The 56,042-nt window shown below is 74.4% G+C and carries 53 protein-coding genes and 1 pseudogene (2 of these 54 cut by a window edge); 33 read left to right on the plus strand and 21 right to left on the minus strand.

What is annotated here, in order from left to right:
- Both AC0GKK_RS21875 and AC0GKK_RS21880 read left to right on the plus strand, forming a co-directional pair.
- Window positions 1–933 carry the 3' portion of a glycosyltransferase family protein gene (locus tag AC0GKK_RS21875; RefSeq protein ID WP_489882421.1) on the plus strand. It extends 111 nt beyond the left edge of the window, so only the last 933 of its 1,044 coding nucleotides appear in the window; its start codon lies off the left edge, out of view; the stop codon is at window positions 931–933.
- Between the two features lie 32 nt (window positions 934–965).
- The gene (locus AC0GKK_RS21880; RefSeq protein ID WP_489882422.1) at window positions 966–1,418 is read left to right on the plus strand and encodes an acyltransferase; all 453 of its coding nucleotides are present in this window, start codon (window positions 966–968) and stop codon (window positions 1,416–1,418) included.
- 6 nt (window positions 1,419–1,424) lie between these two features.
- Here the strand turns inward: AC0GKK_RS21880 and AC0GKK_RS21885 are convergent, their stop codons facing one another.
- The gene (locus tag AC0GKK_RS21885; protein WP_489882423.1) at window positions 1,425–2,201 is read right to left on the minus strand and encodes a PIG-L family deacetylase; all 777 of its coding nucleotides are present in this window, start codon (window positions 2,199–2,201) and stop codon (window positions 1,425–1,427) included.
- 50 nt (window positions 2,202–2,251) lie between these two features.
- Window positions 2,252–3,082 (minus strand): glycoside hydrolase family 16 protein, encoded by an 831-nt coding sequence (locus tag AC0GKK_RS21890; RefSeq protein WP_489882424.1) that lies wholly within the window; start codon window positions 3,080–3,082, stop codon window positions 2,252–2,254.
- A 317-nt stretch (window positions 3,083–3,399) separates the two neighbouring features.
- Here AC0GKK_RS21890 and AC0GKK_RS21895 point away from each other — a divergent pair, with 317 nt between their 5' ends.
- From AC0GKK_RS21895 to AC0GKK_RS21905, 3 genes are all read left to right on the plus strand, one after another.
- Window positions 3,400–3,972, plus strand: coding sequence for an arsenate reductase/protein-tyrosine-phosphatase family protein (locus tag AC0GKK_RS21895; protein WP_489884049.1), 573 nt, complete (start codon window positions 3,400–3,402; stop codon window positions 3,970–3,972).
- A 240-nt stretch (window positions 3,973–4,212) separates the two neighbouring features.
- Window positions 4,213–4,776, plus strand: a complete 564-nt coding sequence (rfbC, locus tag AC0GKK_RS21900; protein WP_489882425.1) for a dTDP-4-dehydrorhamnose 3,5-epimerase — start codon at window positions 4,213–4,215, stop codon at window positions 4,774–4,776.
- Window positions 4,776–6,059 carry an NAD(P)H-dependent oxidoreductase gene (locus tag AC0GKK_RS21905; protein WP_489882426.1) on the plus strand — a complete coding sequence of 428 codons (1,284 nt, stop codon included), beginning with the start codon at window positions 4,776–4,778 and terminating at the stop codon, window positions 6,057–6,059. The genes rfbC and AC0GKK_RS21905 overlap by 1 nt, the downstream gene beginning before the upstream one ends.
- Window positions 6,060–6,084: 25 nt before the next feature.
- Here AC0GKK_RS21905 and AC0GKK_RS21910 read toward each other — a convergent pair whose 3' ends face one another.
- A complete protein-coding gene (locus AC0GKK_RS21910; RefSeq protein WP_489882427.1) occupies window positions 6,085–7,584 on the minus strand; it encodes a sugar transferase in 1,500 nt (499 codons plus the stop codon).
- A 292-nt stretch (window positions 7,585–7,876) separates the two neighbouring features.
- On the opposite strand from AC0GKK_RS21910, the gene AC0GKK_RS21915 reads away from it, so the two are divergent.
- Together AC0GKK_RS21915 and AC0GKK_RS21920 are read left to right on the plus strand one after the other, a co-directional pair.
- Window positions 7,877–8,356, plus strand: a complete 480-nt coding sequence (locus AC0GKK_RS21915; RefSeq protein WP_489884081.1) for a hypothetical protein — start codon at window positions 7,877–7,879, stop codon at window positions 8,354–8,356.
- Between the two features lie 64 nt (window positions 8,357–8,420).
- Window positions 8,421–8,540: pseudogene (locus AC0GKK_RS21920) on the plus strand (glycoside hydrolase family 6 protein); the annotation flags it as partial.
- Between the two features lie 18 nt (window positions 8,541–8,558).
- Here AC0GKK_RS21920 and AC0GKK_RS21925 read toward each other — a convergent pair.
- The 3 genes from AC0GKK_RS21925 to rfbD form a co-directional block, all read right to left on the minus strand.
- Window positions 8,559–9,911: an exopolysaccharide biosynthesis polyprenyl glycosylphosphotransferase gene (locus AC0GKK_RS21925; RefSeq protein WP_482638136.1), complete on the minus strand. Its 1,353-nt coding sequence runs from the start codon at window positions 9,909–9,911 to the stop codon at window positions 8,559–8,561.
- 583 nt (window positions 9,912–10,494) lie between these two features.
- Window positions 10,495–11,382 carry a glucose-1-phosphate thymidylyltransferase RfbA gene (gene rfbA / locus AC0GKK_RS21930; RefSeq protein ID WP_208819772.1) on the minus strand — a complete coding sequence of 296 codons (888 nt, stop codon included), beginning with the start codon at window positions 11,380–11,382 and terminating at the stop codon, window positions 10,495–10,497.
- Window positions 11,379–12,221, minus strand: coding sequence for a dTDP-4-dehydrorhamnose reductase (gene rfbD, locus AC0GKK_RS21935; protein WP_357440814.1), 843 nt, complete (start codon window positions 12,219–12,221; stop codon window positions 11,379–11,381). Before rfbD ends, rfbA begins: the two co-directional genes overlap by 4 nt.
- Before the next feature lie 71 nt (window positions 12,222–12,292).
- Between rfbD and rfbB the strand changes: the two genes are divergently transcribed.
- Both rfbB and AC0GKK_RS21945 read left to right on the plus strand, forming a co-directional pair.
- Window positions 12,293–13,255, plus strand: coding sequence for a dTDP-glucose 4,6-dehydratase (rfbB, locus tag AC0GKK_RS21940; RefSeq protein WP_489882428.1), 963 nt, complete (start codon window positions 12,293–12,295; stop codon window positions 13,253–13,255).
- Window positions 13,252–13,851 (plus strand): dTDP-4-dehydrorhamnose 3,5-epimerase family protein, encoded by a 600-nt coding sequence (locus AC0GKK_RS21945; RefSeq protein WP_489882429.1) that lies wholly within the window; start codon window positions 13,252–13,254, stop codon window positions 13,849–13,851. Before rfbB ends, AC0GKK_RS21945 begins: the two co-directional genes overlap by 4 nt.
- A gap of 4 nt (window positions 13,852–13,855) precedes the next feature.
- On the opposite strand, the gene AC0GKK_RS21950 is transcribed toward AC0GKK_RS21945, so the two are convergent.
- Entirely contained in the window at window positions 13,856–14,524 is a 669-nt protein-coding gene (locus AC0GKK_RS21950; RefSeq protein ID WP_489882430.1) for a GPP34 family phosphoprotein, read from the minus strand.
- Window positions 14,525–14,625: 101 nt separating this feature from the next.
- Between AC0GKK_RS21950 and AC0GKK_RS21955 the strand changes: the two genes are divergently transcribed.
- From AC0GKK_RS21955 to AC0GKK_RS21985, 7 genes are all read left to right on the plus strand, one after another.
- On the plus strand, window positions 14,626–15,975 hold the full coding sequence (locus AC0GKK_RS21955; RefSeq protein WP_208622966.1) for a UDP-glucose dehydrogenase family protein: 1,350 nt from the start codon (window positions 14,626–14,628) through the stop codon (window positions 15,973–15,975).
- Between the two features lie 51 nt (window positions 15,976–16,026).
- Window positions 16,027–17,457 (plus strand): DUF2252 domain-containing protein, encoded by a 1,431-nt coding sequence (locus AC0GKK_RS21960; protein ID WP_251783882.1) that lies wholly within the window; start codon window positions 16,027–16,029, stop codon window positions 17,455–17,457.
- An 11-nt stretch (window positions 17,458–17,468) separates the two neighbouring features.
- Window positions 17,469–17,723 (plus strand): aa3-type cytochrome oxidase subunit CtaJ, encoded by a 255-nt coding sequence (gene ctaJ / locus AC0GKK_RS21965; RefSeq protein WP_062397046.1) that lies wholly within the window; start codon window positions 17,469–17,471, stop codon window positions 17,721–17,723.
- Window positions 17,710–18,189 (plus strand): DUF5130 family protein, encoded by a 480-nt coding sequence (locus tag AC0GKK_RS21970; RefSeq protein WP_208819790.1) that lies wholly within the window; start codon window positions 17,710–17,712, stop codon window positions 18,187–18,189. Before ctaJ ends, AC0GKK_RS21970 begins: the two co-directional genes overlap by 14 nt.
- A gap of 153 nt (window positions 18,190–18,342) precedes the next feature.
- Entirely contained in the window at window positions 18,343–19,014 is a 672-nt protein-coding gene (locus AC0GKK_RS21975; protein ID WP_405415678.1) for a response regulator transcription factor, read from the plus strand.
- 99 nt (window positions 19,015–19,113) lie between these two features.
- Window positions 19,114–20,670, plus strand: a complete 1,557-nt coding sequence (locus AC0GKK_RS21980) for a sensor histidine kinase (RefSeq protein WP_489882431.1) — start codon at window positions 19,114–19,116, stop codon at window positions 20,668–20,670.
- Between the two features lie 118 nt (window positions 20,671–20,788).
- Window positions 20,789–21,163, plus strand: a complete 375-nt coding sequence (locus AC0GKK_RS21985) for a hypothetical protein (RefSeq protein WP_489882432.1) — start codon at window positions 20,789–20,791, stop codon at window positions 21,161–21,163.
- A gap of 64 nt (window positions 21,164–21,227) precedes the next feature.
- Here AC0GKK_RS21985 and pepN read toward each other — a convergent pair whose 3' ends face one another.
- Window positions 21,228–23,834, minus strand: a complete 2,607-nt coding sequence (pepN, locus tag AC0GKK_RS21990; RefSeq protein WP_357440794.1) for an aminopeptidase N — start codon at window positions 23,832–23,834, stop codon at window positions 21,228–21,230.
- 104 nt (window positions 23,835–23,938) lie between these two features.
- Between pepN and AC0GKK_RS21995 the strand changes: the two genes are divergently transcribed.
- From AC0GKK_RS21995 to AC0GKK_RS22005, 3 genes are all read left to right on the plus strand, one after another.
- The gene (locus AC0GKK_RS21995) at window positions 23,939–24,565 is read left to right on the plus strand and encodes a mycothiol-dependent nitroreductase Rv2466c family protein (RefSeq protein ID WP_073575559.1); all 627 of its coding nucleotides are present in this window, start codon (window positions 23,939–23,941) and stop codon (window positions 24,563–24,565) included.
- A 157-nt stretch (window positions 24,566–24,722) separates the two neighbouring features.
- Window positions 24,723–26,159, plus strand: a complete 1,437-nt coding sequence (locus AC0GKK_RS22000; protein ID WP_489882433.1) for a transglycosylase family protein — start codon at window positions 24,723–24,725, stop codon at window positions 26,157–26,159.
- A 139-nt stretch (window positions 26,160–26,298) separates the two neighbouring features.
- Window positions 26,299–27,855, plus strand: coding sequence for a serine/threonine-protein kinase (locus AC0GKK_RS22005; RefSeq protein WP_346107967.1), 1,557 nt, complete (start codon window positions 26,299–26,301; stop codon window positions 27,853–27,855).
- Between the two features lie 13 nt (window positions 27,856–27,868).
- Here AC0GKK_RS22005 and AC0GKK_RS22010 read toward each other — a convergent pair whose 3' ends face one another.
- Together AC0GKK_RS22010 and AC0GKK_RS22015 are read right to left on the minus strand one after the other, a co-directional pair.
- Window positions 27,869–28,798, minus strand: coding sequence for an alpha/beta hydrolase (locus tag AC0GKK_RS22010; RefSeq protein WP_357440552.1), 930 nt, complete (start codon window positions 28,796–28,798; stop codon window positions 27,869–27,871).
- Window positions 28,791–30,650 (minus strand): S9 family peptidase, encoded by a 1,860-nt coding sequence (locus tag AC0GKK_RS22015; RefSeq protein ID WP_489882434.1) that lies wholly within the window; start codon window positions 30,648–30,650, stop codon window positions 28,791–28,793. Before AC0GKK_RS22015 ends, AC0GKK_RS22010 begins: the two co-directional genes overlap by 8 nt.
- Before the next feature lie 258 nt (window positions 30,651–30,908).
- Here AC0GKK_RS22015 and xylA point away from each other — a divergent pair, with 258 nt between their 5' ends.
- Both xylA and AC0GKK_RS22025 read left to right on the plus strand, forming a co-directional pair.
- Window positions 30,909–32,078, plus strand: coding sequence for a xylose isomerase (gene xylA, locus AC0GKK_RS22020; RefSeq protein ID WP_476652306.1), 1,170 nt, complete (start codon window positions 30,909–30,911; stop codon window positions 32,076–32,078).
- 4 nt (window positions 32,079–32,082) lie between these two features.
- Window positions 32,083–33,252: an ROK family protein gene (locus tag AC0GKK_RS22025; protein WP_357440559.1), complete on the plus strand. Its 1,170-nt coding sequence runs from the start codon at window positions 32,083–32,085 to the stop codon at window positions 33,250–33,252.
- Window positions 33,253–33,259: 7 nt separating this feature from the next.
- On the opposite strand, the gene AC0GKK_RS22030 is transcribed toward AC0GKK_RS22025, so the two are convergent.
- The gene (locus tag AC0GKK_RS22030) at window positions 33,260–35,845 is read right to left on the minus strand and encodes a glutamate--cysteine ligase (protein ID WP_489882435.1); all 2,586 of its coding nucleotides are present in this window, start codon (window positions 35,843–35,845) and stop codon (window positions 33,260–33,262) included.
- A 170-nt stretch (window positions 35,846–36,015) separates the two neighbouring features.
- Here AC0GKK_RS22030 and AC0GKK_RS22035 point away from each other — a divergent pair, with 170 nt between their 5' ends.
- Entirely contained in the window at window positions 36,016–37,563 is a 1,548-nt protein-coding gene (locus AC0GKK_RS22035) for an MFS transporter (protein WP_489882436.1), read from the plus strand.
- Window positions 37,564–37,966: 403 nt separating this feature from the next.
- Here AC0GKK_RS22035 and AC0GKK_RS22040 read toward each other — a convergent pair whose 3' ends face one another.
- Both AC0GKK_RS22040 and AC0GKK_RS22045 read right to left on the minus strand, forming a co-directional pair.
- Window positions 37,967–38,842 (minus strand): MBL fold metallo-hydrolase, encoded by an 876-nt coding sequence (locus tag AC0GKK_RS22040; protein ID WP_476652300.1) that lies wholly within the window; start codon window positions 38,840–38,842, stop codon window positions 37,967–37,969.
- 16 nt (window positions 38,843–38,858) lie between these two features.
- Window positions 38,859–39,533 (minus strand): DUF429 domain-containing protein, encoded by a 675-nt coding sequence (locus AC0GKK_RS22045; RefSeq protein WP_357440569.1) that lies wholly within the window; start codon window positions 39,531–39,533, stop codon window positions 38,859–38,861.
- Between the two features lie 18 nt (window positions 39,534–39,551).
- On the opposite strand from AC0GKK_RS22045, the gene AC0GKK_RS22050 reads away from it, so the two are divergent.
- The 4 genes from AC0GKK_RS22050 to AC0GKK_RS22065 are packed head-to-tail and all read left to right on the plus strand — an operon-like array spanning window position 39,552 to window position 41,846.
- Complete coding sequence (locus AC0GKK_RS22050) at window positions 39,552–40,022, plus strand: ribose-5-phosphate isomerase (protein WP_251783846.1); 471 nt, start codon at window positions 39,552–39,554, stop codon at window positions 40,020–40,022.
- 12 nt (window positions 40,023–40,034) lie between these two features.
- Window positions 40,035–40,850, plus strand: a complete 816-nt coding sequence (locus tag AC0GKK_RS22055; RefSeq protein ID WP_489882437.1) for an Fpg/Nei family DNA glycosylase — start codon at window positions 40,035–40,037, stop codon at window positions 40,848–40,850.
- A gap of 46 nt (window positions 40,851–40,896) precedes the next feature.
- Window positions 40,897–41,637: an HAD-IIA family hydrolase gene (locus AC0GKK_RS22060; RefSeq protein WP_208826864.1), complete on the plus strand. Its 741-nt coding sequence runs from the start codon at window positions 40,897–40,899 to the stop codon at window positions 41,635–41,637.
- A gap of 56 nt (window positions 41,638–41,693) precedes the next feature.
- Complete coding sequence (locus tag AC0GKK_RS22065; RefSeq protein ID WP_168172127.1) at window positions 41,694–41,846, plus strand: hypothetical protein; 153 nt, start codon at window positions 41,694–41,696, stop codon at window positions 41,844–41,846.
- Window positions 41,847–41,855: 9 nt separating this feature from the next.
- On the opposite strand, the gene AC0GKK_RS22070 is transcribed toward AC0GKK_RS22065, so the two are convergent.
- From AC0GKK_RS22070 to AC0GKK_RS22080, 3 genes are read right to left on the minus strand one after another with little or no spacing between them, the layout of a single operon-like run.
- Window positions 41,856–42,509 (minus strand): RraA family protein, encoded by a 654-nt coding sequence (locus AC0GKK_RS22070; RefSeq protein WP_489882438.1) that lies wholly within the window; start codon window positions 42,507–42,509, stop codon window positions 41,856–41,858.
- A gap of 5 nt (window positions 42,510–42,514) precedes the next feature.
- Window positions 42,515–44,014, minus strand: coding sequence for an AMP-binding protein (locus AC0GKK_RS22075; RefSeq protein ID WP_489882439.1), 1,500 nt, complete (start codon window positions 44,012–44,014; stop codon window positions 42,515–42,517).
- On the minus strand, window positions 44,011–45,333 hold the full coding sequence (locus tag AC0GKK_RS22080; protein WP_489882440.1) for an MFS transporter: 1,323 nt from the start codon (window positions 45,331–45,333) through the stop codon (window positions 44,011–44,013). The genes AC0GKK_RS22075 and AC0GKK_RS22080 overlap by 4 nt, the downstream gene beginning before the upstream one ends.
- Before the next feature lie 143 nt (window positions 45,334–45,476).
- Here AC0GKK_RS22080 and AC0GKK_RS22085 point away from each other — a divergent pair, with 143 nt between their 5' ends.
- Both AC0GKK_RS22085 and AC0GKK_RS22090 read left to right on the plus strand, forming a co-directional pair.
- Entirely contained in the window at window positions 45,477–46,382 is a 906-nt protein-coding gene (locus tag AC0GKK_RS22085) for a LysR family transcriptional regulator (RefSeq protein WP_179762044.1), read from the plus strand.
- A gap of 532 nt (window positions 46,383–46,914) precedes the next feature.
- A complete protein-coding gene (locus AC0GKK_RS22090; protein ID WP_073575578.1) occupies window positions 46,915–47,202 on the plus strand; it encodes a hypothetical protein in 288 nt (95 codons plus the stop codon).
- A gap of 83 nt (window positions 47,203–47,285) precedes the next feature.
- On the opposite strand, the gene AC0GKK_RS22095 is transcribed toward AC0GKK_RS22090, so the two are convergent.
- Complete coding sequence (locus tag AC0GKK_RS22095) at window positions 47,286–48,734, minus strand: flavin-containing monooxygenase (RefSeq protein ID WP_208824938.1); 1,449 nt, start codon at window positions 48,732–48,734, stop codon at window positions 47,286–47,288.
- A gap of 188 nt (window positions 48,735–48,922) precedes the next feature.
- On the opposite strand from AC0GKK_RS22095, the gene AC0GKK_RS22100 reads away from it, so the two are divergent.
- Complete coding sequence (locus AC0GKK_RS22100; protein ID WP_208824940.1) at window positions 48,923–49,780, plus strand: universal stress protein; 858 nt, start codon at window positions 48,923–48,925, stop codon at window positions 49,778–49,780.
- Between the two features lie 4 nt (window positions 49,781–49,784).
- On the opposite strand, the gene AC0GKK_RS22105 is transcribed toward AC0GKK_RS22100, so the two are convergent.
- A complete protein-coding gene (locus AC0GKK_RS22105; protein WP_489882441.1) occupies window positions 49,785–50,240 on the minus strand; it encodes a DsbA family protein in 456 nt (151 codons plus the stop codon).
- A gap of 116 nt (window positions 50,241–50,356) precedes the next feature.
- Here AC0GKK_RS22105 and nhaA point away from each other — a divergent pair, with 116 nt between their 5' ends.
- Complete coding sequence (gene nhaA / locus AC0GKK_RS22110) at window positions 50,357–51,697, plus strand: Na+/H+ antiporter NhaA (protein WP_357440595.1); 1,341 nt, start codon at window positions 50,357–50,359, stop codon at window positions 51,695–51,697.
- A gap of 74 nt (window positions 51,698–51,771) precedes the next feature.
- Window positions 51,772–52,221: a hypothetical protein gene (locus tag AC0GKK_RS22115; RefSeq protein WP_489882442.1), complete on the plus strand. Its 450-nt coding sequence runs from the start codon at window positions 51,772–51,774 to the stop codon at window positions 52,219–52,221.
- On the opposite strand, the gene AC0GKK_RS22120 is transcribed toward AC0GKK_RS22115, so the two are convergent.
- On the minus strand, window positions 52,170–53,234 hold the full coding sequence (locus tag AC0GKK_RS22120; protein WP_251783809.1) for a substrate-binding domain-containing protein: 1,065 nt from the start codon (window positions 53,232–53,234) through the stop codon (window positions 52,170–52,172). The genes AC0GKK_RS22115 and AC0GKK_RS22120 overlap by 52 nt on opposite strands.
- Window positions 53,235–53,382: 148 nt before the next feature.
- On the opposite strand from AC0GKK_RS22120, the gene AC0GKK_RS22125 reads away from it, so the two are divergent.
- Both AC0GKK_RS22125 and AC0GKK_RS22130 read left to right on the plus strand, forming a co-directional pair.
- Window positions 53,383–53,841, plus strand: coding sequence for a hypothetical protein (locus AC0GKK_RS22125; RefSeq protein ID WP_357440603.1), 459 nt, complete (start codon window positions 53,383–53,385; stop codon window positions 53,839–53,841).
- 26 nt (window positions 53,842–53,867) lie between these two features.
- A complete protein-coding gene (locus tag AC0GKK_RS22130; RefSeq protein WP_346107929.1) occupies window positions 53,868–54,236 on the plus strand; it encodes a DUF4870 domain-containing protein in 369 nt (122 codons plus the stop codon).
- Window positions 54,237–54,248: 12 nt separating this feature from the next.
- Here AC0GKK_RS22130 and AC0GKK_RS22135 read toward each other — a convergent pair whose 3' ends face one another.
- Both AC0GKK_RS22135 and AC0GKK_RS22140 read right to left on the minus strand, forming a co-directional pair.
- On the minus strand, window positions 54,249–55,277 hold the full coding sequence (locus AC0GKK_RS22135) for a 2Fe-2S iron-sulfur cluster-binding protein (RefSeq protein ID WP_489882443.1): 1,029 nt from the start codon (window positions 55,275–55,277) through the stop codon (window positions 54,249–54,251).
- 4 nt (window positions 55,278–55,281) lie between these two features.
- A protein-coding gene (locus AC0GKK_RS22140) for a cytochrome P450 (protein ID WP_224401671.1) crosses the window boundary here: on the minus strand, window positions 55,282–56,042 show its 3' portion. Its footprint extends 472 nt past the window's final position; 761 of the gene's 1,233 nt are visible here — the last part of the coding sequence; its start codon lies beyond the right edge, outside the window — the gene reads right to left on this strand; it ends in the stop codon at window positions 55,282–55,284.

The following is a 56,042-nucleotide window of genomic DNA, read 5'->3' on the forward strand; positions in this document are numbered from 1 at the left end:
CGCCAGGTGGCGGTCGGCCTGCGACGGGCGCTGTCCGGTCGCGGCCCGGACACCGTCGGCCGGGCCCCGGAGGTCGACGGTGTCCGGGTCATGGCGTGGCACCGGCTGCTGCGGTTGCGACCCGGTTACGACGGTGTGCTGGTCTACCTGCCCGGCCGTGTCACCGAACGGCTCCTGCGTCGCGCCGCTCCGCGCTGGATCGTCTACGACGCGGTCCTGGACTGGTCGTCGGTCCCCGCGCGCTTCCATCCGCCGCGGGACTGGCGTGGTTCGGAAGGCCGGATCTGCGCCGACCCACGGACCGGCGTCACCGTGGACAGCCCGGGAATGGCCGAGCGGCTACGGTCGCGGGGGATCGAGTCGACGGTCGTCGAGCCGGCGGTGGACGACGAGTTCACCGCCGTCGGCCGTGCGTTCTCCGAACGGTCGGACCGGGCCGTCTATTTCGGGACGGTCGGACCCGCTACGGACGCCGGGGTGCTCGTCGCGCTGGGACGAGCCGGGGTCGGGGTCGACGTCATCGGGCATGTTCCGGACGAGAAGGTCGCCCATGCGCTGCGCGCGGCCGGCTGCACCCTGCACGCCCCCGTACCGATCGCCGAGCTGGCCGGCCTCGTCAGCACGTACAAGGTCGCGCTGCTGCCGTACACCGGTGGGCGGGTCGACCACCTCGTCCCGGCGAAGCTGTGGAACTGTCTGGCTGGCGGTGGCTGGGTCGTCAGTTCGGGACTGCGGCTCGACCACGTCTCGGCTCCGAACCTGCGCGCATCCGACGGCGACGAAGACGTCACGGTCGAACTGGTGCGGGAGCTCATGGCGGGACCGGCACCGCGGCCAGGACGTGTTCCGACGTGGTCGGACCGGTGGGAGGAGATCCTCGGTTCGGTTCCCGCCCACGCCGGCGGGCCGGCTCCGCGACGGGACGCTCCGTGACCTGCCGGCGACGGCAGGATCTGCTCAGCGCGGTGGCCGGTCCCCTCCCGTCCGGGCTGCGCAGGCTCCTGCTCCGGCGGGCCGGGCTGTGGTACGACCCGTCCTGCGTCGTGTTCCCGGGTCTACGGATCGCCGGCGATGCGGGGGTCCGTCTCGGGCCGCGTGTGTTCATCAGCTACGACGCCTATCTGGACTGTGCGGCCGGCATCGAGATCCGGGCCGACGCCGAGATCGGGGACCACGTACGGATCATCACCTCCCAGCACGAGATCGGGCCCCGCGACCGGCGCTCGGGGCGGCCGGTGCCGCGCGCGGTCGTGGTGGGCGCCGGTACATGGATCGGCTCGGGGGTGACGATCCTCCCGGGGGTGACGGTCGGCGACGGCTGCGTGATCGCGGCGGGCTCGGTCGTGACTCGTGACTGCGAGCTGGACAGGCTCTACGCCGGGGTCCCGGCGCGTGCCGTGCGCCGGCTCGGGGCATGACCGGAGTCATCGACCGGTTGCTGCCACGCGCTCGCCGCGGGCGGCCAACTCGCCGACCGCCATGAGTGGCCGCAGTCCCCGGCCGATCTGCCGCAGCTGCGACCCGTAGAACCCGATCACCCGGTACTTCCGGTACCAGTCAATCGGGCCGCTGCGTGTCCGCTCCCAGACGACGTCGTGGGGGATGTCCGGATCGTCCTTGAAGGTGTCCATCAACCGCTCGGCCGAGGCCCGACGGAACACTGCGGCCACCGCCCGGACCAGTCGTGCCGCGGTGCCCGAGCGACCCCCGGGCGCCGCTGCGCGGGTGAAGGCGCGTGCGGAGTAGGGCTGCTCGACGTAGGAGACGACCAGCGGTGGCGTCGGCAGCCCCGCGACGGCCTCCAGCGTCAGCCGCCGCGCCAGGCGGTGGTCGGGATGGTCCAGCGGGAACCCCGGGACGAGCACGGTGGCGGCCTGGGCGAACGCGGCCGTCAACGCCGCGACCACGGCGGCGTCGCCGGCTCCGTCGGGACGACCGCGGTGCTCGTGGTCGGGGAAGGCCAGCCACCGGGGTATGACGCCGAGTGCACCGCAGGCGCGCGCGTCCTCGGCGCGTCGCCCACGGGCGGCGGCGCCCGCACTCGCGAAGCCGCAGCGGGCGTCGAACGGTCGGCTCGGCGACCCGTCGGCGGGATCGTTCGCGAACACGGTGAGGACGGTGACGTCCGTCCCGTCACGCGCCGCCCGGGACAGGGTCGCCCCGAGGGAGAGGACCGCGTCGTCCAGGTGCGGAGACACCACGACCACAGGTGACCGGAGTGTGGCGTCGTGCCGGTCGCGTGAGTCCATCGTCATCTTCCTGACCCGCCCGGTCCGGCGTCGTCCGCAACGCCGTCCGGGGCGTACACCCGCAGCCAGGCCATCTGCATCCGCGTCCGTTCCGGGGTCGTCCGGTCCGGTGCCGGCAGGAAGTCACGCAGCGGACCGATGTCCTGCTGGACCGCCAGGTTCATCGGCCCGGGCGGGAAGGTGGTGGTGTCGGACGTGTGGAACACCGTCCGCCCGTCCACCGAGACCGCGATCCGAGTGGGCGTCCAGTCGACGGTGAATCGGGTCCATCGTGTCAGGTCCGCCGTGACGCCCACCCCGGCCTGCGCGTTCCTGTCCCCGTGATGGAGGGTGACGTTCGTCGAGTGACGCGTCTCGTCGACCACCTCCATCACGTTCAGCTCGCCCCCGGCCGGCCAGTCCTCGGCGGTCGGCCAGAGCAGCACCCCCGGGAGCACCCCGCGTCCCGGATCGGCCCGGGCGCAGAACTCCCAGCGTCCGTACCGCTGGGACAGTGCCGACGAGGCCCCGCCCGAGGTACCCGCCGTCGTGGCGATCGTCAGGACGCCGTCCGCCACGGTCAGGTTCTCGGGCCGGTGCGTCCCGACCCCCTCCGACGTCGGTCCCGAGTAGGGGAACCAGCGGGTCGGATCGAGCGTGTCGCCGTCGAACTCGTCAGACCAGCTCGGGGCCACCGGCCCGACGGGTTCCGACACGCACGGCACCGCGCCGGGGGCGGACTGGAAGTCCGCGTCCGGCTCACCCGGGCCGGTGCAGGCGGCCAGCGCGGCGACCACGAGAACGCCGACGAGCCCGGGCCGGGCGCGGCGGGAAGGGCCGGGCGGTTGCATCATGGTCCCGTCATCGTGCACGGCCCCCGCACGGCCCCGGGCACGGGCCCCAGTTCGTCCGAATGGGGTCGGAACCGGAGCCTGTCGTCATCAAACTTGATGATCTCGGGCTGTGAGCCCGTTCAGTGGAAATGCGCGCGGCCGTCCGCGCGACTGAACGGTCGAGGAACGACCCGGAGGGCAGCATGACGTCACTGATGGAGCGGGGCGGTGGATCCGACCTGCCGCCGACACCGCGGCGCTCGCCCCACGCCGGTGCGGTGGCGCGTCCGCCACACCGGCCGCAGCGGCCGGGAGCGGAGGACCGCTTCCGCGTGCTCATGGTCTGCACGGGCAACATCTGCCGCTCGCCCGCTGCGGAGCTCCTCATGCGGAACATGCTCGTCGGGCGGCTCGGCGGCCGGGAGGCCGGCCGGATCCAGGTGTCCAGCGCCGGCGTCGCCGCCGCCGTCGGCCGGCCGATGCATCCGTTGTCCCGGGCGCAACTCGCCCCCTGGGGCCTGGACTCCCGCGCCGCGGGCTTCCGTGCACGTCAGCTCGGCGTCGACCTCGCCACCGGTGTGGACCTCGTGCTGGGTGCCGGCGTACGCCACCGCTCGACGGTGCTGGAGCGCCACCCGCACCTGCTGGACCGGACGTTCACGATGCGCGAGTTCGCCAGGCTGATCGCCGTCGCCGAGACCGCGGCGCTGCCGCCGGACACGGTCGCGCGTGGCCGCGGGCTTGTCGCCGCCGCCCGGGCAGCCCGCGGGACGGTCCCACCGGCCGACGACACCGTTCCGGACCCGATGGGGGGTAGGGCGCAGGCCCACCACGACGCCGTGCGGCTCATCCTCGACGCGGTGCACGAGATCGTCGAGGCGCTGGCGCCGCGGACGGCCTCCCGGCGGTAGCGAACACCACACGTCGTGTTCGACACCACCTCCGGTACGCCTGAGGGTGTACTCGTCGGGAGTGTCCATGTCGGCTGAGGGCGATCATCGGATGGAAAGGACGTCGGTGGCGGTGATCACCCCCGAACATCGTGGCCTGATCGCGACGACGTCACGACGGAGCGTGACTACGACGTCGCGGTGCCACGGTCGTGGGGGTGGCCGATAACGGTGGATCACCGCTGACCGACGATGGGGGATGTGGAGATTCATCAGACCCCGCTCCCCGGATCGGCTCTCATCGACCTGAAGCGACTCTCCGACGACCGCGGGTTCTTCGCCCGCGCGTTCTGCGAGCAGGAGTTCCGCGACGCCGGGCTGGACCCGACGATCACCCAGTGCAACCTCTCGTACAACCACGAGGCGGGCACCCTGCGCGGCTTCCACTACCAGCTGGAGCCCAACGCCGAGGTCAAGGTCATCCGCTGCGTCCGCGGCGCGATCTTCGACGTGATCGTCGACCTGCGCCCGGACTCCGACACCTACCTGCAGTGGTTCGGTGCCGAGCTGTCCCAGGACAACTACCGGGCGATGTACGTGCCGCGGAACTTCGCGCACGCCTACCTCACCCTCACCCCCGACGCGACGACGATCTACCAGGTCTCGACGCCCTACACCCCGGGCGCCGAGCGCGGCCTGCGCTGGAACGACCCGGCCCTGGACGTCGAGTGGCCGCACGCGGTCGACCACGTCTCGGACAAGGACGCGAACTGGCCGCTGCTGGCCGACAACGCCGACTTCCCGTCGGTCACCGGAGCCCGCTGATGCTGATCCTCGACACCGCCCTCGCGAAGCGCGCCGCCGAGAACCGCCCGATCCGGGTCGGCCTGGTCGGCGCCGGGTTCATGGGCCGCGGCCTGGTGAACCAGATCGTGAACTCCACCCCTGGGATGGACGTCGTCGCGATCGCCAACCGCACCGTCGCCACCGCCGTGCGCGCCTACACCGAGGCCGGGCTCGAGCCGGTCGAGGTGTCGACGACCGCGCAGGTCGAGGCGATGGTCGCGAAGGGCGTCCCGGCCGTGCTCGGCGACGCGTTCGCGCTGCTCGCCGCGGAGAACGTCGACGTGCTCGTCGACGTCACCGGCGCCGTCGAGTTCGGCGCCCGGGTCACCGTCGCCGCGATCGAGCGCGGGCTGCCCGTCGTCACGATGAACGCCGAGCTCGACGGCACCGTCGGCCCGCTGCTCGCGCACCGGGCCCGCGCCGCCGGGGTCGTCCTGACCGGTGCCGACGGCGACCAGCCCGGCGTCCAGGCCAACCTGCTGCGCTTCGTGCGCGGCATCGGGGTCACCCCGCTCGTCGCCGGCAACATCAAGGGCCTGCAGGACGAGTACCGCACCCCCACCACGCAGCGGGCGTTCGCCGAGAAGTGGGGGCAGGACCCCTACATGGTCACCAGCTTCGCCGACGGCACCAAGGTGTCGTTCGAGCAGGCGATCGTGGCCAACGCGTTCGGCTTCACCGTCGGGAAGCGCGGCATGTACGGGCGTGACCACGCCGGTCACGTCGACGAGCTGACCGCGGCCTACGACGTCGACGAGCTGCGCGAGCTGGGCGGGGTCGTCGACTACGTGGTCGGCGCCAAGCCGGGCCCGGGCATCTACGTGCTCGGCACCCACGACGACCCGAAGCAGCGCCACTACCTGAACCTGTACAAGCTCGGCGAGGGCCCGCTGTACAGCTTCTACACCCCGTACCACCTGTGCCACTTCGAGGTCCCGAACACCATCGTGCGGGCCGTCGACTTCGCCGACGCCGCGCTGAGCCCGCCCGCCGGGCAGCGGGTCGACGTCGTCGCCACCGCCAAGCAGGACCTGAAGGCAGGACACACGGTCGACGGGCTGGGCGGCTACGACACCTACGGCGTCGCGGAGTCCTCGCCGGTCACGCGCGCGGAGCGGCTGCTGCCGATGGGCGTGGCCGAGGGGTGCACGCTGGTGCGCGACGTCGCGAAGGACGCCGTGCTCACCTACGACGACGTCACCCTGCCCCCGGGCCGGCTCGTCGACGCGCTCCGCGAGGAGCAGGAGAAGCTGTTCGCCTGAGCGGCCCGCAGGCCGCGGCGCCGGGTCAGTAGGCGCCGCGGCTGCGGAGCACCGCGCCGACGGTCTTCCACAGGATCAGCAGGTCCAGTGCGGGGGTCCAGTTCTCGACGTAGCGCAGGTCGAGACGGACCGACTCCTCCCACGTCAGCGAGCTGCGTCCGCTGACCTGCCACAGGCCGGTCATGCCGGGCTTGACGAGCAGGCGGCGGCGCGCGTCGTCGGCGTAGGTGGCGACCTCACGGGGCAGCGGCGGGCGCGGCCCGACCAGGCTCATCGATCCGCCGAGCACGTTGAGGAGCTGCGGCAGCTCGTCGAGCGAGTACTTCCGCAGAAACGCCCCGACCCGGGTGACGCGCGGGTCGCGACGCATCTTGAACAGCGGGCCGTCGCCGTGGTCGTTGGCCAGCGACGCCAGCCGCGCCTCGGCATCGACGCACATCGACCGGAACTTCAGCATCCCGAAGGTGCGCCCGTGCGTGCCGACGCGCTCCTGGCGGAAGAACACCGGGCCGCCGTCGCCGAGCTTCACCGCGGCCGCCAGGACCAGGAACAACGGCCCCACCAGAAGCATCAGCAGCGCGGCGACCGCGCGGTCCGCGACGTACTTCACGATCTTCGACGCGCCGGAGAACCGCGGCTCGGACAGCCGCAGCAGCGGCATCCCGTCGACCGGCGTGATGTGCATGCGCGGCCCGGCGATCTCCATCAGGCCCGGGTCGACGGCGAGCTCGGTCTCGGAGCCCTCGAGGTCCCAGGCGAGGCGGTGCAGCCGCGTCGGGCCCCAGCCGGGCGAGCGGCAGATCGCGACGACCCGGTGCCCGCCGTCGCGGGCCAGACCGGTCACCGCGTCGAGGTCGCCCAGCACGGGGACGCCGTCGACGACGTGGCCGCCGCCGGTGCCGGTGCCGGTCGGGGTGCACACCCCGGTGACCCGCCAGCCGAAGTACGGGTCGCGACGGGTGCGGCGGATCAGGTCCGCCACGCACGCCTCCTCGCCGACCGCCAGCACCGGGGCCAGACCCCGGCCCCGGCCGCGCTGCACGTGCAGCATCTTGCGCAGCGCGAACCGCACGCCCAGCAGCGCCACGCCGGTGCCCGGGACGAGCAGGAACACCCACTCCCGCGACGAGTCGACCATCAGCGCCAGGCCGCCCAGGGCCAGGGCGACGTCGGCGAGGACCACGGCCCGCCCGAGACGGACGAACTCCGTGGACCCGGTCCCCAGCACCCGGCCGTCCCAGGCTCGGGAGACCGGCAGGGCCACGGCCAGCAGGCCGGCGGTGATCAGACCCGAGCCGATGCGCGCCCGGTCGGCCGCCTCGAGGCCGGTCAGCCCGACCAGCACCGCGACCGCGGTCAGGAGCGCCACCGTCGCGAGGTCACCGAGGACCACGAGGGCGGTGAACCGGCGCTGCCACCGTGGGGTGCCGGGCAGCGGATCGCGCCTGCCCCCGGCCGGTGTGGCGACCCGCGGACTCGGGACGGTCCGCTCGGACAGGCGGGAGACGTCGTGGTGGGTGCTCACAGGACTACGTGCTCCTCGGGGCGGGAAGAAAAGGGCCACGGACCGCTGGGGTCGGCGTCGTCGCCCGCTCGGTGCCCGGAGTGCACCGTTCGCTGCTCCTGCTTTCGACAGGCGGACGCCTACCGTTAGCGACCGCTCCCTCACCCGCGCGCAAGTTGCGCCGTTCGCCGTAATCCATGCGAGGGGTTGTCATCAGGAGTGACGATCGCGGCGTCTCATCAGAATTGAGTAACGCCGACGCCGCCGGATGCGACAGGTGATCGAACGATCATCCTGCGTGAGGAGGCAACGGGTGCCGTTGCGCCGCTTCGACCGGACGTCCTGGCCCGAGCACGGCCCGCACCGCGACCTGCTCGACCTGCTCGACGACGTCCACGTGCACCACGGCTGCCCGTCGGAGCGTGTGCTCGCGCGCCGGCTGCGGACCTCGACCGCGCGGGTCCGCGACGTCGTCCGCGGCCGTGCCCTGCCCGGCGACGCCGTCGGGGTCCGGGACCTGGTCGCCGCACTCACCGCGCCGGGCCGGGTCAATCCGGCGACGGCGGACCGGGCCGAGGCCCTCACGGTCGCGGCCCGCCGCGAGCGCGACGGCGCCGGACCCTGGCCCGCCGGGCGCCGGACGGGCCGACCGCTCTGGTCGCCTCCGGGCGTCGCTCCGGCGGCGGGTCCCGCGACGACGGGCACCCGCCGGACCGCGGTCGCCGCGCTCCTGCTCGTGCTCACCGCGGCGGTCGCGACGGCCGTCGTGCTGTCGGGGCACCTGCCCTTCTGACCCCCCGCCCGGTCGCGGGCTCGGGGCGGACCCGACCACCGAGACCGGCGACGACCGCGTCGATGCACTGCTGTGGGTCAAGCGCCCCGGCGAGTCCGACGGGGCCTGCCGTCCGGGGGAGCCCGCCGCCGGGCAGTGGTACCCCGAGTACGCCCTCGGGCTCGCGCAGCGCCAGGCCGGCTGACCCGCCCGGCGCGGCCGCTCAGTGCCGGCCGCGCCGGACCAGCTCCCGCGCCGTGCGCACGACGATCTGCGCGTCGAGCCAGAGCGACCAGTTCGCGATGTAGTAGTTGTCGTGCCGGACCCGGTCGGCGATCGAGGTGTCGCCGCGCAGCCCGGAGATCTGGGCGAGCCCGGTGAGCCCGACCGGGACGCGGTGGCGGGCGGTGTAGCGCTCGTGCTCGGCGGAGAAGCGTTCGACGAACGACGGCCGCTCCGGGCGCGGCCCGACCAGGCTCATGTCCCCGCGCAGGATGTTCCAGAGCTGGGGCAGCTCGTCGAGCGAGGTGCGGCGGATGAGCCTGCCGACCGGGCCGACCCGGGAGTCGCCCGCGATGGACCACCGGGTCTGCTGCTCGCGCTCGTCGGCCGGGCGCATGCTGCGGAACTTCAGGACGGTGAAGGGCCGGTTGTCCAGGCCGATGCGTTCCTGACGGAAGATGACCGGCCGCCCGCTCTCGACGAGTACGGCGAGGGCGACCGCGACCAGCAGCGGTGAGGCCAGCGCCAGGGCCAGCGCGGACACCACGACGTCGCCCAGGCGCTTGAGCCGCCAGGACAGCCGGTTCCTCGGGTCCGCGGGCAGTCGCAGCAGCGGGATGCTGCGCAGCCGTTCGACGCCGGAGTGGTCGTGCACCAGCTCCGAGAGCCACGGCAGCAGCAGGACGCCGAGCCCGTCGCGGCGGGCCTCGATCGCAGCGTCGAGGACGGCGGCGTCGTCGACGCCGTGGCAGGCGAACACGACGACGCGCACCCGGTGCCGGGCGGCGGCGTCCCGGATCCGCGCGGACAGCGCCGCCCGCTCGCGCGCCACCAGGAGGTCGAGGTCCTCGGAGAGGACGTGGCCGAGTGGGCGCAGGCCGTACTCGGGGTGGGCGCGCATGGTCTCGTCGAGCTCCACCGCCCGCGATCCGGTGCCGACGATCAGCGTGGGCTCGCCGACGGCCCACCGGACCCGCAGCAGCCGGGCGGCGAACAGCACCGCGGCGCGCAGGGTCAGGGCGACGAGGGTGGCCAGCAACACGACCTCGACCGGCCCGGCGACGTCGATGCGGGTGTCCAGGTTCTGCTGCAGGGCCATCGCCCCGGCCAGCACGAGCCCCATCGTCACGACGAGGGCGGCCAGCTCGCGGGGCAGGTCGTCGAACCAGGACAGACGCAGCCGGGAGCGGTGCAGACGCGCCGCCGAGCGCACCGCGAGCAGCAGCGCGGAGGCGGCGACGACGCCGTCGTGCCCGGTCGGCGCGACCACGACCGCGGCGGTCCCGACGGCGACGACGTCGGTCAGCACCAGCACCGTCCGGACGAGGCTGACCCGGGCGGCCAGCCTGCGCACCGGCGCGGGGGCGGAGGAGGTGTCGGCCCGGGCGGGTGGTCCGACCGGGCCGGGGCCCCGGGGCGTGACCGGCCGCCGGAGCAGGGGCCGGTGATGGGTACGGGGTGTGGCGCGTGCGGGGCGACGGGCCTGCGTCGGTCCGGCGCTCACGGTCGGCCGGCCGCGCGGAAGGTGTACTGCGACAAGAAGATCCACATGATGCGCCGCCCGTTCGTGCGACGGAGCGTTGCGGTGGATGGTGCGAGCGATGTCACGATGAGTAACCACCAATCGCGAGGCGCGGGCCGGAGCGGCGCACGGCGTTAACCCATTCAGAGGTATTGCCTGAGAACTGGCCGCACACGTGGCGAGGTCGTCGTGCACGCTACGTGCGTTACAGCAGCGAACGTGGGATTCGCATCACTCGTTTGCCCTGGTTGTCTTCTCAAGAAGACGAGCGCTGCGTGACGACAAGTGCCACAACGGAACCCGGGTCGATGCCGTCGATCGACCACGGAGAGTCAGGACCCGGACACGCCGTCGGTGGTGACCACGAGGCCCGCCGTCGCTGTCACCGCGGCGAGGACGGCGGCGCCGTACCGGGCTACGACCTGAACTGATCCGCGACGGCCATGACGTACTCGCCGTAGCCCGAGCCCGCCTGCTGCGCCCCGAGGGCGTGGCAGGCGGCGGCGTCGATGAAGCCCATCCGCAGGGCGACCTCCTCGACGCAGGCGATACGGATGCCCTGGCGGTTCTCCAGGACGCGGACGTACTGGCCGGCCTCCATCAGGGACTCGTGGGTGCCGGTGTCGAGCCAGGCGAAGCCGCGTCCGAGGTCCTGCAGGCGGGCGCGGCCCTGTTCGAGGTAGGCGCGGTTGACGTCGGTGATCTCGAGCTCGCCGCGGGCCGAGGGGGTGATGCGCGCGGCGATGTCGACGACGCGGTCGTCGTAGAAGTAGAGACCGGTGATGGCGCGGTCCGAGCGGGGGTGCTCGGGCTTCTCCTCGATCGAGAGCAGGGTGCCGTCGGGGGCGGCCTCGCCCACGCCGTAGCGCCGCGGGTCGCGCACCGGGTAGCCGAACAGCACGCAGCCCGCGTCGCCGGAGGCGACCTCGGCGGCGCGGCGGCGCAGCAGGTCGCCGAACCCGGCGCCGTGGAAGATGTTGTCGCCCAGCACGAGCGCCGACGGCCCGCCGCGGACGTGGTCGGCGCCGATGACGAACGCCTCGGCCAGGCCGTTGGGGTGCTCCTGGGCGGCGTAGGTGATCTGCAGGCCGAGCCGGCCGCCGTCGCCGAGCAGGCGCTGGAACCCGGGCAGGTCGTGCGGGGTGGAGATGAGCAGGATCTCCCGGATCCCGGCCAGCATCAGCGTGGTCAGCGGGTGGTAGATCATCGGCTTGTCGTAGACCGGCAGCAGCTGCTTGGACACCGCCGCGGTCAGCGGGAACAGCCGGCTGCCGGTGCCACCGGCCAGGATGACGCCCTTCACCGGACGGTCCCGAGGTGGGCGCCGAGCCCGTCGCGCCACGGCGGCATCGTCACCCCGGCGCGGGTCGCGCGGGACAGGTCGAGCACCGAGTTCGCCGGCCGGCGTGCCAGGTGCGGCCTGTCCGCGCCGTACTCGGCGGTCGACACCGGGCGGACGTCGCCGGGGTCGCGGCCGCAGCGGGCGAACACCTCCCGGGCCAGTCCGTGCCAGCTGACCGGCTCGCCGTCGCCGGTCACGTGGAACGTGCCGTGCCGCCCGGACCCGGCCAGCACGAGCAGCGCCGCGGCCAGGTCGGGGGCGAACGTCGGCCGCCCCACCTGGTCGTCGACGACGGCGGGACAGACCCCGTCGCGGGCCAGCCGCACCATGGTGGCGACGAAGTTGCCGCCGTCGCCGACGACCCAGCTGGTCCGCACGATCACGTGCCGCTCCGGCAGCGCCGCCCGCACCGCCAGCTCCCCGGCCGCCTTCGACGCGCCGTACACCCCGAGCGGGGACGGCGGGGCGTCCTCGGGCACCGGGCCGGGCGCGGTGCCGTCGAAGACGTACTCGGTGGAGACGTGGACCAGCAGGCAACCGTGCTCGCGGGCCGCCGCGGCCAGGTGCGCGGGGCCCGCCGCGTTCGCCCGCCACGCCGCGCCCGGTTCGGTCTCCGCACGGTCGACGGCGGTGTAGGCGGCCGCGTTGACCAGCACGTCGACGCCGGTGAAGTCGTACGCGGCGACGGCGTCGGCGTCGCCGATGTCCAGCGCCGCACGGTCGAGTGCCACCGCGCCGGGCAGTGCGGCGACCAGCGCCCGCCCGAGCTGCCCGTTCGCCCCCAGCACGCACGCGCGCACGCGCCCACCTCCCGATCGTCGGGGCCGACTCTGACACGCTGGCGGGGCCGGACAGTGAGCGGGGAGGGCACGTGCGCATCGTGGTGACCGGCGGGGCCGGGTTCATCGGGTCCTGTTTCGTCCGGGAGGTGCTGGGCGGGGAGCACCCCGAGCTGGCCGGGGCCGGGGTGACCGTGCTCGACGCGTTCACCTACGCCGGCCGGACCGAGAACCTCGCGCCCGTCGCCGACGACCCGCGGCTGACGGTCGAGCGCGGCGACATCCGTGACCCCGGGCGCGTCGCCGAGGTGCTCGACGGCGGTGCCGACCTGCTCGTGCACTTCGCCGCCGAGACCCACGTGGACCGCTCCATCGCCGGCGCCGCGGACTTCGTGACGACCAACGTCGTCGGCACCCAGGTCCTGCTGCAGGCCGCGCTGGACGCGGGCGTCGGCCGGTTCGTGCACGTCTCCACCGACGAGGTGTACGGCTCGATCGCGTTGGGCTCGTGGCCCGAGACCCACCCGCTGGAGCCGAACTCGCCCTACAGCGCGGCGAAGGCGGGCAGCGACCTGCTGGCGCGCAGCTACCACCGCACCCACGACCTCGACGTGGTGGTCACGCGCTGCTCGAACAACTACGGGCCGTACCAGTTCCCGGAGAAGGTGGTCCCGCTGTTCACCACCCGGCTGCTCGACGGCGGCACCGTCCCGCTCTACGGCGACGGTCTCAACGTCCGTGACTGGCTGCACGTCTCCGACCACTGCCGCGGGATCGTCCTGGCCGCCACGGCGGGCCGGGCCGGGGAGGTCTACAACATCGGCGGCGGCACCGAGCTGACCAACCTGGACCTGACCCGCGCGCTGCTCGCCGCCGTCGGCGTGGGGGAGGACCGCATCGAGCGGGTCGCCGACCGCAAGGGGCACGACCGCCGTTACTCCGTGGACTGGTCGAAGATCCGCGACGAGCTCGGCTACGCCCCCCGGGTGCCCTTCGACGAGGGCCTGGCCGCCACCGTGGCCTGGTACCGCGACCACCGGAGCTGGTGGGCGTGAAGGCGACCCCGCTGTCGATCGAGGGCGCCTGGCTGTTCGAGCCGACCACCTTCGCCGACCACCGCGGCTCGTTCACCGCGCCCTTCCAGGGGCCGGGGTTCCGCGACGCGCTCGGGTTCGACCTGACCGTCGCCCAGACCAACCAGTCGGTGTCGGCGCGCGGGGTCGTGCGCGGCGTGCACTACGCCGACGTGCCGCCCGGGCAGGCCAAGTACCTGTACGTGGCCGCCGGCGCCGTCCGCGACGTCGTGGTGGACCTGCGGGTCGGGTCGCCGACGTTCGGGCGGGCCGAGGCCGTCGACCTCGACGCCGCCTCGATGCGGGCGGTCTACCTGTCCGAGGGGCTCGGGCACGCCTTCCAGGCGCTCGCCGACACCACCGTCGTCGGGTACCTGTGCTCGACGTCGTACACCCCGGCGGCCGAGCACGGGATCAGCCCGCTGGACCCGGCGCTCGCGCTGCCCTGGGCCGAGGGGGTCGAGCCGGTGCTGTCCGACAAGGACCGTGCCGCGCCCACCCTGGACGAGGCCCTCGCTGCGGGGGCCCTGCCCACCTGGGACGCCTGCCGGGCCCGCTACGCCGCGCTGCGCGGGTAGCCGCTCAGTTCCCCGCCCAGCCCGAGCGCACCGCGAAGTAGGCCCGCACGAACGGGTCCCGGGCCGCTCCCTCGGCGAGGAGGGCCGCGCGGTGCTGCGCGATCCCGCGCGTCTCCGCGTCGATCTCCGGCGGCAGCACGTCACCGGCGAGGTCGGTGAGCCCCAGCAGCGCGAGCAGCAGGCCGTCGTGCCCGCCCGGCGCCGTCTCGGTGACCAGCAGCGACGCCAGCCGGGTGCGCAGCGCCCGGGCCGGCTCCGGGTCCTGCTCGGTGAGCAGCACCCGGCGGAACAGCCCGAACCGGCGGTACTCCTGCGCGGCGAGGACCCCGTCGGCGACCAGCTGCCCCACGGCGCCGCCCGCCGAGCCCGCGGGGGTCCGCGCGAGGTGTGCCGCGGTGGCGGCGACGGCGTGCGAGCCGGTGTCGGTCCCGTCCCGGGTCACGGCGGCCAGCGCCGCGGCCAGCGCGGGGTGGTCGGGCTCCCGGCCCGACGGCGTCACGGTGTCGCCGCCGTCGGGGCCGTCCCCGCCGTCGAGGTGCAGTGCACCGGCGTCGACCAGGTCGCGCACCAGCGCGACGGGCAGGACCCGCCCGTCGAACCGGTCACCGATCCGGCCGGTCGAGCGGTCGAGCCCCAGCAGGAGCAGTTCCTCGGCCAGCAGCAGGGTCCGCACGGCCGAGGACGTTAGTGCCGGCGCGACACCTCGGCGTCACCGGGACGCACACTGCCCGACGTCTGCGACGGCCCGTCCGGGGCGGCAGCTAACCTCCGGCCATGTCGGAGAACACCACCCCGCTGAAGCTGTCGGTCATCGGGTGCGGCTACCTCGGAGCCGTGCACGCGGCCTCGATGGCGGAGCTGGGCCACGAGGTCGTCGGTATCGAGGTCGACGTCGCGAAGGCGGAGTCGCTGGCCGCGGGCCGGGTCCCGTTCTTCGAGCCGGGCTTCGAGGAGCTGCTGCGCCGGTCGCTGGACTCGGGGCGGCTGTCGTTCTCCTCGGACATGGCCGACGCCCGGGGCGCCGCGGTGCACTTCGTGTGCGTCGGCACCCCGCAGCGGCGCGGCGAGTACGCCGCGGACCTGACCTACGTCGAGGCGGCGACGGCGTCGCTGATCGAGGTGCTGGGGCCCGGCGAGCTGGTCGTCGGCAAGTCCACGGTGCCGGTGGGCACGGCCGCCCGGCTGGCCGAGCAGGTCGCCGCCCGCGTGCCGGGTGCCGCGCTGGCGTGGAACCCCGAGTTCCTGCGCGAGGGCTACGCGGTGCAGGACACCCTGCACCCGGACCGGCTCGTCTACGGCGTCCCGTCGCTGTCCGGCGCGGACACCGCGGTGGACGCGGAGAAGGTCCTGGACACCGTCTACGCGCGGATCGTCGCCGACGGCACGCCGAAGGTCGTCACCGACTACGCCACCGCGGAGATGGTCAAGACCGCCGCGAACTCCTTCCTCGCCACCAAGATCTCCTTCATCAACGCGATGGCCGAGCTGTGCGAGGCCACCGGCGCCGACGTGAAGCAGCTCGCCGACGCGATCGGCCACGACGACCGGATCGGCCGCAAGTTCCTCAACGCCGGGCTCGGCTTCGGCGGCGGCTGCCTGCCCAAGGACATCCGGGCGTTCATGGCTCGCGCCGGCGAGCTGGGCGCCGATCAGGCGCTGACCTTCCTGCGCGAGGTCGACAACATCAACATGCGGCGCCGGATCCGGATGGTGGAGCTCGCCCGCCAGGTGTGCGACGACTCCCTGCTCGGCAAGCGGATCGCGGTGCTGGGCGCGGCGTTCAAGCCCGACTCCGACGACATCCGCGACTCCCCGGCGCTGAACGTGGCCGCGCAGCTGCAGCTGCAGGGCGCGAACGTCCGGGTGACCGACCCGCAGGCGCTGCCCAACGTGCGGCGGCACTGGTCGCAGCTGGACTGCGTCGACACCCCGGAGGAGGCCGCCGAGGGCGCCGACGCCGTCCTGCTGCTGACCGAGTGGAAGCAGTACCGCGAGCTCGACCCGGGCTCGTTCGGGAAGGTCGTGAAGACCCGCCGGGTGCTCGACGGCCGCAACGCCCTGGACCGCGAGGCGTGGGAGTCCGCGGGCTGGACCTACCGCGCGCTGGGCAGGCGCAACGTCTGAGGCCGGCCCGCCGCGCGGGCTCCGGGGCCCGCTGTGCGGTAGAACGCAGGCGTGACCTCGCACCCCGTCCTCGCCGGATCGGACCGCGCGGCGTTCGGCTCGCTGCAGCGCGCCTCCACGCCCCGCGCCGAGCGCTACCGCATCGGCAAGGGGCTGCGGAAGGTCGCGCCCCGGTCCGGGCTCGCCGAGTGGTCCGCGCAGCTGCGCCGGGCCGACCCGGTCGACGTCGTCGAGGCACAGAACGCCGGGCGTGTGCACGAGCTCGTCCCGCTGCGGATCCAGCGGATGACCGCATCCCCGCACGCGTTCCTGCGCGGCGCCGCCGCCCTGCACGCCGCGGACTTCGCGGTGCTGCCCGAGACCGGCGTGCACCCCGTCATCTGCGGCGACGCCCACTTGGGCAACTTCGGCTTCTACGCCTCGCCCGAGCGTGACCTGGTCTTCGACCTCAACGACTTCGACGAGGCCCACCCCGGCGCCTGGGAGTGGGACCTGCGACGCCTGGTGTCCTCCACCTGGGTGGCCGGCCGGGACTCCGGCGCGACCGAGGAGCAGTGCGGCGAGGCCGTAGCCCGCTGTGTGACCTCCTACGCCGAGCACCTGCGCCACCTCGCCGACGAGCCGCTGCTCGCCCGCTCGTTCGACATCATGGACATCGACACCCTGCGCTCGGACGCCGACCACAAGACCTCGCGCCGGGTCATCGACAAGGCCGCCGAACGGGCGCGCCGGCGCACCAGCGACCGCGCGCTGCCCCGGTTCGTGACCGAGGAGGGCGGGGCGCGGCGGATCGTCACCGAGCCGCCGCTGATCACCCACCCCGACGACGAGCACACCGCGCGCATCCTGGCCGCCCTCGACGAGTACCTCGCGACGCTGCCGCCGCACTGGAGCCGGATCCTCGGCGGGTACCACGCCGTCGACGTCGCCCACAAGGTCGTCGGGGTCGGCTCGGTCGGGCTGCGCGCCTACCTCGTGCTCTGCGAGGGCTCCAGCCCCGACGACGTGCTGTTCCTGCAGCTCAAGCAGGCGCGCCGGTCGGTCGTCGCGCCGTTCGTGCACGGCGGCGAGGCCTGGCACGCCCACCAGGGCCAGCGGGTCGTGGAGTACCAGCAGGCCCTGCAGACCGTCTCCGACCCGCTCCTGGGCTGGACGACGATCAACGGCCGCCAGTACTACGTCCGCCAGTTCCGTGACATGAAGGGCGCGATCGTCCCGGACACCCTCGACGCCCCCGCGCTGGCCGACTACGCCGACGTCTGCGGCAGACTGCTCGCCAAGGGGCACGCCCGCACCTCGGGGGCGTCGATGATCGCCGGCTACCTGGGGAAGGGCGGGAAGGTTGCCGCGGCGCTCGCGACGTTCGCCAGGGCCTACGCCGACCAGACCGAAGCCGATCATGACGCGCTGGTCCGCGCGGTGCGGTCCGGGCGGCTGTCGGATCGGACACCTGAGCAGGTGCCGGGCACGGCGATCGGCTAGGTTCTGGCCCCGTGACCGTCGTCGAAACCCTGCTGGTCTTCGTGGTCGCGCCGGCTGTCCTGTACTTCGCGATCTGGGGCTGGATCGCGGTGCGGAACCGGAGCAACCGCCCCCGCTACAACGCGGGTGACCCCTGGCCGTACGAGCCGCTGTTCTGGATCGCCGAGCCGTCCGCCGCGGGGCACCACGCCGCGCACGCCGGACACGGCGACACCGCCCCGTCCGAGGGCGGCGACACCCGAGGAGGTACCGGTGGCAAGTGGTGACCTCGCCGTCTTCACCGGCAACGAGGAGGACCTGCCCGAGGGGTCGGTCGTCACGAACTCCGGTCGCCTGTCGGTGGCCGAGAACTTCGTCGAGCCGTCCGCGGCCGCGCACCCGTTCACCCCGGTGCAGCTGACCCGTCTGGACGAGGCCCTGTACCTGGCCAGCCGCGAGACCGGCCTGCGGTTCGCGCTGTACCTGGGCGACCTGGGTGCCGACGCGCGGGCCACCGCGGTCGACCTGCACGGACGCGTCGACGACCACGAGGACGCGGTGCTCGTCGCCGTGAGCCCCGAGCAGCGGCTGCTGGAGATCGTGACCGGCGCCGACGCGAAGGTCCGGCTCCCGGACCGCGGCGCCAAGCTCGCTCTCATGAGCATGGTCGCCTCCTTCAAGGAGGGGGATCTGTTCGGCGGAATCCTGTCCGGACTGAGGATGCTGGCGGACCAGGCCGGCAGCCGACCCTGAGCTGGGGTTTCCCCACCCGGTGGACACCACCGGCGGACACCCGGGCGCGTCCGTGGACACCACGGCGCCCGCGTGTCCGCCACTCGCGGGCCACCACGGTCGGCCCAACGGCTCTAAGGTGTCCCCCATGGTGTGCAGCGGGAGGACGGAGCTGTGACCGGGCCCACCGGCAGCCCGATCCTGATCGTCGACGACCACGAGCTGGTCGGGTCCGCCCTCGCCCTCAACCTGCGCGCCGAGGGCGAGGACGCGACCTTCCAGCCGGTCCGCTCCGCCGCGGCGGTGCTGGAGCACGCCCGGCGCGTCACACCCGGGCTGATCGTGCTCGACCTCGACCTGGGGCGTGACCCGGAGGGCAACCGCATCGACGGGGTGCGGCTCGTCGGCCCGCTCTGCGAGGCGGGCTGGCGGGTGGTGGTGCTGTCCGGCAGCTCCGACGCCGGCCGGGTCGGCGCCGCCCTGGACGCGGGTGGGTTCGTGTTCGTCCCCAAGAACGCGCCGTTCCCGGCGCTGCTCAGCGCCATCCGTGAGGCCCACGCGGGGCGCTCGATCATGCCGCCGGGCCGCCGCGAGCAGTTGATCCGGCTGCACCGCGACCGGGAGCACGAGCGTCGCGACCTGCACGAGAAGCTGGGCAGGCTGACCCAGCGCGAGCGCGAGGTCCTCGCCCTGCTGGCGGGCGGCAAGCGTGCACAGTCGGTGGCCGACCACTTCGTCGTCTCCCTGGCGACGGTCCGGACGCAGATCCGCGCGGTGCTGACCAAGCTGGAGGTCGGTTCCCAGCTGGAGGCCGTCGCCCTCTACCGCAAGGCCGCGGGTATCTGACCGTTCGGCCCACAACACGGCCCACCGAACGTCACCGAGAATGACGAGTCCTATTATCGCTTTCTCATCAGTCCGGCGACATCTCGGAGCGGAGGGGACGTGGCGTCCGGTTTCCTCGGCGTGCTCCTGGGCCCGCAGCGGCGGGCCCGGTTCCTGGTGGGACATCTGACCGACATGCTGGTCGTCGCGGTCCTGGCCGTCCTCGTGGTCGCCGTGAGCCGCCCCGCGGTCGTCGACGGCCGGGTCGACCTCTCCGACGCGACGGCGGTGCTCACCCTCGTCGCCGCCGCGGTCGGCTCGGCGGCGGCGATCGTCGCGCTGGTGACGGGGCGGCTGTCCGGGGACCCCCGTCCGTCGTGGTTCGGGGCGGCCCTCCTGCTCTACGGCGTCGTGCTCCTCCCGCTGTCCGCGCTGGTCCTGCCGCAGTACCCGGCGGGCACCCCGCGGCTGGCGGTGCTGACCATGTTCGTGATCAGCCTGTGCATCCTGGTCGCGGCACTGCGGCCGCCACGGGCGCTCGGGGCCTGGGGCGGCTGGGCGCTGGCCGCGCTCGCCCTCGTCATCGGCGGGGTCATCGCCTCGCAGGCGGAGAGCCCGTTCACCCGGATGCTGGCGACCTCGCCCCTCTACTCGATCGTGGTGCAGAGCGGCTGGGCGCTGGTCGCGGTGCTGTTCCTGCTCGACGGCTACCGGCGCCCGAGCCGGATCCGGGCCCGGATGGGGCTCGGCCTGCTGATCGTCGCGGTGTCCCAGCTGTACCGGGCGATCGTGCCCGGCCGGGAGCCGACGGCCGGCCTGGTCTACCCGTCGCTGCGGGTGCTCGGGATGGCCGTGGTGCTCACCGCGCTGCTGACCATGGCACTGCGGGCGGTGACCCGGATGCAGGACGACTACGACCAGCTCCAGGACACCCTCGGCGAGGCGTCGGCGCTGCTCGAACGGGCCACCGGCCAGACCGCCGAGCGCGACCACGAGCTGCGCAACGGCCTGGCGGGCCTGGCCGGGGCCGCGCAGCTGCTGACGACCCGCCCCGGCGACGACCCCCAGGTCGCCCGGATGCGGGAGGCGGTGCTGGCCGAGCTGAACCGGCTCCGCCAGATGCTGCAGACGCCGATCACCGTCGAGGACACGGTGACCGACCCGATGGTCGACGAACGCGACGCCGCCCTGCTCGACTACGGCCCGGCCTACGCCCCGGTCGTCCCGTCGCCGGGCGGGGACACCGCCGAGCACGACGTCGGGGAGGCCCTGCGCACCCTGGTGGACCTGCGCGACGGCCGCTGCATCACCCTCGACATCCAGGACGACCTGCCCCCGGTCGCCGCGCCCGAGTCGCTCACCCGCCAGGTCGTGACGAACCTGCTGGCCAACTGCGACCGGCACGCGCCCCGGACCCCGGTGGTGGTGCGGGCCCGCCTCGCCGACGAACCGGGCCTGGTCGCGGTCGAGGTCCGCGACCACGGCCCCGGCCTGCCCGACGGGCAGGAGCAGCTCGAGATCGTCCGCGGGCGGCACGACGAGGCCGCCGGCGGCTCCGGGCTCGGGCTGCACATCAGCGCCCAGCTCGCTCGGGAGCACGGCGGCACCCTGGTGCTCCGTACGGTGGATGCGCCCCGCGGCTGTCTTGCCGTACTCACACTTCCGGTGGCCCGCTGATCGGGTGGCGGCGTGTCCACGACCAGCCGTTCCGTCCACGGAAGGTCTTTTCGTCGCCGCGAGCCATTCCCACGCGCCGCACGCGATCTCATACTGGGTGACGCAACGGCACGGTGCGATGACGCGATGGTCGTCCGCGCTGCCGTTCGCCGGCACGAAGGAGGTCACCATGGCGTACGAGAACGACGGCACCGACCGCAGGACCCCCGCCACCCCCACGGCCGCGGTACTGACACCGCCGACGGGCCTGGAGCCCGTCCCGGCGCTGCCCCGGCCGCGCACACCGTCCGAGCCGAAGACCCCGGCCGGCCCGCCCGCGCCCGTCGTCCCGCAGGTGGGACTGTGCACCTGCGGTCACCCGGAGGACCTGCACGACCACTACCGCCCGGGCACCGACTGCGGCAGCTGCGGACCGCGTGTCTGCGCGGGCTACCGCCCGGCCGACGAACCGGCCTCGACGAACCCGCTGCGGCGGTGGCTGCGCCGCCGCTGACCACACCTCCGACACACGAACGGCGCCCCGGGAGCACGACTCCCGGGGCGCCGTCGTGCGTGGGTCAGGGCTGCTCGACCGCGGTGGTCCGCTCCGGGTCAGGGGTGGCCTGGCCGTCGAACTCACGGGCGGCCAGCGCGCGCACGATCCCGGCGCGCCCCTCGGACACGAGCCGGCGCAGCGACGCCGGCTTGGACTGGTCGGCGAGCCAGGCGTCCGCCGCCGCGACGGTCGGCTCCGCGACCGCCCAGGACGGGAACAGCCCGACGACGACGTTCTGCGCCAGCTCCGAGGTCCGGCGCGCCCACACGCCGTCGATCTCGTCGAAGTAGCGCTGGACGTAGCCGTCGAGCAGCCCGGGGCTCACCGTCGACAGTGCGGGGTGGGAGAACCCGGAGATCGCCGACTCGTTGATCGCGTTCGGCAGGGAGTCGTCGTGCACGGCGCGCTGCCACGCCCGCTCCTTGGCCTCCGCGGTCGGGATCAGCGCGCGGGCCCGCTCGGCCTGCCGCGCCCCGGTGGAGGTGGCGTCACGCTCGGCCTCCTCGGCGATCTCGGTCTCGCCGGCCTTCCCGTGCGCGACGAGCGCGTGCAGCAGCCGCCAGCGCAGGTCGGCGTCGACGGTCAGCCCCTTCGGCACGTCGACGTCGAGCAGCCAGCCCTTCATCCGGTCCAGGGTGTTCTCCGGCAGCACCGAGGCGGTCAGCGCGTTGACCACGGCCAGCTGGACGTCCGACCCGGGTGGGGCGGTGTCCAGGCGGAACCGCAGCGCGTCGGTCAGCAGCGGCCAGCCGCGGCCCTGCGCCCACTCCGGGGTGCAGTACGACGCCGTCGCGGTCTGGGCCTGCAGCAGCAGCCGCGCCGCGACGCCGATCTCGGACTCGGTGTCGAACCCGCCGGCGACCAGCGTGACGAAGTCACGGGCCTTCAGCTCGGCCTCACGGGTCATCTCCCACGCCGAGGACCAGCACAGCGTGCGCGGCAGCGACTCGGCGATGTCGCCGATCCGGTCCACCAGGGTCGCGAGCGAGCCCGGGTCCAGGCGCAGCGCGCAGTAGGTGAGGTCGTCGTCGTTGACCAGGACGAGCTTGCCGCGGGACAGCCCGACCAGCTCCGGGACGGCCGTGCGCTCGCCGGAGATGTCGAGCTCGACGCGGTGGGTGCGGACGAGCTTGCCGGTCTCCGGGTCGTCGTCGTAGACGCCGACGGCGATCCGGTGCGTGCGCAGCTCACCGGCACCCGGCCGGGCACCGCCCTGCACGACGTCGAAGGAGGTGAACGTCCCGGCCTCGTCGACCTGGAACGACGGGCGCAGCAGGTTCAGACCGGTGGTGCGCAGCCACTGCGCCCCCCAGTCCGACAGGTCCCGGCCGGACGCCTTCTCCAGCGAGCCCAGCAGGTCGTCGAAGGTGGCGTTGCCCCAGGCGTGCGCGGCGAAGTAGTCGCGCAGCCCGGCCAGGAACGGCTCCAGCCCGACGTAGGCGACGAGCTGCTTGAGGACCGACGCGCCCTTGGCGTAGGTGATGCCGTCGAAGTTGACCTCGACGGCCTGCAGGTCCGGGATGTCCGCGGCGATCGGGTGCGTCGAGGGCAGCTGGTCCTGCCGGTAGGCCCAGGACTTCTCGAGGTTCGCGAACGTCGTCCAGGCGCCCGTGTACTCGGTCGCCTCGGCCTGGCACAGCACCGACGCCCAGGTCGCGAACGACTCGTTGAGCCACAGGTCGTCCCACCAGCGCATGGTCACGAGGTCGCCGAACCACATGTGCGCCATCTCGTGCAGGATCGTCTCGGCGCGCCGCTCGTAGAGCGTGCGGGTCACCCGCGACCGGAAGACGTAGTCCTCCAGGAACGTGATCGCGCCGGCGTTCTCCATCGCGCCCGCGTTGAACTCGGGCACGAACAGCTGGTCGTACTTGCCGAACGGGTAGGTCACGCCGAAGTTGCGGTGGTAGAAGTCGAAGCCCTGCCGGGTCTCGGTGAAGATCCGCTCGTGGTCCATGTGCGGGGCCAGCGAGGCGCGGCAGAAGATTCCCAGCGGGATCTCGGCGTGCTCGTCGCGGTAGGTGTCGTGCCAGCTCGCGTACGGCCCGGCGATCAGCGCGACCAGGTAGGTCGAGAGGATCTCGGTCCGCTCGAAGCGGTGCACGCCGCCCTCGACCGTCGCCGGGGCGTTGGAGATGACCTTCCAGTCCTCCGGCGCGGTCACGGTGAGGGTGTAGCGGGCCTTGAGGTCGGGCTGGTCGAAGCAGGGGAACAGCCGCTTGCAGTCGGCCGTCTCGAACTGCGAGTACAGGTAGACGGCCTGGTCGACGGGGTCGACGAAGCGGTGCAGGCCCTCACCGGTGTTGGTGTAGAGCCCGGTCGCGACGATCGTCAGCTCGTTCTCCGCGGCGAGACCGGGCAGCGCGAGGCCGTCCTCCTCGGTCCACACGGCGGCATCGAGCTCGGTGCCGTTCAGCGTCGCCGAGGTGATGCCGTCGCCCACCCACTCGATCCACGTGCTCCCGCCGGGCTCGGCGGCGGTGAAGCGCACCGTGGTCGTCACCGCGAACGTCCGCTCGGAGGGGGCTCCGGCGCCGTCGGTCAGGTCGATCGTGACGTCGTAGGTGGAGACGTCGAGCAGCGCCGCGCGCTCCTCGGCCTGGGCACGGGTGAGGTTGGGCGGGGTCACGTCGTTCGGGGTCCTCTCGGGGGAGTGGTGTCGTCGGCATCCAATCACGGTGCCCGGGGCGCGGCCCGTGGAATCCGCGGCCGGTGCCCGGCGTTGCGCCGGGTATGACGACTCCTGCTGCCGACGGCCGTGCCCGCATCGACATCTGGTTCGACCCGCTGTGCCCCTGGGCGTGGCTGACCTCCCGCTGGGTGCTCGAGGTGGAGAAGGTGCGCGACGTCGACGTCACCTGGCACGTCATGAGCCTGTCCGTGCTGAACGAGGGCCGTGAGCTGCCCGAGCAGTATGTCGAGCTCATGTCGAAGGGCTGGGGCCCGGTGCGCGTGTGCATCGCCGCCGCCGAGCTGAAGGGCCCGGAGATCCTGGCGCCGCTCTACACCGCGCTCGGCGAGCGCATCCACAACCAGGGCAACAAGGACTTCGACGACGTCATCGCGGGCGCGCTGAAGGAGCTCGGCCTGCCGGAGTCGCTGGCCGAGGCCGCGCACTCCACCGAGTACGACGAGAAGCTGCGCGCCAGCCACCACGAGGGCATGGACCCGGTGGGCCTCGACGTGGGCACCCCGACCATCCACGTCGACGGCGTGGCGTTCTTCGGGCCGGTCATCTCCCGGGTCCCGAAGGGCGAGGACGCCGGCCGCCTGTTCGACGGCGCCCGGCTGCTGGCCGAGAACCCGCACTTCTTCGAGCTCAAGCGCACCCGCACCGAGGACCCGTCCTTCGACTACTGAGCCGGTGACGGCGTGATCGCCGCGATCGAGGGGGCCGGTGCCGGATGGGGCACCGGCCCCTCGCCCGTGACGGTCACCCGGCGGCGCCGCTCGCGATCGCGAACGGGATCGTCCGTTCGGCCGTGGCGGGCGCCGCGGGGGCGCACAGTGCCCGGCCGTGGACACCTGGTTCTCGCGGCGGACGACGTCGGTGCTCGGAGCGGTGGCGCTGGTCGCCGGGACGCTCGTGGGCGGGCAGCTCTCGGTCGGCGCCGTGCTGGACCGGGGCGCGCTCGCCGACGCGGTGCCCCGGACGGCGCTGAGCCCGTACTCCGACGGCGCGTTCACCGTGCGGGCCGCGGCGGTGGACAGCCGGGTCGACATCGCCGGGGCGGAGGACGGGTCCTACGTGCTCGGCCACACCCCGGCGGGCAGCGACGTGGTCCTCGACCTCGACCTGCTCTCCGGCGACACCGCGCGCCCGTGGTGGGTGCAGCCCGCGACCGGGACGACGCTGGAGCTGGCCCAGCTCGCGAGCTCGGGGATCGCCCGGTTCCCGGCCCCGCAGGGCCCGGGCGGCAGCCGCGACTGGGTCCTGGTCGTCGACGACGTCGCCGCCGGGTACGGCGCGCCCGACGCGGACGCCGTCGCACGGGCGGTGGGGGAGCGGGTGCGGTCCGCGGTGGCACGGGCGGGGTCCGGCCGGGGCTCCGCGGCGGAGGGTTCCGGTTCGGACGGCTCGGCCGGGGGACCGGGCCCGGCGGGCCCCTCCGGCGGGTCCGGCGACGGCGAGGGTTCCGGCGACGGCCGGGGCGCGGGTGACACGGCGGGCGGTGGTGGCCGGGACGGCACGGGCAGCGGAGCCGACGACGCCCCGGACAGCGCCGGGCCGGACAGCGGCGCGGACGGCGACGCCTCGGACGGCGACGGTCCGACCGGCGGGGACGGCGGCACCGGTGGCGGGGGCGACGACGGCTCCCGCAGCGGCTCCCCGTCGGGCTCCGGCGGTTCCGGCCACCCCTCCGGCGGCAGCGCAGGTGACGGCCCGGCCTCGGGATCGGAGCCGGAGGACCGCGACTTCCGCGGGTCCGGCGGCGACGGCGCCCCGTCCGGCGGGAACGGTGGATCGTCCGATGGCGACGACTCCGCCGAGGGCGGCAGCGGCGGGTCCGGCAGCGACGAGGGCCGCGGCGACAAGGGCGACAAGGGCGACGAGGGCGACAAGGACCGCGGGGACGAGCCGGACGAGGACCGCGGGAACGGGAGCGGCGGGGGCGACGCCGACGCCCCGGCCCCCGCGGCGCCCGCCCCGAAGCCGGAGGCGAAGAAGGAGCCGGCGCCGTCGTCGTCGGCGAAGGCGGCCGACGGCACCTGGGACGAGCTGGCGCAGTGCGAGTCCTCCGGCGACTGGTCCATCTCGACCGGGAACGGCTACCACGGTGGTCTCCAGTTCGACAAGGGCACCTGGAGCGACTTCGGCGGCACGACGTACGCCCCCACCGCCGACGGCGCCACGAAGGAGCAGCAGATCGAGATCGCGACCAAGGTCCGCGACGCCCGCGGCGGTTACGGATCGTGGCCGGCATGTGCCAACAAGTTGGGCCTTCCGAGGTGATCGATGGTCCTGTGGTGTGGCGTACGGTCGCTGGCTGCGCGACCGGTGGTCGCGTAGGGTCCGTGGTCCCTCTCCCGGTCGTTCGCAGCACCTGCCCTGCCGACGGCGGCCCGGCCTCGATTCCCTACCCTTGGACCTCATGAGTTCGCCCATCCCCGACGCCCACCGGATCGGGAACCGCTACCGGCTCGACGAGCGGATCGGTGCCGGTGCGATGGGTGCCGTGTGGCGGGGGACGGACGAGCTGCTGAACCGCACGGTGGCCGTCAAGGAACTGCTCGCGGCGGCCCTGCCGTCCGACGAGCAGCTGGAGGAGTCCCGCCAGCGGATCCTGCGCGAGGGCCGGATCGGCGCCCGCCTGCAGCACGCGCACGTGATCAGCATGTTCGACGTCGTCGTCCACGACGACCGTCCGTGGCTGGTCATGGAGTACCTGCCGTCGCGCTCGCTGGCCGCGGTGCTCGCCGAGAAGGGGCCGATCCCGCCGCGGGAGGCCGCCGCGATCGGCCGTCAGGTCGCCGACGGGCTGGCCGCCGCGCACACCGCGGGCGTCGTGCACCGGGACATCAAGCCGGGCAACGTCCTGATCGCCGAGGACGGCCGGGCCAAGATCACCGACTTCGGCGTGTCCCGCGCCGTCGACGACGTGCAGCTCACCCGTACCGGCGTCATCGCCGGCACTCCGGCCTTCCTGGCCCCGGAGGTCGCCCGCGGCCAGGAGCCGACGGCCGCCTCGGACGTCTTCGCGCTCGGCGCGATGCTCTACGCCTCGGTCGAGGGCGAGCCGCCGTTCGGCCTCGACGACAACGCCTACGCCCTGCTGCACAAGGTCGCCACCGGCGCGATCACCCCGCCGCAGGAGGCGGGCCCGCTGACCGCGCTGCTGATGCGCCTGCTCGCCAACGACCCCGCCGAGCGGCCCAGCTCCGCCCAGGCCCGCGAGGCGCTCGCCCGGATCGCCGCGGGCCAGTCCGTCGCCGGTCTCGCGACGCCGTCGACGGCGACCGCGGTGATGGACACCGGCGACGGCGCGGGCGCGCCCGACGGGCTCGAGGCGCAGGGCGGCGGGACCGTGGTCGACGCGCCGGCCGTGCCCGCACCGCAGGTCATCCCCGGTCCCGGCGGCCGTGGCGGCCGACGGGGCGGTGCCACCCGCTCCCGGGACGGGCGGGGTCGTCGCACCCCGGTCGTGCTGGGCGCGGTGGCCGTGCTGCTCGTCGTCGGTGGCGGTGTCGCGTTCGGCGTCTACTCGACCAGCCGGCAGCAGGACGCCCCGCCGGTGATCGCTGCCCCGCCGACGAGCGGGTCGCCGACGCCGAGCGCGGCCCCGACGACCACGCCCGCGCCGACGACCACCCCGACGCCGACACCGACCACCGCGACCGGCGAGGTCCAGGATCCGGTGTCGTTCGTGCAGAACTACTACCGGATGCTGCCCGGCGACATCGACGGCGCGTTCGCGATGCTCAGCCCGCAGGCGCAGGCCCAGAGCCAGGGCATCCAGGGTTTCCGGACCTTCTACAGCACCGTGCGGAACGTCTACGCCGAGAACCTGCGCAACGCCGGCCCGAACACGGTCACCGCGACCGTCGTGTTCATGCGCAACGACGGCACGACGACCCGGGAGAACTACCGGTTCGTCGTCGGCACCGACAGCGAGGGCCAGGAGATCCTGCAGTCGTTCAGCACGGCCTGACCGTCCCGACCGGTCAGCCGGGGCGCAGCGACGTCACGACGTCCGTGGTCGCGGCGACGATCTGCCGTTGTGCGGTCGCCCGGTCCACGCCCGGCTCGCCGTCGCCGGTCTGCGGGCCGTAGTCGCCGAAGTAGGCGTGCACCCCTCCGTCGACGACGACGAAGCGGGTCCCCGCGGGCAGCTGCGCCCAGGAGTCCGCGATCGCGTCCGGGGTGGCCAGCGCGTCGCGGGAGCCGGACACCGACAGGGCCGCGACCGGCGCCCCCGACACGTCGGCGGCCGGGTAGGACGCCCACAGCACCAGCCCACGCACCCCGGGCACGTCCAGTGCCCGCGCGGCCGCCACGCCGCCGAGGGAGTGCCCGCCGACCGCCCAGGTACGGACCTCGGGCGCCGAACCGACCGCCCGGCCGACGGCCCCCGGATCGGCCGGTGCGACGCCCAGGGGCGGTGCGGTCACGATCACGCGCACCCCCTGCTCGGCCAGCGGGCGCAGCAGCGCCAGGTAGGCCCGCGGGTCGACCAGCGCCCCGGGGACGAACACCAGGCCCCGGCCGGACGGCGCGGTCGGGCGCAGCTCCCACGTCGTCGCGGTGTGCACCACCGCGACCCGGTCCGACGGCGTGGTCGCGGCGAGCGCGGTCTCGTCGGCCGCGTAGGGACGCAGCCACAGCACGGCGGCGACCAGCGCGACCAGCAGCACCGCACCGGCGGCCCGCCCGGTCGTCCGCAGCCGTCCGGGCCGGGCCGGGCGCCCCGAGCGCACCACCAGGACCAGCCCCACCAGGGCGACGACGGCGAGCAGCACCGGGTAGGCCGGGTGCCCGGCGAGCAGCACCGGGCCCGCGACGACGACGATCCCCACCACGACGACCACGGCCACGATCCCGACCAGCGCCCGCACCGCGACCGCCCACCCGGGCCGGGGCACCCGGTCAGCCACGGGCCACCGTCGCGGTCACGAACTCCACGATGCGGGCGTTCGCCGCGGCCCGGGTGTGCCGGTCGTGCACCTCGTGGCCCTCGTCGGGGATGCGCAGCAGCTCCACCGGCGCACCGCGCGCGGTCAGTGCCGCGTGGATCGCGAGTGCCTGCGCCAGCGGGACGTTCGTGTCGTGCTCGCCGTGCACGACCAGCAGCGGTGCGGCGATGCGGTCCGCGGCGCGCAGCGGGGACAGCTCCTCCAGCAGCGCGCGGTCCCGGTGCGGGTGTCCGTACTCGGTGGTCGCGGGCCCGCTGATCCACGGCTCGGAGTCGGCGTAGAAGGCGGTCATGTCGGACATGCCGCACACGTCGACACCGGCCGCGAACAGCTCCGGGAACCGGGTCAGCGCGGCCAGGGTGAGGAACCCGCCGTAGGACCGGCCGCCGACGACGATCCGGCGCGGGTCGACATCGGGCACCCCCGCCAGCAGCCGGGTCGCGGCCCGCACGTCGGCGATCGAGCCCGGCCGCAGCGGGCCGTCGTCGAGCCGGGCGAAGGCCCGCCCGCGCCCGGACGACCCGCGCACGTTCGGCGTGAGCACGGTGACCCCGGCGGCGACCAGGCCGTGCAGCAGCGGCGCCCAGCCGGGCCGCTCCTCGGACTCGGGCCCGCCGTGCAGCCACACGAACCCCACCCCCGTCGGCGACGACGGCCGGTGCAGCCATCCGGCCAGCCGCAGCCCGTCCTCGGCCGGGAAGCCGACCGCCTCCGGGCGCGGGGGCCGCGGCGTGACCGGGGTGCCGCCGAGCAGCGGTGTGGCCGGGCGCGCGTCGAGCGGCATCCGCACCACGTACGGCGCCACCCCCGGCGCGTGCCCCGCCACCAGCAGTGACACGCCGTCGCGGGCGAAGGCCACCCCGGTGACGACGTCGCACGGCGCGGGCAGCCGCTCCGGCCTGCCGCCGCGCAGGTCGGCGATCTCGACCTGGCTGCGCCCCCCGACGTTCCACACCAGCGCGGCCCGCGGGCCGGCCGGGTCCAGTGCCACGACCTCCAGGTCGGCGCCGGGCCGGACGGCGACCGGGCGGGCGGGGGACAGGCGGTGCTCGCCCGCGGGGCCGAGCGCGACGGCGAGCAGCGCGGTGTGCTCGCGGTCGGCGTCGGTGTGCACCCAGAGCGTGCCGGGGGCGCTGCCGAAGCGGGCGGCCGCGGTGAGCGCCCCGCCGGGCCCGCCGATCACCCGGTCCCGCGTGCCGCGGTGCAGGTCGACCAGCTCCAGGGCGCGCTCCCCGCGGCGGCCGGTGCGCAGCACGACCCGTCGTCCGTCGGCCGACACCGCCTGGACGACGGCAGCCTGCCCGGACCCGAGCACGGTGGAGGAGCCGTCCCGCACGTCGACCAGGCAGGCGGTGCCGTCGCCCGGTTCGGCGCCGCGCGGGGTCGCGTCGGACAGCACGGTGACGCCCAGCGACCGCCCGCTCGGCGCCCACGCGCCCAGCACGACGGCGGTGGCGTGGGTCGCGATCCCGACGGCGGGCCCGCCGTCGGGGTCCAGCAGCGCCACCCGGGTGCGGTCGCCGCCGCACGGGGCGACCTGCACCGCGATCCGGCTGCCGTCGGGGGACCAGGACAGCGCGGTCACGTCGGCGTGCGGGCCGGGGGCCTCCAGTACCCGCGCCCCGTCCGGGTCGACCGGTCCGTCCGCCGGCAGCGCCGCGACGTGCACCCGCGGGCGCCCGGTGCGGTCGGAGATCCAGGCGATGCGGGTGCCGTCGGGGGACACCGCGGGCGAGTGGTGCCCGGGTTCGGCCCCGGCGACGGCACGGTCGGGGGCGGTCTGGGGGATCTGCACGGTCTGCCCGGCCTCCACCGATCACATCCCCCGTTCCTGCTGTCGTGTCCTGCGGTTCCGCGCGGCCGGACGCCGAAACTACCCGGTGGGTCCGTACCGGCTTCCACCTCACGTGCGCCGGGGCCCCGCCCGCAAGACCCACTGCGTTTCGCCGGTGGTGACAAGCGCTACGGCGAACGAGGGATTCATTCGTGTGTAACACGAACAAATCCTGGACCCGGATCGCTACCGGGAGCATGCTCGCCGGAGCCGCCCCCACACCTCCAGGAGCAGACGATGGCCGTCCCCGCCCCGACCCCCGCCGACAAGTTCTCCTTCGGGCTGTGGACCGTCGGCTGGACCGCGGCCGACCCGTTCGGCTCGCCCACCCGCCCCGAGCTAGACGTCGTCGAGGCCGTCGAGGAGCTCGCCGAGCGCGGCGCGTGGGGACTCACCTTCCACGACGACGACCTGTTCGGCTTCGCGCCGGACCCGGCCCACCGGGATCGGCAGATCGCACGCCTGCGCACGGCCTGCGAGGCGACCGGGATGACCGTTCCGATGATCACCACGAACCTGTTCTCGCACCCGGTGTTCAAGGACGGCGGGTTCACCTCCAACGACCGGACCGTGCGGCGCCTCGCGCTGCGCAAGGTGCTGCACAACGTCGAGCTGGCCGCGGAGCTCGGTGCCCGCACCTTCGTGCTGTGGGGCGGACGGGAGGGCTCGGAGTACGACTCCGCCAAGGACGTCCGCGCCGCCCTGGACCGCTACCGCGAGGCCATGGACCTGCTCTGCGGGCACGTCCTGGAGCAGGGGTACGACATCCGGTTCGCGATCGAGCCCAAGCCCAACGAGCCCCGCGGGGACATCCTGCTGCCCACCGTCGGGCACGCGCTGGCCTTCGTCGAGCGCCTCGCCCACCCCGAGCTCGTCGGCGTCAACCCCGAGGTCGGGCACGAGCAGATGGCCGGGCTGAACATGACCCACGGCGTCGCCCAGGCGCTGTGGGCCGGGAAGCTGTTCCACATCGACCTGAACGGACAGCGCGGCATCAAGTACGACCAGGACCTGGTGTTCGGCCACGGTGACCTGCTGAACGCGTTCTCGCTGGTCGACCTGCTCGAGTCCGCGGGTTACGACGGGCCGCGGCACTTCGACTACAAGCCCTCGCGCACCGAGGACCGGCGCGGGGTGTGGGACAGCGCCGCGGCGAACATGCGCACCTACCTGCTGCTGCGCGAGCGGGCGGCCGCGTTCCGGGCCGACCCCGAGGTCGTCGCCGCGCTCGCCGAGGCCGGGGTGCCCGCACTGTCCGAGCCGACGCTGGGGGCCGGGGAGACCGTGGCCGACCTGCTGGCCGACCCGGCGCTGGACGCCGCCGACCCGGACGCGCTGGGCCGTCGCGGCTACGGCTTCGTCCGGCTCCACCAGCTCGCGTGCGAGCACCTCACCGGGGCACGCTGACCCCGTGCACGACCGATCTCCCCGTCCGCAGGCCCCACCCGCGCGTCCACCGGCGGTGCGCCGGCACAACCTCGGCCTGCTGCTGGGGGCGCTGCGGGCGGCGCCGTCGTCGCGGGCGTCGCTCGCCTCGGCGACCGGGCTGACCCGCGGCACCGTCGCGGGGCTGCTGGACCCGCTGGTCGCCGCGGGCGTGCTCGCGGAGGGGGAGCCGGACCGCAGCGGGGTCGGGCGGCCCGGGACGCCGCTGGCGTTCGCCGGTACCGGGCCCGTCGTACTGGCCGTGTCGGTCGAGGTCGACGGCGTCGACGCGCTGGTCACCGGTCTGGACGGGCAGGTGGTGCACCGGTCGCGCCGGCGCCGCGACCACCGCGGCCTCGACCCGGATGCGGTGTTCGGGCGGGCCGCGCGGACCGCGGCGAACCTGGCCGCGCGCACCGGCCGCACGGTCGCCGGGGCCGGGATCGCCGTCCCCGGACCGGTGCGCGGCTCGGACCACGCGGCGGTGCTGCTGCGGGCCCCGAACCTGCCCCGGCTCGACGGCTGCCGCCCCGCCGAGCACGCCGGTGCGCTCGGTGAGGTGCCGCTGCTCGTCGGCAACGAGGCCTCGCTCGGGGCGCTCGCGCACCTGGGGCAGGCCGACGACTTCGTCTACGTCTCCGCCGACGTGGGGATCGGTGGCGGGATCGTCGTCGACGGGCGGGTGCTGCCCGGTGCCCGCGGCGTCGCCGGGGAGATCGGGCACGTCGTGATCGAGCGCGCCGGGCGGCGCTGCGGCTGCGGCGGCACCGGCTGCGTCGAGGTCTACGCGGGCCTGCCCGCCCTGCTCGGCGACGCGGGCGCCGCCGACGTCGCGGCGCTGCGGACCGCCGCCCGCGCGGGGGACCCGGCCGCGACGGGGGCGCTGGCCCGGGCCGGCGCCGCGCTCGGGACGGCGCTGACGTCGGTGCTCCACGTCGTCGACGTCGGCACCGTCGTCCTCGGTGGCAGCTACGCTGAGCTGGGCAGCTGGCTGGTCCCCGCGGTGCACGCGGAGCTGGTGCGCCGCGGGGTCGCGACCGGGCCGGACGTCGCCGTGCTCGTGTCCCCGCACGGCCGGGCGGCCACCGTCACCGGGACCGCCCGCGCCGTCGCCGACCGGGTGCTGGGCGAGCCGGACCTGCTGCTCGCCGGCTGAGCCCGCCTCAGGCCAGCACCCAGGTGTCCTTCGCCCCGCCGCCGCGCGAGGAGTTCACGATCATCCCGCCCGGCGGGGCGACCCGCGACAGCGCCGCGGGCAGCACGTCGACCTCGGGCACCCCGCCGGCGCCGTGGGACTGCACCGCGAAGACCCGCAGGTCGACGGCCTGGGGCCGGAGGGCGCCGTCGGTGAAGGTGGGATGGGTGGAGATCCCGACGAGGTCCTGGGCGACCCAGCCGGCCGGGGTGTCCCGGATCGCCGCGGCCACCCGGTCCAGCTCGGCGCGCCCGGCGTGCGGGCCGATCACGATCCCGGCGCCGCCGTAGCCGTCGACGGGCTTGAGCACCAGCCGGTCGAGCCGGTCCAGGACCTGCTCACGGGCGAGCGGGTCGACGCAGGGCAGCGTCGGCACCGAGGCCAGCACCGGCTTCTCGCCGAGGTAGTAGCGGATCATCTCCGGCACGTAGGCGTAGACGAGCTTGTCGTCGGCGACGCCGTTGCCGGGTGCGTTGCGCAGCGCGACCCGCCCGCGAGCCATCGCCGCCCACAGCGCGCGGCCGAGCGGGCGGTGGTCGGCGCCGCGGGCGGTCGCGAGCTTGTTCTCGTCCATCCGACGGTAGAGGGTGGTGATCCGGCGCCGCCGCCCCCCGCCGACGAGGAACAGCGCGCCGTCGGTGACCTGCAACCGGGCCGGGGTCACCAGCGGGACGTCCATCGCCTCGGCGAGCAGCCGGTGCTCGAAGAACGCCGGGTCCACCTCGCCCGCGGTCAGCAGCGCGGCCTCCCCGTCGGGTCCGTCGGGGTCGCCGGCCGCGAGCGCCGCCCGCAGCCGGTCCGGCACGTCGTCGAGGTGGCGCACCTCCGAGGGCGACTCCAGGTCGGGCAGCACGCTGCGGATCAGGCGCCGGCTCATCATCGAGAAGCCGATGCCCGAGGGGACACGCAGGTTGTCCTCCAGCACGACCCAGCCGTCGGCGTCGTCGCGGACCAGGTCGATGCCGCCCACGGCGATCCGCACCGCGTCCGGCGGCACCAGCGCGCCCGAGCGGGTGCGGCCGGGGGCCTGCTCGACCACCGAGGCCGGGACGACCCGGTCGCGCACGATCTCGCGCCGGCCGTAGACGTCGCGCACGAAGCACTCCAGCGCCCGGATCCGCTGCTCCAGCCCGGACGCGAGGTGCGCCCAGTCGTGGCGCTCGATGATCCGCGGCACCAGGTCCAGCGGGAACAGCCGCTCGCCGTCGTCGCCCGGCTCGATGCCGGGCACCGGGAAGGTGACCCCGCGGGCGCGCTGCTCGGTGCGCAGGGCGTTCTCCGCCGCGGCCAGCCCGCGCGGGCCGAGCCGCTCCAGCGACCGGAACAGCCAGCCGTAGCCGGGCCGGACGGCGCCGGTCGCGTCGACGGCCTCGTCGTAGCGGGGTGGGACGTAGCCGTGCAGCAGCTCCGGCGCGGACGGCACGGTCTCCGCGGGCGCGGACGGCGGCCGCTCGCCGTACGTGCGGGCCAGCAGGTCGTCGACGACGTCGGTCAGCGACCCGCGACGCCCGAACGCGCGCCGCTGCGCCGCCGCGCCCGACCCGCGGGCCAGGACGCCCTCGGCCAGCTCGGCGACCTGCTCGTGGTCGCCGACCTCCTCCAGCCACGGCCGCAGCTCCTCGACCAGCGCGCGCAGCTGTACCGACGGGGAGCTCAGCGTCGGGGGACCGCCGGGGGCCCGGCCGATCTCGACGAGGTCGCCCTCCAGCCCGGACCGCGCGGCCCGCCACCCGGCCGCACGCAGCAGCTCGTGCCGGGCGCGGGGCAGCGGCCTGCCCGCCTCGGTGTCGGCGCGGGCACGGGCGACCAGGGCGCGGAACAGCCCCGCCACCAGCACGACGTCGTCGACGTCGGGGCAGGCGTCGCACAGCCGCAGCTCGACGGTCGGCAGGTGCGCGCTGGGGCGGACGTCGAAGTAGAGCATCCCGGCGTCGCTGATCGTCCCGGACGCGATGAGCTCGTCGATCATCGTGTCGTACTCGGCGGCGGTGGTGACGTCGCCGGGCGGCCCGGCGGTGGGCCAGCGCTGCCAGATCATGCTGCGGTAGCTGGCGTAACCGGTGTCGTGGCCGCGCCAGTACGGCGAGCTGGCGGTGATGGCGAGCAGGGTCGGCAGGGCGGGGGAGACCCGGCGCGAGACCTGCACGGCGGTGTCGCGGTCGGGGACGTCGACGTGCACCTGCACCCCGCAGATGTGCTGCTCGCGCACCAGCATCTGGTACTCGTGCTGCATCCGCTCGTACCGTGCTCCGGCGGAGATGTCGTCGCCGGACAGGTCCACCAGCGGCACCGTCCCGGCCGCGACCACACCCAGCCCCAGCGGTTCGGCCGCCTCGCGCAGCCGGGTACGCAGGCGTCGCACGTGGGTGCGCAGCTCGTCCAGCGACGGCGTCGCGGGCGAGTTGGTCTCGACCAGCGACCGTTGCAGCTCGGGGAAGAACTCCGCCCCGTCCAGGTGCTCCAGCAACCGTTCCGCGTCGGGCGCGGCCCGGCGGTCGGCCAGGCCGACCACGTGGAACTCCTCCTCGACCCCCACCAGCGGCACGTTCCCCACGGCCGGTGACGCTAGGTGTCCGCTGTTACGTCCGTGTGTCCCACGGCGATCGCGCCCGACGCCACTCCGTCCGCTGGTCCGTACGGCGGTATCCGAACGTCTGTCCGGACCAGTTCCCACCTGCTGTTCTCGCTAGCGTGTCCGGATCCGCCGACCCCACGGAGCCGCCCATGACCGCCGGTCGCCGCGCGCGGGCCCTGGTCGCGCTCGTCCAGGTGCTCGGGCTCGCCGTGTGGTTCTCCGCGTCCGCGGTACTGCCCGAGCTGCGCGCCGAGTGGGACCTGTCCGCGACGGCCGGGGTGTGGCTGACGACGTCGGTGCAGCTCGGCTTCGCGGCCGGCGCGGTCGTCTCGGCGGTCCTGACCCTCGCCGACCGGGTCCCGCCGCAGCGGCTGCTCGCGGGCGGTGCGGCCGCGGCGGCGTCCTGCACGCTGCTGCTCGCCGCCGTCGTCGACGGTCCGGTGGCCGCGCTGGTGCTGCGGACCCTGACCGGGATGTGCCTCGCGCTCGTCTACCCGGTCGGCATGAAGATCATGACCTCCTGGTCGGACCGGTCGCGCCGGGCCCGCGACCTCGGGGTGCTGGTCGGGGCACTGACCGTCGGGTCAGCGCTGCCGCACCTGATCGGCGGGCTGCCGGGGCTGCCGTGGCGCGGGGTGCTCGCCGGCGCCGCGCTGTGCGGTGTCGTGGCCGCCGCGCTGGCCCGCTGGTGCCTGCGCCCCGGCCCGGCGCTCGCCCCGGCCCCGCCCCCGGACACCGGCTACGCGCTCCGGCTCCTCCGCGAGCCCGGACCGCGGCTGGTCGTGCTCGGCTACCTCGGGCACATGTGGGAGCTGTACGCGCTCTGGACCTGGCTGGGCGCCGCACTCGCCGGCGGGGACCCCGGCCCGTCGGAGCACCTGCTGGTGTTCGTGGCGGCGGGGCTGGGCGGCGCCGCCGGCTGCGTGCTGGGCGGCCGCGCCGCGGACCGCTACGGCCGCGTCCCGGTGATCGCGACGTCGTTGCTGGTCAGCGGGGTCTGCTGTGCGGTCTCCCCGGTCGTGCTCGGCGCCGCGCCCCTGCTGGTGGGCGCGTTCTGCGTGCTGTGGGGCGCGGCCGCCGTCGCCGACTCCGCGGTCCTGACGACGGCGACGATCGAGGTCGCCGACCCCCGCTACACCGGCACCGCCCTGACCGTGCAGACCGCACTGGGCTTCCTGCTCACCGTCGCCGGGATCGCGACGGTCCCGGTGGTCGCGGCGGCGGTCGGATGGCAGACGGCGCTCGTCGTGCTCGCCGTCGGGCCGGCGCTGGGCCTGCCCGCGGTACTCGCACTGCGCCGGTACCTGCCCACCGCGCTCCCGGCCCCGTCCCCCGCGGCCCCGTTCCTCTCGGCCGCCCCCGCGGACGCTCCGACCGTCGAGCTCCCACGGATCGCGATGGACGACCGTCCGACGGCGCCGCTGTCCCGCGTCGTGGACGGGCCGCCGACCGTGGAGCTGTACCGCCTGCGCCGGGGGGCGGGTCCGGACCCCTCCGGCTTCGCCGACCGCCTCGCGCGGGTGCTGTCCGACCGGTCCCGGGCTGCCGCCCCGCCGCCCACGGCCCCACCGGCCGCCGCCCCGCCGCCCGCGGCCCCACCGGCCGCAGCCCTGTCGAACGCCGCCACGCCGACAGCCGCCCCACCGGGCTCCGGGGCTGCCGCGGCTCCGCGGCGGCGGGCTCGACCGGGCGGATGACCGTGCCGCGACGCGCGGACGGTCTTCGCGTTGACCACCGTCGACGAAGCCGTGCGGCAGACCGGTGCACCTGACCACTCCCGACGGACCACCGCGGCTGCCGGTGGGGGATCCGGGAATTCGCTTACCGGGTAAGCGAATTCCCGGAAGGAACCGTCGCCCCGCGGCATCGGGGGACACCGAAGCAGGACGATCTGCACCATCGCTCGCGGCTTGCGCGGTCGATGCGGTGTGGTCGACAGACCCTCTGTGTACGGAATCGCTTACCCGGTAAGCGAATTCGCAGAGAGAGAGCACTCGCCGCTTGGCATCTGCGACACCGACGCACGACGATCTGCGCCATCACTCGTGGCTTGCGCGGTCGACACACGGGGGTCGACAGACCCTTGGTGCGTGGATTCACTCACCGGGTAAGCGACTTCGCAGAGGGAGCCCTCGGAACCACGGCGTCGGAGGTCCGGGCGATCCGCAGCAGGTCCGCGTGCTGTGCCGCCGCCTCGTCGGGCGACAGGGGATCGCCGTGCCCCGGGACGAACACCCGTGTCCCGGTGGCGGCGGGTGCTGCGCCGACCTCGAGCAGCAGCCCCACGGCGGCCGCCCAGTCGCGGCGGTAGGAGTCCGGCCCGAACGACGGCGGTGCCCCGTTCTCCAGCAGGTCCCCGGCGAAGAGCACGCCCGCGTCCGGGACGTGCACCACCAGGTCGTGTCCGGTGTGCCCGGGGCCGGGGTGCACGAGCTGCACGACGCGTCCGCCCAGGTCGAGCGGGTGCACGGAGGCCGGGCGGGCGCAGACCGGGTGGTCGGGGAGGACCGGGACCGTGGCGGCGAGCGCATCGGCCGTCGCGGTGGCGGAGCTGCCGGATGCCCCGGAGCTGCCGGTGCTCCCGGCGTCGCGGTAGTGCCGGGTCCAGTGGGCGCGCTGGGCGGCGGCCGTCGCCAGGAGCGCGCCCGCGCAGCCGGCCTGGGCGTACACCGGGGCGCCCGGGAACGCGGCGGTGCCGAAGCAGTGGTCGAAGTGGGCGTGGGTGAGTGCCACGACGACGGGCAGGGCGGTCACCGCGCGCACCGCGGCGGCGAGCTCGGCGCCCTGGGCGGTGTCGCCGCGGGTGTCGATGACCAGGGCGGCGGACGTGCCGAGCACGAGGCCGGTGGTCAGGTCGAGCTCGTCGTGGCGGCGGGCGAGTACCCCGTCGGCGAGCTCGAGCCAGCGCCCGTCCGACCGCTGCCCGTCCGACCGCTGCCCGTCCGACCGCTGCCCGTCCGACCGCTGCCCGTCCATCCGGTGATCCTCGCGCTCAGACCGCGATCGCGGTGGACCGGCCCAGGGCGTCGGTCCCCGGGCCGAGCAGCTCCGCGGTCCCGCGGGCCACGCGCTCCGCGGTCCAGGCGCAGGCCAGCGCGTCGAGGACGTCGTCGAGCCGGGCGGCGGTGGGCAGGTCACCGAGCGACGCGGCGGAGGGGACCCACTCCGACAGCGCCGCGACCCGCTGGCCCGCCCCGCGCGCGGTCTTCTTCGACGCGAACGCACGCGACGGTGCCATGGTGCGGAACGTCAGCTCCGGGTGCGCCTCGACCACCGACGACGGCAGCCGCACCTGCTGGAACTCGCGGATCTTCCCGACGATGTACCAGGTCTGCAGGCTGATCTTCTTCCCCGTGACGGCCTGGGCGGCGGCGCAGGCCTCGTCGTAGGAGCCCGCGTCGAGCACCGGGGCGGGCGGGGTCGGGAACAGCGAGGACCGCGCCCGGCCCAGTCGCGCCGACGCGAGGATCTCGGCCTCGCGGCGCTGCGCACCGGCCGGGACCGACAGCGGGATGTCGACCCCGACGGCGTCGCACCCGGCCGTCGCGGCGAGCACCGACGCCGCGTCGGGGACCACCGTCCACGTCACCTCACGTGTCCGTCCGCTGCCGGAGAGCACGCACACCACCCAGCCACCCGGGACCCCGTCCACGCCGCTGATCCGCATGGGGGAGGATCGTGCCCCGTGCGCGTCTACCTGGGCAGTGACCACGCCGGTTTCGAGGTCAAGGGCAAGCTCGTCGAGTACCTGACCGAGCAGGGGATCGAGGCGATCGACGTCGGGGCACCGACCTACGACGCCCTCGACGACTACCCCGCCTGGTGCATCGAGACCGCGCGGCGCGTGGTCGAGGACCCGGAGTCCCTCGGCATCGTGCTGGGCGGATCCGGCAACGGCGAGCAGATCGCCGCCAACAAGGTGCAGGGCATCCGCGCCGCGCTGGCGTGGAACGAGGCCACCGCGAAGCTCGCCCGCGAGCACAACGACGCCCAGGTCATCGGTGTCGGCGCGCGGCAGCACAGCTTCGACGAGGTCGTCGCGATCGTCGACGCCTTCCTGGCCACCCCGTTCTCCGGCGACGCGCGCCACCAGCGGCGCATCGACCAGGTCCTCGACTACGAGCGGACCGGCGAGATCGAGCTCCCCGCGTCCTGACCCGGAGCCGGGATGCCCGAGGGACACACGCTGCACCGGCTGGCGCGGCTGCACCGGAAGCTGTTCGTGCGCCGGCCGGTCGGCGTGTCCAGCCCGCAGGGCCGTTTCGAAGCCTCTGCGGCGCTGCTCGACGGCGAGGTGATGACCGGGGCCGAGGCCCATGGCAAGCACCTGTTCCACCGCTATGGCCGCGACCGCGTCGTGCACGTCCACCTCGGGCTGTACGGCACGTTCGTCGAACAGCCGCTGCCCGCGCCGGAACCGGTCGGGCAGCTGCGGATGCGCCTGGTCGGGCAGACCCACTACGCCGACCTGCGCGGCCCGACCGCCTGTGAGCTCCTCACCTCGGGCGAGGCCCGCACCCTGCGGGCCCGGCTGGGCGCGGACCCGCTGCGCCCCGACGCCGACCCGGACACGGTCTGGGCCCGCATCTCGGCCTCGCGCAGCCCGCTCGCGACGCTGCTGATGGACCAGAGGGTGCTCGCCGGCGTCGGGAACGTCTACCGCGCCGAGGTGCTGTTCCGGCACGGCCTGGACCCGCAGCTCCCGGGCCGGTCGCTGGACCGGGAGACGTGGGACGCGATGTGGGCCGACCTCGTCGCGCTCATGCGCGACGGTGTGCGGACCGGCCGTATCGACACCGTGCGTCCCGAGCACGACCCACGCCGGCGCGGTCGGGCCGGACGGAAGGACCGGCACGGCGGCGAGGTCTACGTCTACCGCCGCACCGGGATGGAGTGCCTCGTCTGCGGGACGCCGGTACGGCACGCCGAGCACCAGAACCGCAACCTGTTCTGGTGCCCGGCCTGCCAACCGTCGCGGGTCTAGGGTCGGCCCCGTGGAGCAGAAGCCGATCGAGTGCTGGATGACCGACATGGACGGTGTCCTCGTCCGCGAGGGCAGCATCGTCCCGGGTGCGGACACGCTGCTGTCGCGGCTGCGGGACAAGGGCGTGCCGTTCCTGGTCCTGACCAACAACAGCATCCACACCCCCCGCGACCTGCGCTACCGGTTGCAGGCCACCGGCCTCGACGTGCCGGAGGAGTCGATCTGGACCTCGGCGCTCGCCACCGCCGCGTTCCTCGGCGAGCAGCGCCCCCAGGGCAGCGCCTACGTGATCGGCGAGGCCGGGCTGACCACCGCGCTGCACGACATCGGCTACGTCATCACCGACCGCAACCCCGACTACGTCGTGCTCGGCGAGACCCGCACCTACAGCTTCTCCTCGATCGCGACCGCGATGCGTCTGGTCGAGCAGGGCTCCCGGTTCGTCGCCACCAACCCCGACGCGACCGGCCCGTCCCCGGAGGGCATCCTCCCCGCGACCGGCTCGGTCGCCGCGATGATCTCCAAGGCGACCGGGGTCGACCCGTACTTCGTCGGCAAGCCGAACCCGCTGATGATGCGGGCCGCGCTCAACCGGCTCGGCGCGCACTCGGAGTCCACGGTCATGATCGGCGACCGGATGGACACCGACATCCTCGCCGGGCTGGAGGCCGGGATGCGCACGGTCCTGGTGCTCTCGGGCATCACCAAGGAGCACGAGATCGACCGGTTCCCGTTCCGTCCGACGCGGGTCGTCTCCTCGGTCGCGGACCTGATCGACGACGTCTGACCCGCCCCGGACCTGCGGGGTTGCGAACTACACCGATGTGGTTCACCCTCGAACGCATGTACGGAGAACTGGTGTCCTGGCAGCGGTGCGCCGGCTGCGGCGCGGAGGCCGAGCTCCCCGGTGACGAGACGGCGGGCGTCGCCGTCCCGTGCCCGGACTGCCCCGGCTCGATGACCGAGGAGTTCAGCTGGGACGCGGTCGCGGCCTGAGCGGCCCGCTCAGACCTTGAACCCCAGTGCGCTGGGCTCGCCCCGGCGCAGCGCCGCGACGTGCTCGACGACCGTGGTCAGCGAGTGCAGGTCGTGGCCGTTGCGCATGGCCGAGACCAGCGCGCGCTCGGCGGCCTCGATGCCCTCGGCGGTGTCGACGACCTCGGCGAGCCGGTCCGGCGCGGCGATCAGCAGGCCGTCGTCGTCGCCGCACACCAGGTCGCCCGGGCTCACGACGAGCCCGCCGAACGACACCATCTCGTCGACGGTGCCCGGGTCGCTCGTGCTGCCCGAGGCCGGGCAGGTCCCGCGGGCGAACACCGGCAGCCCGATCCCGCGCAGCCCGCGGACGTCGCGGACCAGCCCGTCGACGACGATCCCGGCCAGCCCGCGCCGCTTCGCCTCGGTCGCGAACAGCTCACCGGACACGGCGCGGTGACCAACCGCCCCGGCGACCACGAGCACCGAGCCGGGGCGGGCCGCGGACAGCGCGGCGAACATCGGCAGGTGGTCGTCCACACAGGACACCGTCACCGCGGGCCCGGCCATCGACACGTCCGGCACCAGGGCCCGGATCGCGGGGTCCACCACGGGAAGCGACTTGTCGGCGTCGCAGATGGAGGACACCTGCAGCTCGCGCAGACGGTCCAGCAGGTCGGTCATGGACGTCATCCTGTCGCACCGTCCGCCGTCGCGCGCCGTCGAGCGTCCGCGGCGCGCGCGGCGATCTCCGAGCGGCGCACCTTCCCGGCGTCGTCGCGCAGCGGGTGGTCGACGACGTCGATGCTCCGTGGCTGTTTCGCCCTGCTCAGGCGCCCGTCGAGGAACTCGCGAAGATCGTTCTCGATGCCCGGTTCGGCCTGCACGACGGCGTGCACGACGTGCCCGTAGTCGGCGTCCGGCAACCCGACGACGACGGCGTCCCGCACCCCGGGGTGCGCGGTCAGCGCCGCCTCGACCTCCGCCGGGTACACGTTCGCGCCGCCGACGAGGATCATGTCCGCGCGTCGGTCGGCCAGGTAGAGGTAGCCGTCGGCGTCCAGCGAGCCCATGTCGCCGAGTGACTCCCAGCCGTCGCGCTCGCGGGCGGAGGCGCCCAGGTAGTGGTACGTCGGCGCCCCGCCCGACCGCATCCAGATCTCACCGGTGACACCAGGTCCGAGCTCGCGGCCGTCGTCGTCGCGGACGGTGATCTCGCCGCGGGTGACCCGCCCGACCGACCCCGGGTGGGCCAGCCAGTCGTGGCCGTCGATCGCGGTGCCGGCCTGCGACTCGGTGCCGGAGTAGATCTCGAACACCGTCTCCGCGCCGACCCGGTCGATCCAGCCGCGCTTGACCTCCGGCGGGCAGGGCGCGCCGACGTGCAGCACGGTCCGCAGGGTCGCGGTGTCGCAGGCGGCCCAGTCGGCGTCGGGCAGGCGCAGCATCCGGCTCATCATGGTCGGCACCGCGTAGAGCCAGGTGACGCCGTACGCGGGGATCATCGCGAGCGCGCGGGCGGCGTCGAACCGGCCCATGAGCACGACGTGGTGGCCCTGGAGCAACGCCATCAGCGTGAACATGAAGGGCGCGTTGTGGTGCAGCGGCGCGGTGCAGCCGAAGACGCCGTCGCGGTCGATGCGCAGCCCGTCGGCGCGGGCCAGGACCTGTTCGACGCAGGCGGCCTGACCGGCGACGATCACCTTCGGGGTACCGGTCGACCCGCCCGAGGTGGGGGCCTTCCAGCTGGGCCCGACGACGTCGGGGAGCGGGCCGTCGTCGTAGGAGCCGGCGTCGACCGGGGTGTCGACGACGAGTGCCGGCGCGGCGACGGCGAGCACCGCGTCGCGCTCGACGGCGGGCAGCCGGGCCGACAGCGGCTGGGGCACCGCGCCGACCTTCCACGCCGCGACCGAGCACTCGAGGTGCGCGGCGGTGTTCGGCAGCGCGATCGACACCAGGTCCCCGCGCCGCACCCCGCGGTCGGCGAACGCCCTGGCCAGACGGTTGGTGCGGGCGTCGAACTCCGCGCGGGTGCGCACCACACCGGGGCCGTCCGCGGTGTCCTCGGTGACCAGCGGGCGGTCCGGGTCGGCGGCGACGAGCGCCCGCAGCCGGGCGGCGAGCGCGGTCGCGCCGGCGGGCACCTCGGGCTCGGGGAAGCGGGGCTCGCGGAGTCGTGCGGTCATGCGGTCCTCCCGGTGGTGCCGGTGACTGCGGCGTCGAGACGCTCGTCGTCGGGGACCGGTCCGCGGGCCAGCACGTACCGGGCCGCCAGCAGCGAGACGAGCACGATCACCAGCGAGTACCCCACGACGGGCACGATCGACCCGGTCGCGGCCAGCAGCGACTGCCCGACGAGCGGGGCGGTGCCGCCGAACAGCGTGCCCGCCAGCGCGTAGGACAGGGAGATCGCGGTGTAGCGCATCCGCGCGGGGAACGCCTCGGCCAGCATCCCGGCGAGGATCGCGTAGTACATCGTGTGCGGCAGCGTCGCGAGCGCCATGCCGAGCGCGGCCAGCCCGAAGCTGCCGGTGGAGATCAGCCAGAACATCACCGGGAACAGCGGCAGCTCGATCAGCAGCAGCGCGGTGACGACCTTCCGCGGGTTCCACCAGGTCGCCATGAACGCCCCGAGCGGCTGGGTGAAGAACTGCACGGTCGAGCTGATCAGCACGACGTTGAGGAACACCTGGCGGTCGAAGCCGAGGTCGTTGACCGCCCAGGACAGCGCGAACGTGTTCTTGAAGTACGCGGCCGCCGCCACCAGTGCGCACGCGCCCACCGAGACGACCACCAGCATCGTCCGCTCCCGCAGCAGCTCCACGAGCGGGAACCGCGCCGTCGTGCCGCGCGACCGCATCGCGACCAGCGCCGGGCTCTCCTCGATCCGCAGCCGGATCACCAGCCCGACGACGACCAGCGCCGCCGACACGAGGAACGGCACGCGCCAGCCCCAGGACAGGAAGGCGTCCTCCGGCAGCATCGCGACGAGCGCGAACGAGCCGGTGGCGAGCATCTGCCCCGCCGGGCTGCCCTGCTGGGCGAAGGCGCCGTAGAGGATCCGGCGGTTCTTCGACGCGTGCTCCGAGGCGATCAGCACCGCGCCGCCCCACTCCCCGCCGACGGCGAGCCCCTGCACGAGCCGGGCCACGACCAGCAGCACCGGGGCGAGGACGCCGATGTCGTCGTAGACGGGCAGCAGCCCGATCGCGAGCGTCGAGACGCCCATCAGCAGCAGCGTCGCGACCAGCGCGGTCTTGCGGCCGAGCCGGTCACCGAGGTGGCCGAAGACGATCCCGCCGATCGGCCGGGCGAGGAACCCGACCCAGAACGTGGCGAACGAGGCCAGCACGCCGGCGGCGGGGGAGGCGTTCGGGAAGAACAGCGGCCCCAGCACCAGCGCGGCGGCGGTGCCGTAGATGTAGAAGTCGTACCACTCGATGGTGGTGCCGACGAACGAGGCGATCCCCGCCTTGCGGCGCATCGACGGTGTGCTCGTGCTCAACCCGGTGCCCCCTTGCACTCGTCGTGGAGCGACGGCCGCGACCACGCCGTCGTGACCACCGCCACGCAACGGTAGAACAGCATTGGGACGCCATCGGGACGCTCTCGCTTCCATTCCTGTCGTCGGATCGACATGATCGGAGGGTGGAGCTACGGCAGCTGGAGTCGTTCGTCGTCGTCGCCGAGGAGCTGCACTTCGGCCGGGCCGCGGCCCGCCTGCAGGTCTCGGGGCCGCCGCTGTCCCAGCAGATCCGCAGGCTCGAACGCGAGGTCGGCGCCACGCTGTTCGACCGGCACACCCGCGCCGTCGCCCTCACCCCGGCGGGGGCGGCGTTCCTGCCCCGGGCCCGCCGTGCCCTCGCCGCCGCGGACGAGGCCGTCGAGGCGGCGCGCGAGGCCGCCGCCGGCGGCACCGGCTCGGTCCGCCTCGGGTTCGCCGGACCCAGCTCCAACGCCTGGCTGTACCGGACCGCCCGCCGCTTCCGCGCGCACCGGCCGCAGGCCCGGCTGGTGCTGGTCACCGGCCGGTTCTCCGGCGAGCTGGCCGAGGACCTGCGCACCGACCGGGTCGACGCCGCGCTGATCCGCACCCCGGTCGACGACGACGGCCTCGTCGTCCACGAGATCGACCGGCACCGGCTCGTCGCCGCGCTGCCCGAGGAGCACCCGCTCGCCGGGCGGGACACGATCGACCTGGCGGAGCTGGCCCACGACCCGTTCGTCACCTACCCGGCCCGGCGGATGGCGGTCATGCGCACGTCGGTCGACGCGGCCTGCCTGCACGCCGGATTCCTGCCGCGCGTCGAGCAGGAGGCCCCCGAGACGCACACCCTGCTGTCCCTGGTCGGGGCCGGTGTCGGGGTGGGGCTGGCGCTGGACGCGACGGCGGAGCTGCGCACGCCGGGGGTGGTGCTGGTGCCGCTGACCGACCCGCCGGAGGTGCCGCTGGCGCTGGCGTGGAAGGCCGGTGCGGTGAACCCGGTGCTGGCGGGGCTGCTGGAGGCGGCCGGTGTGGGTGGGGCGGTCGTGCGGGGGGTCGGGTCGGTCTGACCCCTGCCCTCCCGCCCCACCCGCTCAGCCGGTGGCCCCGGCCCGGTGCGGTGTCCGCACGGTCAGCCCGGTCACCCGGGCCGGCTCGCCCACCTTCACCGGAATCCCCTCCTGTCGGGCCGCCACGTCGTGGCGGCATGATGGACGGTGCCGCCTCACGTCGCGTCAGGTGCAAGCCCCGGACGCCACGGTCCCGCCGCGACACGCCGGTTCCCGCGACACGCCGGTCACGGATTCACCCCCGCGAGTGGTCGCCCCCCGCCCACGGTCCGGTCGGTCGATCACCCTTCGCATCGGCCGCCCCGGACGTGGGGACGGAGGGTGTCCGGCGTCCTGGGAGAACCGGTTCCGTCCGTTTCACACCACACTTTCGGTACCCGTGGTGATCGGGTCACTCGTTGGTGTCGCCGCCGTATCCCCGCCGGTGAGCGGCTGCCTACTGTCCGCTTGCCGTGACGCACAGGCGTCCCGGTGGTGCTCACGGGAATCGTGAGAAACGTCCGTCCCACCGGACACGATCGGGGAGAAAGACATGCGCAGGAAGCTTGCGGTCACCGGCGTCGCCGTCATCGCCACCATGGTCGCCTTCAGCCCGCTGGCGTCGGCTGCGCCCGCGCCGAAGGACGACGACGGTGACTCCTTCGTCCAGGACGTCGGCAACACCCGGGGCGACCAGTTCGGCCTGGTGAACCTCGACGACGTCAACGTCCTCAACAACGCCAACGTCTGCCCGGGCGTCAACGCGGCTCTCGGCAACGTCCTCGGGATCCTCGGCGGCGGGGCGGCGCAGAACCGCGACAACCCGACGTCCTGCGACTGACCCCGACGACGACCTCCGCCCCCTGCCTCCCGCCGCCACGGGACGCAGGGGGCGGTTCCGTCCTGCCCGACGCCGGCCGGGGCTCAGTGGAAGACGTAGTCCGACGGCTCGACGCGGCGGGTGCGCTCGTCGTACTCGCGCATGTAGCCGGGCCAGTTGGTGACGATGCGCCCGGTGTCGTCGCGGTACCAGGAGTCGCAGCGGGTCCACGCGGTGCCGGGGAAGCGGGCCTGGACCTCCTCGTCGTAGGCCTGCTCGACCTCGGGGCGGACCTCCACGCCGGACGCGCCGCGGCGGGCCGCCTCCTGCAGGGCCTCGCGGACGTAGCGGACCTGGTGCTCCAGGTACCGGATGATCGAGCCGCCGGAGGTGTTGGTGTTCGGGCCGTAGAGCACGAACAGCGACGGGAACCCGGGGACGGTCATGCCGAGGTAGGCGTGCGCGCCGTCGGACCACTCGGTGCGCAGCGACCGTCCGCCCGGGCCGCTGATCTCCATCGGGAACATGAAGTCGGTCGCCGCGAACCCGGTGCCCCAGATGATCGTGTCGACCTCGTGCAGCGTGCCGTCCTCGGTGCGCACCCCGGTCGGCTCGACGGCGGTGATGCGTGACGTCTCGACCGCGACGTTGGGCCGCTGCAGCGCGGGGAGCCAGTGCGAGCTGAACAGGATGCGCTTGCAGCCGAAGGTGTAGTCCGGCCAGACCTTGCGGCGGACCTCGGGGTCGCGCAGCTGGGCCCGCATGAACAGCGTCGCGTAGAGCCGCCCCAGCCTGCCCCAGGTGGCGGGGTGGCGGATCATCAGTGTCAGCGCCTCGCAGTACTCGGTGATGAACCGGCGCCGAGCGGCCTGCAGGCCGGGCACCCGCGCGATCGCGGCCCGCCACCACGCCGGGAACCTCCGGTTCCGTCGCGGCAGGAACCAGTTCCCGGACCGCTGGAACACCGTCATGTGCCCCACCTCGGGGGCGATCGCCGGCACGAACTGCACGGCGCTGGCTCCGGTCCCGATCACGGCGACGCGACGCCCGCGCAGGTCGTGGTCGTGGTCCCAGCGCGCGGAGTGGAACATCGTCCCGGCGAACGAGTCGACGCCGGGCAGGTCGGGGGACACCGGCCGGTTCAGCTGACCGGTTGCGACGATCAGCACGTCGGGGGTCCAGGTGCGGCCGTCGTCGGCGGTGACCGTCCAGGGTCCGTCGGCCTCGTCGCGCCGGGCGTCGACGATCCGCACACCGGTCTGCACGAGCTCGTCGACCCCGAACTCGGCGGCGACACCCCGCAGGTAGGCGAGGATCTCGGGCTGCGGTGAGCAGAGCCGCGACCAGTCGGTGCGCTGGGCGAACGAGTACGAGTACAGATGGCTCGGCACGTCGCAGGCGGCGCCCGGGTAGGTGTTGTGCAGCCACGTACCGCCGATGCCGTCGGCGGCGTCGACGATCGTGACGTCGCGGATGCCGTGGGCCCGCAGCTCGATCGCGGCGGCGATGCCGCCGAACCCGGCGCCGACCACGAGAACGCTCGGTGCGTGCACGGGACCTCCCTGTCTCCGGAATGCAGCAGCGATCACCGTAGCGATGCGGCCCGGGGCCCCGGGTGCCCGTCCCGGCCCGTGCGGGCCGTCTCCGACCCCACACGACGGGGCCGTGCGACCCGGCCCGCGAGGGAGCACAGTGGAGGGTGAACGGCCGACACCGGGCCGGCCGGGAACGGAGCACAGTGATGAGCACCGTCGTCGTCGGCGTGGACGGATCGGACGCGGCCCTGGACGCCGTCGCATGGGCGGCCCGCGAGGCCGCCGCCCGGCACGCCGACCTGCTGCTCGTGCAGGCCTTCGACGTGGCCGGACTGTACGCGGACGCCGCCGTCGCCCCCCTGCTCGACGACGTCGAGGAGTCGATCCGCGAGGAGTCCCGAGCGACCCTCGACGCGGCCCGGCACGCCGCCGCGCAGGCCGCACCCGAGGTCGCGGTCGACGTCGCCGAGGACCGTCGGGCGCCGTCGACGGCACTGGTCGAGCGGTCCGCCACGGCGGAGCTGCTGGTGCTCGGGTCCGCCGGGCGCGGGGCGATGGGCACCGCGCTGGGGTCGGTGACCCTCGCCGTGGCCTCGCACGCGGGCTGCCCGGTCGTCGTCGTCCGCGGCACGTCGTCCGACGGGCCGGTCCTGGTCGGGATCGACGGCGGCCCGCTGTCCGACGTCGCGCTGGAGCACGCCTTCGCCGCGGCCGCCGAGCACGGCACCGGGCTGGTCGCCCTGCACGCCTGGCACGACGGCCGGTCCCCGGCCCTGCGCGCGACCGGTGCGTTCGACCGGCTGCGCGAGGCCGAGGAGCGGGCGCTGGCCGAGCGGCTCGCCGGCTGGTCGGAACGCTATCCCGACGTCGCCGTCGAGCGGGTGATCGAGCGCGCCGAGCCGGGACGGGTGCTGGCCCAGCGCAGCGGGGCGGCGCGGCTGGTCGTCGTCGCCACCCGGGGGCGGGGCGGGTTCACCGGGCTGCTGCTCGGCTCGACCGGGCTCGCGCTGGTCCAGCGCGCGGACTGCCCGGTGATGCTGGTCGGGCCCGCCGCGACGGCCTGAGCGGCTACGACCGGAGCGCGGGGTCCAGCGCGGCGGTGAGCGCGGCGACCGTGACGTCGCCGCGGTACTGCTCGCCGTTGACGAACAGGGTCGGCGTGCCGCGCACGCCCGAGCGCACCGCCGCGTTGAACCCGGCCTCGACGCGGTCCTCCGCCAGCCGCGTCGCCGGCCAGACGACCCGGTCCGGCCGCACCCCCGCGGCGACGGCGTGCTCCCGCAGGTCGTCCTGGCGCAGCCGCGGCCGACCGGGGGCGAACAGGGTGTCGTGCATCTCCCAGAACCGGCCGTCGAACCCGGCCATCTCGGCGGCGAGGGCGGCCGCGATGGCGTGCGGGTGCACCTCGTGCAGCGGGAAGTGCCGGAACGCGAACCGCAGCCGCCCCTCGAAGCGGTCGCGGACCTCCTCCAGCACCGGTGCGGCGTCGCGGCAGTAGGGGCACTCGAAGTCGCCGTACTCCACCAGCGTCAGCTCGGCCTCGGGCGGGCCCAGGACGTGGTCGTACGGTCCGACGGGCGGATCCAGGCTGATGACGGCCTCCTCGTTGCGTCCCGCGACGGGCGGGGCAGGATCAGCACATGGCGGTGATGACCTTAGCCGAGCGCGGCGACCTCTCCGATGCCGCGCGGCGGTTCCTCGGGACCGAGTCCGGATCGGCGGTCCTGCTGGTCGGGGCGGCCGTCGTCGCGCTGCTGTGGGCCAATCTCGGCGGCGGGTACGAGACGTTCTGGCACACCCCGCTGGCCGTGTCGTTCGGGGAGTCCGCGCTCGACCTGGACCTGCGGCACTGGGTCAACGACGGCCTGATGGTGCTGTTCTTCCTCTCCGTCGGGCTCGAGATCGCCCGCGAGACGACGCTGGGCGAGCTGCGCGGGTTCCGCGCCCTCGCCGCACCGGCCGCGGCCGCGCTCGGTGGACTCGTCGTGCCCGCGCTGTTCTTCCTCGCGCTCAACGCCGGTGGCGAGGCGGCGGGCGCCTGGGGGATCGCGATCTCCACCGACACCGCGGTGATGCTGGGTGTGCTCGCGCTGCTCGGGCCGCGCTGCCCCGACCAGCTGCGGGTGTTCCTGCTGGCTCTGGCCATCGTCGACGACATCGGCGCGGTGCTGGCGATCGCGCTGTTCTACACCGACGAGGTCGACCTGCTCGCGCTGCTCGTCGCCGTGGTGCTGCTCGCCGGGCTGCTCGCGCTGCGCTGGGTGCGGTTCTGGCGGACGCCGTTCTACGCCGTCGTCGGGATCCTGTGCTGGGTCGCGGTGCTGCGGTCGGGGGTGCACCCGAGCGTCGTCGGCGTCGCGCTCGGGCTGCTGGTCAACGCCTACGCGCCGCGTCGCACCGAGATGGTCGAGGCCGTCCGGATCGGGAAGAACTTCCTGCTCGACCCCACCCCGGAGCGGGCCCGCACCGCCCGCGCGGTCGCGGTCGCCGCCGTCTCCCCGAACGAGCGGCTCCAGCAGGCCATCCAGCCGTGGAGCAGCTACGTCATCGTGCCGCTGTTCGTGCTCGCCAACGCCGGGGTGGTGCTCTCCGGCGAGACCCTGTCCGCGGCGGCCACCTCCCTGCTGACCTGGGGAATCGTGCTCGGTCTCGTGGTGGGCAAGCCGATCGGTGTCGCCGTCGGGACCTGGGTCGCGCTGCGCACCGGGATCGGGCGGGTGCCGGACACGCTGCGCTGGGGACAGCTGCTCGGCGGTTCGGCGCTGTCGGGCATCGGGTTCACCGTCGCCCTGTTCGTCACCGAGCTCGCGCTCACCGACGAGCTGCTCGTCGCCGAGGCGAAGATCGGGATCCTGACCGGGTCGGTGCTGGCCGCGCTGTCGGGCTGGCTGGTGTTCCGGCTGGCGGGTGAGCGGGGCGGGCAGTGCGCGCCCAGCGGCCTGCCGACGCTGCCGCCGCGGCCGTGGCGGCCGGCGGACTGACCTGCGTGGTTCCACGGAGGCCCGGCGACGACGTCCGGGGCAGGGTGGCGGGACCCGAGGGGAAGGAGACCCCCGTGCACAGCGCTCTGCGCGCGATCCCGGTGGGACTGGTCGCCGGGCTCTGCGCGACCGTCGTCGCCTGGTACCTGATCGGTGACGTCAGCCCGGCATCCGACCTCGCCGACGGGACGCGGGCGTACGACCCGCCGGCGTTGCCGTGGCCCGTCGGGGTGCTCGCCGGGGCGGGGCTGGTCTGCTGCGTCGCCGCGGTCGTCCGCCGGTGGGCCGTGGCGTCACCGGTGGTGCTGTGCGTGGTGGCGGGCCTGCTGGTCGGGTGGGCCGGACGTGTCGTGACGGCGGCGTCGATCGGCGCGAACATCGGTGGCGGCCTGATGCTGCTGTTCGGGCTGCCGCTGGCCGGGATCCTGGTCCTCGTCGCGGTCGTGACCGCGCTCGTGATCGCCCGGAGGGCTCAGAGGGACGCGAGGATGTCGAAACCCGACCCGTCGGCGACGGCCATGTAGATGCGCTGCTCGGCGCGGCCGTCGCGTACGGTCACGGGTCCGCGCGGGCCGACGTAGTGGCACCGTCCGGCGGCCTCGGACAACCGGACCGCGTCGGTGGTGCCGACCCGGTTCGCCAGGGCGGCGAGGACCCCGACGCCCTCGTAGCAGGACTCGCCGGGCGCGCACGGCAGCGGTGCGCCGGGGCCGAACCGGCGGGCGTAGCGGGCGCCGAAGGCCAGGCTCTCCGCGGTCGGGAGGGCCTCGAAGTAGCCGGCGGCGGTGAACACGTCCTGCGACGCCCCGGCCCCGGCGCAAGCCAGCATGCTCTCGTCCATCAACGGGGAGAACCGGGCGTACCGGCTCTCCAGCCCGCGCCGGGCGAACTCGCGGTGGAACGCGACGGCGTCGGAGCCGACGAGCAGCGTCAGGACCCCGTCGACGTCGAGGTCGGCCAGGTCGTCCAGCACCGCCCGGTGGTCCGAGGTGCCGAGCGGCACGAACCGGGTGTGGTCGAGCGTCGGCCCGCCGGACCCGTCGAGCGCGGCCCGGGTCCGCGCGATCGACCGGTGCGGCCAGCGGTAGTCGTTGCCGATCACCGCCCAGCGCCGGACGCCGATCTCCCGGGCCATCCACCGCAGCGCCGGGGTGAGCTGGATGTCCGGTGTCTCACCGATCGGGACGACACCCGGCGTGGTCTCACCGCCCTCGTAGAGCGCGGTGAACACGTACGGCACCAGTCCGCGCAGCGCCGACGCGAGCCGCACCCGCACCGGGGAGATGTGCCAGCCGACGACGGCGTCGATCGCCCCGGTCCGCGCCGCCTGCGCGACCGCCGTCGCCACCTGGTCCGGCGCCCCGGACCCGTCGAGGATCCGCAGGTGGACGGGGCGGTCGAGGACCCCGCCCACCGCGTTCAGTTCCTCGACGGCCAGCCGGGCGCACAGGATGCACGACGGCCCGTAGATGCCGTCGGAGCCGGCCGAGGGCACGACGAGGCCGACGGTGAACGACGGTCTCGCAGTCGACGGCATCGGACGCACCCCCACGGACGCTTCGACGACCGGAACGCCGGCGCGGGGCGGGGTGTTCCCGCCGTCACACCGCGCGGTCCCACGGTCCTTCGGCCCTGAGCGGACCGGCGCCGCCCCACGAGGATCGACGGCGAGGAGGTGGCCGACGATGACGACCCGACGGACGGTCCCGGTGGTGCTGGCGGTCGCGGCGATGATGACGGTGCTCGCCGCACGGATGGCCCGCCGGACCGGGGCGTCCCCGGCCGAGGCGCGCGTGCCGCGGCCCGGCGACACCCTGCTGCCCCGTGCCGACCTGCAGTACGACCGCGCCCGCACCCTCGCCGCGCCGCCCGCCGAGGTGTGGCCGGTCGCGCTGCCCGACGGCACGCCGGGCACCCGGCTGCACCTGCGTGAACGCTACGAGACCGGGGGTCTCGTGGAGCGGGCGGCGGTCCGGCTGACCGGCGTGGTCAGCGCGGTCATGACGTGGCGGATGCTCGGACGGCTCGCGGTGCTCGTGACCGGGGCGCCCGCGCACCCGTCCGGGTGGTCGGGGCCCGGCGTGCCGCTCGGCTCCCGCCGGCCGGCCCGATGCCTGGCAGGGTGGTCGGCCCAGAGGCGCTGAGCCGACCGGACCCGGAAAGGACCTCGATGTCGCAGCCGCACCCCTCCGACTCCAGCCGGATCGCCGCGATCCTCGCGCACCTCTCGGCGCCGATCGCCGCGATCCTCAGCGCCGGGCTGCTGAGCCTGGTCGGCCCGCTGCTGGTCTGGCTGGTCAAGAAGGACGACCCGTTCGCGCGCCGGGCCGCCGCCGGGGCGTTCAACTTCAACCTGTCGTTCTGGGTGCTGTTCATCCTCTGCTGGATCCTGATCTTCACCGTGGTCGGGATCGTGGTGGCGCTGCCGCTGATGCTCGTGCTGTTCGTGGTGTCCGCGTGGTGCCACATCAAGGGCGCGGTGCGGGCGTCGAACGACCGGCCCTACGACTACCCGTTCCAGCTGCGCGTGCTGTCCTGAGTGGGGCGGCCCTCAGCCGGCGTCGGCGGGGGTGAACGTCTCCCGGTGGATCAGGCGGGGGGCGATGCGGCGCCGCTTGAACGCCCTGACCCCGGCCTCGACCATCCCCGGCGGCCCGCAGAGCCAGCCCGACCAGCCCCGGGCCGATCCGACGTCGTCCAGGAACAGGTCGGTCGGGAGTCCAGTGCGGTGGAACGTGCCGTCGGGCGGGCTCTCGTGGGAGAGCACCGGAACGACGTTGACGTTCGGGTGGGCCTCGGACAGACGGGCCAGGAGGTCCAGGTCGTAGAGATCGGCCGCACCGCGGACCCCGTGGTACAGGAGGATCTCGCGGCCCGGTCGGCCGGCGAGCGCGGTCCTCACGATGCCCAGCAGGGGGGGCAGCCCCGTGCCGCCCCCGATCAGCACCATCGGCTCGCCGCCGTCGTCCTCCGGGTCGAGGAAGAAGTCGCCCAGGGGCCCGGCGGCCCGTACCCGGTCGCCGACGGCGAGCCCGTCGAAGATCCAGCGGTCGGTGGCCGTGCCCCCGGGGACGAGCCGTACGTGCAGCTCCAGGACCTGGTCGTCGTCGGCGACGTTCGCCAGCGAGTACTGCCGACGAGCACCCGAGCCCGGGACCGTGAGCTCCACGTACTGGCCCGCGTGGAAAGCGAGCGGGTCGGCCAGACCCAGCCGCACCCGGCGGGTGTCCCGCGCCATGTCCTCGATGTCGACGACGACGGCGTCCAGATCGCGCAGGGGGTGGGTCCGACGCCCCGCGCTCCCGCCGCCCGGCCCCGACGGTGCGACCTCCGCGTCCGAGCGGAGCCGGGCCTGGCAGGCGAGCGCCAGACCGGCGGACCGCTCGTCCTCGGTCAACGTGCCGAGCGGCGAGTCCCGGTGGTCGACCTCGCCGCTCAGCACGCGCACCTTGCAGGTGCCGCAGGTGCCCTGGTTGCACGAGTTCGGCATCCACGCCCCGGCGCGGAGGAACGCGTCGAGGACCGACTGGTCCGGCCCGCACGTCACCCTCCGCCCGGCGACGGTCGCCGTGAACGCCATGCCCTCACACCTCCCACACGGTGTGCAGGGTGGTCGGACCGCGGAATCCCCAGCCCCAGAACTCGACGTCGGAGGAGGTGTCGCGTTCCAGGTTCGGGATGGCCTCGAGCAGCTCCTCGAGCGCGATGCGCATGACGTGGTTGGCGTAGTAGATCCCGGCGCAGGCGTGGTTGCCCGCCCCGAAGGCCAGGTGCGGGAGCGGGGGCCGGTCGATGTCGAACCGGGTCGGCGCCTCGTACCGGTCGTGGTCGTGGTTGGCGGAGCCGTAGGAGAGGATGACCGGGGTGCCGGCCGGGAGGTCCACGCCCGCGACCGTCACGGGCCGGGTCGAGATGCGTGCGGTGGCCGACCAGATCGGCGACGTCCAGCGCATCCCCTCCGAGACCGCTCGCGGGATCAACGCGGGGTCGTCGACGACCCGCTCCATCTGCTCGGGCTCGCCGAACAGCCCGACGAGGGTGGACGCGATCCCGTGTCCGGGCTCCTGCATCGCGCCGAGCAGGTACACGTAGACGGTCGGATAGATGTACTCGCGGTCGCGGGTGCGCCCGGGAGGCATGCCGTCGTGCAGCCAGCGCGAGATCGCGCTGTCGTCGGGGTGGGTGATCCAGTGGTCGATCAGCGGGTCGACCACGGCCTGGATCTCGGCCTTCGCCCGGTCGCCCTCGACGAAGCCCTCCGGGTTGGCGAACTCACCGCTCTCGGTCATGGCCGCGTTCGTGAACGAGCGGTTGAGCTTCGCGAACCAGTCGCGCAGGACGTCGG

The organism is Pseudonocardia sp. P-1 (assembly GCF_058111925.1).

Excerpts from the sequence above, each read along its gene's own strand:
- AC0GKK_RS21890 (WP_489882424.1), bottom strand. The coding sequence starts at position 3,082 with ATGATGCAACCGCCCGGCCCTTCCCGCCGCGCCCGGCCCGGGCTCGTC.
- AC0GKK_RS21895 (WP_489884049.1), top strand. The coding sequence starts at position 3,400 with ATGGTCTGCACGGGCAACATCTGCCGCTCGCCCGCTGCGGAGCTCCTC.
- AC0GKK_RS21905 (WP_489882426.1), top strand. The coding sequence starts at position 4,776 with ATGCTGATCCTCGACACCGCCCTCGCGAAGCGCGCCGCCGAGAACCGC.
- AC0GKK_RS21955 (WP_208622966.1), top strand. The coding sequence starts at position 14,626 with ATGTCGGAGAACACCACCCCGCTGAAGCTGTCGGTCATCGGGTGCGGC.
- AC0GKK_RS21985 (WP_489882432.1), top strand. The coding sequence starts at position 20,789 with ATGACGCGATGGTCGTCCGCGCTGCCGTTCGCCGGCACGAAGGAGGTC.
- AC0GKK_RS21995 (WP_073575559.1), top strand. The coding sequence starts at position 23,939 with ATGACGACTCCTGCTGCCGACGGCCGTGCCCGCATCGACATCTGGTTC.
- AC0GKK_RS22005 (WP_346107967.1), top strand. The coding sequence starts at position 26,299 with ATGAGTTCGCCCATCCCCGACGCCCACCGGATCGGGAACCGCTACCGG.
- xylA (WP_476652306.1), top strand. The coding sequence starts at position 30,909 with ATGGCCGTCCCCGCCCCGACCCCCGCCGACAAGTTCTCCTTCGGGCTG.
- AC0GKK_RS22035 (WP_489882436.1), top strand. The coding sequence starts at position 36,016 with ATGACCGCCGGTCGCCGCGCGCGGGCCCTGGTCGCGCTCGTCCAGGTG.
- AC0GKK_RS22040 (WP_476652300.1), bottom strand. The coding sequence starts at position 38,842 with ATGGACGGGCAGCGGTCGGACGGGCAGCGGTCGGACGGGCAGCGGTCG.
- AC0GKK_RS22045 (WP_357440569.1), bottom strand. The coding sequence starts at position 39,533 with ATGCGGATCAGCGGCGTGGACGGGGTCCCGGGTGGCTGGGTGGTGTGC.
- AC0GKK_RS22055 (WP_489882437.1), top strand. The coding sequence starts at position 40,035 with ATGCCCGAGGGACACACGCTGCACCGGCTGGCGCGGCTGCACCGGAAG.
- AC0GKK_RS22060 (WP_208826864.1), top strand. The coding sequence starts at position 40,897 with ATGGACGGTGTCCTCGTCCGCGAGGGCAGCATCGTCCCGGGTGCGGAC.
- AC0GKK_RS22065 (WP_168172127.1), top strand. The coding sequence starts at position 41,694 with ATGTACGGAGAACTGGTGTCCTGGCAGCGGTGCGCCGGCTGCGGCGCG.
- AC0GKK_RS22070 (WP_489882438.1), bottom strand. The coding sequence starts at position 42,509 with ATGACCGACCTGCTGGACCGTCTGCGCGAGCTGCAGGTGTCCTCCATC.
- AC0GKK_RS22075 (WP_489882439.1), bottom strand. The coding sequence starts at position 44,014 with ATGACCGCACGACTCCGCGAGCCCCGCTTCCCCGAGCCCGAGGTGCCC.
- AC0GKK_RS22090 (WP_073575578.1), top strand. The coding sequence starts at position 46,915 with ATGCGCAGGAAGCTTGCGGTCACCGGCGTCGCCGTCATCGCCACCATG.
- AC0GKK_RS22100 (WP_208824940.1), top strand. The coding sequence starts at position 48,923 with ATGAGCACCGTCGTCGTCGGCGTGGACGGATCGGACGCGGCCCTGGAC.
- nhaA (WP_357440595.1), top strand. The coding sequence starts at position 50,357 with ATGGCGGTGATGACCTTAGCCGAGCGCGGCGACCTCTCCGATGCCGCG.
- AC0GKK_RS22120 (WP_251783809.1), bottom strand. The coding sequence starts at position 53,234 with ATGCCGTCGACTGCGAGACCGTCGTTCACCGTCGGCCTCGTCGTGCCC.
- AC0GKK_RS22125 (WP_357440603.1), top strand. The coding sequence starts at position 53,383 with ATGACGACCCGACGGACGGTCCCGGTGGTGCTGGCGGTCGCGGCGATG.
- AC0GKK_RS22130 (WP_346107929.1), top strand. The coding sequence starts at position 53,868 with ATGTCGCAGCCGCACCCCTCCGACTCCAGCCGGATCGCCGCGATCCTC.
- AC0GKK_RS22135 (WP_489882443.1), bottom strand. The coding sequence starts at position 55,277 with ATGGCGTTCACGGCGACCGTCGCCGGGCGGAGGGTGACGTGCGGGCCG.